The sequence below is a fragment of the Actinomadura monticuli genome (assembly GCF_041463655.1).
GTDB lineage: Bacteria > Actinomycetota > Actinomycetes > Streptosporangiales > Streptosporangiaceae > Spirillospora > Spirillospora monticuli.
Genome location: NZ_JAXCEI010000014.1, coordinates 1 through 57,671 on the forward strand (window position 1 = coordinate 1; position 57,671 = coordinate 57,671).

At 71.5% G+C, this 57,671-nt stretch carries 47 protein-coding genes, 1 tRNA gene and 2 pseudogenes (1 of these 50 running past the window's edge); 29 read left to right on the forward strand and 21 right to left on the reverse strand.

The genetic code is table 11. From position 1 onward, the window contains the following. Positions 1 to 124: 124 nt before the first annotated feature. The 3 genes from SM611_RS27655 to SM611_RS27665 all read left to right on the forward strand — a co-directional run bounded on the left by SM611_RS27655 (position 125) and on the right by SM611_RS27665 (position 9,330). Positions 125 to 2,146: a LamG domain-containing protein gene (locus tag SM611_RS27655; RefSeq protein ID WP_371953098.1), complete on the forward strand. Its 2,022-nt coding sequence runs from the start codon at positions 125 to 127 to the stop codon at positions 2,144 to 2,146. A 95-nt stretch (positions 2,147 to 2,241) separates the two neighbouring features. Continuing rightward, a complete protein-coding gene (locus SM611_RS27660) occupies positions 2,242 to 8,775 on the forward strand; it encodes an RHS repeat-associated core domain-containing protein (protein WP_371953099.1) in 6,534 nt (2,177 codons plus the stop codon). Between the two features lie 3 nt (positions 8,776 to 8,778). Next, positions 8,779 to 9,330, forward strand: coding sequence for a hypothetical protein (locus SM611_RS27665; protein ID WP_371953100.1), 552 nt, complete (start codon positions 8,779 to 8,781; stop codon positions 9,328 to 9,330). 135 nt (positions 9,331 to 9,465) lie between these two features. Here the strand turns inward: SM611_RS27665 and SM611_RS27670 are convergent. Beyond that, a pseudogene (locus SM611_RS27670) lies at positions 9,466 to 9,726 on the reverse strand (transposase family protein); the annotation flags it as partial. A 107-nt stretch (positions 9,727 to 9,833) separates the two neighbouring features. Between SM611_RS27670 and SM611_RS27675 the strand changes: the two are divergent. From SM611_RS27675 to SM611_RS27695, 5 genes and pseudogenes are all read left to right on the forward strand, one after another. Beyond that, positions 9,834 to 10,765, forward strand: a pseudogene (locus SM611_RS27675) (IS5 family transposase). A gap of 591 nt (positions 10,766 to 11,356) precedes the next feature. Beyond that, positions 11,357 to 12,298: a hypothetical protein gene (locus SM611_RS27680; RefSeq protein ID WP_371953101.1), complete on the forward strand. Its 942-nt coding sequence runs from the start codon at positions 11,357 to 11,359 to the stop codon at positions 12,296 to 12,298. Beyond that, positions 12,295 to 13,185, forward strand: a complete 891-nt coding sequence (locus SM611_RS27685) for a TRM11 family SAM-dependent methyltransferase (protein ID WP_371953102.1) — start codon at positions 12,295 to 12,297, stop codon at positions 13,183 to 13,185. Before SM611_RS27680 ends, SM611_RS27685 begins: the two co-directional genes overlap by 4 nt. A 427-nt stretch (positions 13,186 to 13,612) precedes the next feature. After that, complete coding sequence (locus tag SM611_RS27690) at positions 13,613 to 13,864, forward strand: DNA-binding protein (RefSeq protein WP_371953104.1); 252 nt, start codon at positions 13,613 to 13,615, stop codon at positions 13,862 to 13,864. 8 nt (positions 13,865 to 13,872) lie between these two features. Further along, complete coding sequence (locus SM611_RS27695; RefSeq protein WP_371953105.1) at positions 13,873 to 15,483, forward strand: tyrosine-type recombinase/integrase; 1,611 nt, start codon at positions 13,873 to 13,875, stop codon at positions 15,481 to 15,483. 307 nt (positions 15,484 to 15,790) lie between these two features. Here SM611_RS27695 and SM611_RS27700 read toward each other — a convergent pair. Next, positions 15,791 to 15,864, reverse strand: a tRNA-Arg gene (locus tag SM611_RS27700). A 219-nt stretch (positions 15,865 to 16,083) separates the two neighbouring features. On the opposite strand from SM611_RS27700, the gene SM611_RS27705 reads away from it, so the two are divergent. From SM611_RS27705 to SM611_RS27720, 4 genes are read left to right on the forward strand one after another with little or no spacing between them, the layout of a single operon-like run. Next, the gene (locus SM611_RS27705; RefSeq protein ID WP_371953107.1) at positions 16,084 to 16,764 is read left to right on the forward strand and encodes a phosphotransferase; all 681 of its coding nucleotides are present in this window, start codon (positions 16,084 to 16,086) and stop codon (positions 16,762 to 16,764) included. Next, positions 16,739 to 17,644, forward strand: coding sequence for a cobalamin biosynthesis protein (locus SM611_RS27710; protein WP_371953109.1), 906 nt, complete (start codon positions 16,739 to 16,741; stop codon positions 17,642 to 17,644). Before SM611_RS27705 ends, SM611_RS27710 begins: the two co-directional genes overlap by 26 nt. Further along, positions 17,641 to 19,152, forward strand: a complete 1,512-nt coding sequence (locus SM611_RS27715; RefSeq protein WP_371953110.1) for a cobyric acid synthase — start codon at positions 17,641 to 17,643, stop codon at positions 19,150 to 19,152. Before SM611_RS27710 ends, SM611_RS27715 begins: the two co-directional genes overlap by 4 nt. A 38-nt stretch (positions 19,153 to 19,190) precedes the next feature. Further along, positions 19,191 to 19,817: a DUF1444 domain-containing protein gene (locus SM611_RS27720; RefSeq protein WP_371953111.1), complete on the forward strand. Its 627-nt coding sequence runs from the start codon at positions 19,191 to 19,193 to the stop codon at positions 19,815 to 19,817. A gap of 15 nt (positions 19,818 to 19,832) precedes the next feature. Here SM611_RS27720 and SM611_RS27725 read toward each other — a convergent pair whose 3' ends face one another. Then, positions 19,833 to 21,371: an ArnT family glycosyltransferase gene (locus tag SM611_RS27725; protein WP_371953113.1), complete on the reverse strand. Its 1,539-nt coding sequence runs from the start codon at positions 21,369 to 21,371 to the stop codon at positions 19,833 to 19,835. Positions 21,372 to 21,514: 143 nt separating this feature from the next. Between SM611_RS27725 and SM611_RS27730 the strand changes: the two genes are divergently transcribed. Then, positions 21,515 to 22,171 carry a LysE family translocator gene (locus tag SM611_RS27730; protein WP_371953114.1) on the forward strand — a complete coding sequence of 219 codons (657 nt, stop codon included), beginning with the start codon at positions 21,515 to 21,517 and terminating at the stop codon, positions 22,169 to 22,171. Between the two features lie 39 nt (positions 22,172 to 22,210). Here the strand turns inward: SM611_RS27730 and SM611_RS27735 are convergent, their stop codons facing one another. After that, positions 22,211 to 24,004: a serine/threonine-protein kinase gene (locus SM611_RS27735; RefSeq protein ID WP_371953116.1), complete on the reverse strand. Its 1,794-nt coding sequence runs from the start codon at positions 24,002 to 24,004 to the stop codon at positions 22,211 to 22,213. 129 nt (positions 24,005 to 24,133) lie between these two features. Here SM611_RS27735 and SM611_RS27740 point away from each other — a divergent pair, with 129 nt between their 5' ends. Beyond that, entirely contained in the window at positions 24,134 to 25,087 is a 954-nt protein-coding gene (locus SM611_RS27740; RefSeq protein ID WP_371953117.1) for an alpha/beta hydrolase, read from the forward strand. On the opposite strand, the gene SM611_RS27745 is transcribed toward SM611_RS27740, so the two are convergent. The 4 genes from SM611_RS27745 to SM611_RS27760 form a co-directional block, all read right to left on the reverse strand. Further along, complete coding sequence (locus SM611_RS27745; protein WP_371953118.1) at positions 25,084 to 26,826, reverse strand: serine/threonine-protein kinase; 1,743 nt, start codon at positions 26,824 to 26,826, stop codon at positions 25,084 to 25,086. The two genes, SM611_RS27740 and SM611_RS27745, sit on opposite strands and share 4 nt — an antisense overlap. A 73-nt stretch (positions 26,827 to 26,899) precedes the next feature. Then, on the reverse strand, positions 26,900 to 28,288 hold the full coding sequence (locus SM611_RS27750; RefSeq protein WP_371953120.1) for a DUF4389 domain-containing protein: 1,389 nt from the start codon (positions 28,286 to 28,288) through the stop codon (positions 26,900 to 26,902). Positions 28,289 to 28,358: 70 nt separating this feature from the next. Continuing rightward, positions 28,359 to 29,321: a quinone oxidoreductase family protein gene (locus tag SM611_RS27755; RefSeq protein WP_371953121.1), complete on the reverse strand. Its 963-nt coding sequence runs from the start codon at positions 29,319 to 29,321 to the stop codon at positions 28,359 to 28,361. Between the two features lie 70 nt (positions 29,322 to 29,391). Further along, positions 29,392 to 30,072: a TetR family transcriptional regulator gene (locus tag SM611_RS27760; protein WP_371953122.1), complete on the reverse strand. Its 681-nt coding sequence runs from the start codon at positions 30,070 to 30,072 to the stop codon at positions 29,392 to 29,394. A 317-nt stretch (positions 30,073 to 30,389) separates the two neighbouring features. Here SM611_RS27760 and SM611_RS27765 point away from each other — a divergent pair, with 317 nt between their 5' ends. The 3 genes from SM611_RS27765 to SM611_RS27775 all read left to right on the forward strand — a co-directional run bounded on the left by SM611_RS27765 (position 30,390) and on the right by SM611_RS27775 (position 34,368). Next, positions 30,390 to 30,656 (forward strand): hypothetical protein, encoded by a 267-nt coding sequence (locus tag SM611_RS27765; protein ID WP_371953124.1) that lies wholly within the window; start codon positions 30,390 to 30,392, stop codon positions 30,654 to 30,656. A gap of 105 nt (positions 30,657 to 30,761) precedes the next feature. Further along, positions 30,762 to 31,037, forward strand: coding sequence for a DUF6504 family protein (locus tag SM611_RS27770; protein WP_371953125.1), 276 nt, complete (start codon positions 30,762 to 30,764; stop codon positions 31,035 to 31,037). A 1-nt stretch (position 31,038) separates the two neighbouring features. Then, entirely contained in the window at positions 31,039 to 34,368 is a 3,330-nt protein-coding gene (locus tag SM611_RS27775) for a DNA polymerase III subunit alpha (RefSeq protein ID WP_371953127.1), read from the forward strand. Positions 34,369 to 34,377: 9 nt separating this feature from the next. On the opposite strand, the gene SM611_RS27780 is transcribed toward SM611_RS27775, so the two are convergent. The 7 genes from SM611_RS27780 to SM611_RS27810 all read right to left on the reverse strand — a co-directional run bounded on the left by SM611_RS27780 (position 34,378) and on the right by SM611_RS27810 (position 39,985). Further along, positions 34,378 to 35,055, reverse strand: a complete 678-nt coding sequence (locus tag SM611_RS27780) for a DUF4328 domain-containing protein (protein WP_371953129.1) — start codon at positions 35,053 to 35,055, stop codon at positions 34,378 to 34,380. Between the two features lie 100 nt (positions 35,056 to 35,155). Beyond that, positions 35,156 to 35,488 carry a hypothetical protein gene (locus SM611_RS27785; RefSeq protein WP_371953130.1) on the reverse strand — a complete coding sequence of 111 codons (333 nt, stop codon included), beginning with the start codon at positions 35,486 to 35,488 and terminating at the stop codon, positions 35,156 to 35,158. Positions 35,489 to 35,568: 80 nt separating this feature from the next. Then, positions 35,569 to 36,216: a response regulator gene (locus tag SM611_RS27790; RefSeq protein WP_371953132.1), complete on the reverse strand. Its 648-nt coding sequence runs from the start codon at positions 36,214 to 36,216 to the stop codon at positions 35,569 to 35,571. A 27-nt stretch (positions 36,217 to 36,243) separates the two neighbouring features. Further along, positions 36,244 to 37,437 carry a sensor histidine kinase gene (locus SM611_RS27795; RefSeq protein WP_371953133.1) on the reverse strand — a complete coding sequence of 398 codons (1,194 nt, stop codon included), beginning with the start codon at positions 37,435 to 37,437 and terminating at the stop codon, positions 36,244 to 36,246. Positions 37,438 to 37,500: 63 nt separating this feature from the next. Continuing rightward, positions 37,501 to 38,226: an ABC transporter ATP-binding protein gene (locus SM611_RS27800; protein WP_371953135.1), complete on the reverse strand. Its 726-nt coding sequence runs from the start codon at positions 38,224 to 38,226 to the stop codon at positions 37,501 to 37,503. Next, positions 38,199 to 39,032, reverse strand: coding sequence for an ABC transporter permease (locus SM611_RS27805; protein ID WP_371953137.1), 834 nt, complete (start codon positions 39,030 to 39,032; stop codon positions 38,199 to 38,201). The genes SM611_RS27800 and SM611_RS27805 overlap by 28 nt, the downstream gene beginning before the upstream one ends. After that, positions 39,029 to 39,985, reverse strand: coding sequence for an aliphatic sulfonate ABC transporter substrate-binding protein (locus tag SM611_RS27810; protein ID WP_371953138.1), 957 nt, complete (start codon positions 39,983 to 39,985; stop codon positions 39,029 to 39,031). The genes SM611_RS27805 and SM611_RS27810 overlap by 4 nt, the downstream gene beginning before the upstream one ends. A gap of 338 nt (positions 39,986 to 40,323) precedes the next feature. Between SM611_RS27810 and SM611_RS27815 the strand changes: the two genes are divergently transcribed. The 3 genes from SM611_RS27815 (at position 40,324) to SM611_RS27825 (ending at position 42,265) form a co-directional block, all read left to right on the forward strand. Beyond that, positions 40,324 to 40,530, forward strand: coding sequence for a hypothetical protein (locus SM611_RS27815; RefSeq protein ID WP_371953140.1), 207 nt, complete (start codon positions 40,324 to 40,326; stop codon positions 40,528 to 40,530). A gap of 112 nt (positions 40,531 to 40,642) precedes the next feature. After that, positions 40,643 to 41,434 (forward strand): methyltransferase domain-containing protein, encoded by a 792-nt coding sequence (locus tag SM611_RS27820; RefSeq protein WP_371953141.1) that lies wholly within the window; start codon positions 40,643 to 40,645, stop codon positions 41,432 to 41,434. Positions 41,435 to 41,464: 30 nt separating this feature from the next. Then, entirely contained in the window at positions 41,465 to 42,265 is an 801-nt protein-coding gene (locus SM611_RS27825) for an SAM-dependent methyltransferase (protein WP_371953143.1), read from the forward strand. Between the two features lie 15 nt (positions 42,266 to 42,280). Here SM611_RS27825 and SM611_RS27830 read toward each other — a convergent pair whose 3' ends face one another. The 5 genes from SM611_RS27830 to SM611_RS27850 form a co-directional block, all read right to left on the reverse strand. After that, on the reverse strand, positions 42,281 to 43,462 hold the full coding sequence (locus tag SM611_RS27830) for a cytochrome P450 (RefSeq protein WP_371953145.1): 1,182 nt from the start codon (positions 43,460 to 43,462) through the stop codon (positions 42,281 to 42,283). 122 nt (positions 43,463 to 43,584) lie between these two features. Beyond that, a complete protein-coding gene (locus SM611_RS27835) occupies positions 43,585 to 45,279 on the reverse strand; it encodes an acetolactate synthase large subunit (protein ID WP_371953147.1) in 1,695 nt (564 codons plus the stop codon). A 192-nt stretch (positions 45,280 to 45,471) separates the two neighbouring features. Then, positions 45,472 to 46,491 (reverse strand): LLM class F420-dependent oxidoreductase, encoded by a 1,020-nt coding sequence (locus SM611_RS27840; RefSeq protein WP_371953149.1) that lies wholly within the window; start codon positions 46,489 to 46,491, stop codon positions 45,472 to 45,474. A 145-nt stretch (positions 46,492 to 46,636) separates the two neighbouring features. Beyond that, on the reverse strand, positions 46,637 to 46,837 hold the full coding sequence (locus SM611_RS27845) for a DUF397 domain-containing protein (protein ID WP_371953150.1): 201 nt from the start codon (positions 46,835 to 46,837) through the stop codon (positions 46,637 to 46,639). Continuing rightward, positions 46,834 to 47,679, reverse strand: a complete 846-nt coding sequence (locus SM611_RS27850) for a helix-turn-helix domain-containing protein (protein WP_371953152.1) — start codon at positions 47,677 to 47,679, stop codon at positions 46,834 to 46,836. The genes SM611_RS27845 and SM611_RS27850 overlap by 4 nt, the downstream gene beginning before the upstream one ends. 191 nt (positions 47,680 to 47,870) lie before the next feature. Here SM611_RS27850 and SM611_RS27855 point away from each other — a divergent pair, with 191 nt between their 5' ends. After that, positions 47,871 to 48,353 (forward strand): ATP-binding protein, encoded by a 483-nt coding sequence (locus SM611_RS27855; RefSeq protein WP_371953154.1) that lies wholly within the window; start codon positions 47,871 to 47,873, stop codon positions 48,351 to 48,353. 28 nt (positions 48,354 to 48,381) lie between these two features. Here SM611_RS27855 and SM611_RS27860 read toward each other — a convergent pair whose 3' ends face one another. After that, entirely contained in the window at positions 48,382 to 48,999 is a 618-nt protein-coding gene (locus SM611_RS27860) for a TetR/AcrR family transcriptional regulator (protein ID WP_371953155.1), read from the reverse strand. Between the two features lie 61 nt (positions 49,000 to 49,060). Between SM611_RS27860 and SM611_RS27865 the strand changes: the two genes are divergently transcribed. The 8 genes from SM611_RS27865 to SM611_RS27900 all read left to right on the forward strand — a co-directional run. Next, entirely contained in the window at positions 49,061 to 49,696 is a 636-nt protein-coding gene (locus SM611_RS27865; protein ID WP_371953156.1) for a GNAT family N-acetyltransferase, read from the forward strand. After that, positions 49,693 to 50,208, forward strand: coding sequence for a hypothetical protein (locus SM611_RS27870; protein WP_371953157.1), 516 nt, complete (start codon positions 49,693 to 49,695; stop codon positions 50,206 to 50,208). Before SM611_RS27865 ends, SM611_RS27870 begins: the two co-directional genes overlap by 4 nt. Positions 50,209 to 50,278: 70 nt before the next feature. Further along, a complete protein-coding gene (locus SM611_RS27875; protein ID WP_371953158.1) occupies positions 50,279 to 51,553 on the forward strand; it encodes a bifunctional cobalt-precorrin-7 (C(5))-methyltransferase/cobalt-precorrin-6B (C(15))-methyltransferase in 1,275 nt (424 codons plus the stop codon). 51 nt (positions 51,554 to 51,604) lie between these two features. Further along, a complete protein-coding gene (locus tag SM611_RS27880; RefSeq protein WP_371953160.1) occupies positions 51,605 to 52,231 on the forward strand; it encodes a precorrin-8X methylmutase in 627 nt (208 codons plus the stop codon). Next, the gene (gene cobC / locus SM611_RS27885) at positions 52,228 to 53,241 is read left to right on the forward strand and encodes an Rv2231c family histidinol phosphate aminotransferase CobC (RefSeq protein WP_371953161.1); all 1,014 of its coding nucleotides are present in this window, start codon (positions 52,228 to 52,230) and stop codon (positions 53,239 to 53,241) included. Before SM611_RS27880 ends, cobC begins: the two co-directional genes overlap by 4 nt. A gap of 2 nt (positions 53,242 to 53,243) precedes the next feature. Next, positions 53,244 to 54,389, forward strand: a complete 1,146-nt coding sequence (cobT, locus tag SM611_RS27890) for a nicotinate-nucleotide--dimethylbenzimidazole phosphoribosyltransferase (protein ID WP_371953162.1) — start codon at positions 53,244 to 53,246, stop codon at positions 54,387 to 54,389. Positions 54,390 to 54,540: 151 nt separating this feature from the next. After that, complete coding sequence (gene cobA, locus SM611_RS27895) at positions 54,541 to 55,779, forward strand: uroporphyrinogen-III C-methyltransferase (RefSeq protein ID WP_371953163.1); 1,239 nt, start codon at positions 54,541 to 54,543, stop codon at positions 55,777 to 55,779. Next, positions 55,776 to 57,671, forward strand: the 5' portion of a protein-coding gene (locus SM611_RS27900; RefSeq protein ID WP_371953165.1) for a GTPase family protein. 105 nt of this gene lie beyond the right edge of the window; only the first 1,896 of its 2,001 coding nucleotides appear in the window; the start codon lies at positions 55,776 to 55,778; the stop codon falls past the right edge of the window. Before cobA ends, SM611_RS27900 begins: the two co-directional genes overlap by 4 nt.

Below are 57,671 nucleotides of genomic sequence, written 5' to 3' on the forward strand. Positions count from 1 at the left end.
GGTGAGACGGTGTGGGTTGTGGTGATCAACCCGTCTACCAGGGGCTTCTCTGCGTCCAAAGGGAATCCATCAACTCGCGATCATGCTGTGATCAACCAGCCCGCCCGAGGATGAAAAAGGGTCCATGTACGCCAACCCAGGCACCAAGTGCCTGCCCAGTAGCCAGGCTAAGATAGTCAATGACTTCTCCATCCTGTACGCCTATCTGAAAGATCCCGACGACGAGGACAAGCAAAAGGTGCAGGGGCAGTTCACGCTGCATTGGGCGAACAATCCGGACGGTTCGGACTGGGGCCCGAAATGGACATCAGGTTTGGTGGGGCCGAAAACGACGGGCAGCAGATTCGACATGTCGGTGCCTCCGTCGATCCCTGAGGGGACGAAGATCGGTTGGGGGGTGCGTGCCTGGGACGGTGAGCAGTGGGGACCGTGGAGTTACGACGGCGCGCAAACGGGCTGCTATTTCTATTACGAACCGGCCAAACCAGGTGATCCGACGATCACCTCGACCGACTACCCTCAGGACGGCGCGGACCACGGTGGCGTGGGCCAGGCTGGAACTTTCACCATCTCCGATCCGGCAGGTGTCGCCGACCGGTTCGAGATCATCTTGAACGATGAGCCGGTGACCACGGTGCAGACCACCGCCGGCGCGGCGCAGCAGGTGCAGCTCGCGCCGACCCGGACAGGCCAAAACGTCCTGACGGTGCAGGGACTGGCGCCGTCGAACCAGGTCGGCCCGGTCGTCTCTTACGAGTTCCGCGCGAATGCCGGCTCCGCCCCGCTGGCCACCTTCAAGCTCGACGAACCGGCCGGCGCCACTAACTTGCAAGCGGTGACCCGCGAGGGTGAGCCGGTTGTCTCGGCGGCTGTGCATGGAGGCATGACGACGGGCGCCGTCGGCCACGTCGATCGAGCGGCTCAGTTGGACGGCTCTACAGGATATGCCTCCACCAGTGAACCGCTGATCGATACAAGCAAAAGCTTTGCGGTATCGGCGTGGGTTCACTTGAACGGTGACGACCGCACCCGAACTGTCCTCAGCCAGGACGGGGAAAACAAAAGCGGTTTCTATCTGAAATATGAGCCGGCTACCCAGAAGTGGGTACTGTCCATGGTTGAGTCAGACTCGTCCGGCATGACCGCCTACCAGGCGTACTCGCCCCGCAAGGCGAGGTTCAACGCCTGGACCCACCTCACCGGAGTGTACGACCACACGAAGAAGAGACTGCAGATCTATGTCAACGGTGAGCCGGGAACCCCTAGTCCGATAGTTCCCGCGGCATGGAACGCAACCGGCGGCTTCCAGATCGGACGCAGCCTCTGGCTCAGCCAGCCCGCCGACCACTGGCCGGGACTGGTCGACGATGTACGCGTCTACGACCGGATCGTCGGTGCGGACGAAGCCGAGGGCATGGTCACCGAGCACCCGGTCCTTAGTTCCCGGTGGATGCTCAACGTGGACGGCCAGGCGGATCCGTACCCCCCTTTGGCCCCCGGGCTGGTGTTCCACAACGGTGCGTCCCTCGATGCTGATGCCGGGCTGGGGTGGGGCACCTCGCCCGCTGGGCTGATGCTGGCCGCTGACAAGGCGTTCGCTGAGACCCCCACGCCGCCGGTACGGACGGATGAGAGTTTCACGATCGCCGGTTGGGTGCGCAACACCGGACGCCCACTGCAGGGGGCCACGGTGTTCTCCCAACCCGGCGCCCAAACCAACGCTTTTGCATTGCGATATATGCCCGGTGAAGATCCTGAGGAGCAGGGCGGTTGGCAGGTTGTCATGCGCAACTCCGACGATGCGGCCGCCACGCCGCTGCTGGCTTCCCATTCCAACTTCCAGTTGGGGGAATGGGTCCATGTAGCGGTGGTGCACGACGCGCTGCGCCAACGGATCAGCCTCTACGTCAACGGACAACTCGACGCAACCTCCGACGGGGTGTCGCAGGAGGACGGCGTGCTGCCCTTCGAGGCGAAGAACAATGGCGGTCTGCAGGTCGGCCGCAACAAGTTCGGCGCAGCCGACGGAACCGAGTTCTGGCCGGATGCGATCGATGACGTGTGGGCTTACCAAGGTGCGCTCACGCCGCAGCAGATCGCCGGCCTTGCCGTCGACATGGAATTCCCCGCCCAGATCGGGCCTTAGCGGCTCGCCCGGCCGCTACTGGGTCGCGGCCGTTCCCGGCAAACCCGTCTTGGACTTCGATGCATGCCGAGCGTGCCCGTTTGAGGGACCGCCCTGTGGAGGACGTCGTGAAGGCTGGCCGAGTAAACTGCCGTCACCGGACGCTGATTATGGAACCGCGCCGATCCGCGCGCGCGGTGGCGACCGTGATCGCGGGGGCACTAGCGGCCGGACTGGTGTCGGTGCCACCGGCATTGGCCGACCCGCCGAACTCCCAGAGGCCGAAAGTCGAAGCCAACGAGCGGGTCGTGGACGGCCACCCTGTGAAGGCTCGCCCGCGCAAGACAACTGCGGTGAAGCCGGGCCCTGCGGCGAAGGCGGCGTGGCCGGCGCCTGGAGCCGCTGAGGTCAGTGTGCCTGTCAGCGCAGCGGCGGAATCCGGAGACCGAACCTCGGGCACCACGGCTCGGGCGGGCAAACTCCCAGTAGAGATCTTGGCGCCTGCCGGACGGCGGTCTTCCGAAGGTTCTGCGCCGCAGGCGCAGCGTGTGCGGGTACAGGTGCTGGACCAGCAGGCGGCTCGCAGGACAGGTGTGGACGGCTTGGCGTTCACCGTCGCCCGTACCGATGCAACCGAGCCGGGGCGGGTGAAGCTTCGACTGGACTACGGGGCATTCACCCAGGCATACGGCGGCGCTTACGGAGCACGGCTGCGGCTGCTGGAGTTGCCGGCGTGCGCATTGACGACGCCGGACAAGCCACAGTGCCGGACATCCAAACCGGTGCAAGCCAGGAATAACGGCGCGGCCAAGACGCTGACGGCCGAGGTCGAGGCGGCCCCCGCCGCGGCGGCGGGACAGGGCGCGACACTGTTGGTCGCCGCAGCCGGGACTGACAGTTCACAAGGCGATTACGGGTCAACTTCTCTGGAAGCGTCGGCGACCTGGAATGCCGGTGGGAACGGCGGCGACTTCTCCTGGTCGTATCCGATACGGGTGCCGCCCGTGCCCGGCGAGTTGACTCCGCAGGTCGATATCTCCTATTCATCGGGCAGCGTGGACGGACGGACCGCCAACTCCAATGGGCAGCCGTCATGGCTGGGCGAAGGCTTCGATCTGTGGCCGGGATACATCGAGCGACGCTACAAAGGTTGCAAGGACGACGGGGTTCCCGCTGACAGCGGGGGCAACTACCCCGCGGATCAGTGCTGGGGCTATGACAACGCCACCGTCACCTGGGGCGGCAAGGGCGGAGAGCTGATCAAGGCGTCCGACGGCACCTGGCGGCTCAAGGATGACGACGGCACCAGATTCGAAAAGCTCACCGATTCCTCGAACGGCAACGGTGACCAGGACGGCGAATACTGGAAGGTCACCACCACCGACGGCATCCAGTACTTCTTCGGCCTCAATCGCCTCCCTGGCTGGACGGAAGGCAAACCGGAGACCAACTCGACCTGGACCGCCCCGGTGTTCGGTGATGACTCCGGGGAGCCGTGCCATGAGTCGACTTTCGCCGCGTCCTGGTGTCAGCAGGCCTACCGCTGGAACCTGGACTACGTCGTCGACCCAGGTGGGAACGCGATCAACTACACCTACGGCCAGGAGACCAACCACTACGGCCGCAACCTCAAGGCCGCCGACGAAACCCCGTATGTGCGCGGCGGCTATCTGAAGACGATCTCCTACGGGCTGCGCAAGGGCGCCCTGTTCGCCAAGGCACCGGCCCAGGTCACCTTCAGCACCTCCGAACGCTGCATCCCGAACGACACTTTCGACTGCGACCCGTCCAAGATCGGAAGCAACCCCGACAAGTGGTGGGACGTCCCATGGGACCTGCACTGCGATGCCGGGCAGGAATGCAAGGACACCCACGGCGCGCTGGCGCCGACATTCTGGTCCCGCAAACGACTCACCCAGATCACCACCCAGATCCTCAAGGACGACGGATCGGGCTACAGGCCGGTGGACTCCTGGTCGATGAACCACTCCTGGGGACTTGCCGACATCGAACGTGACCTGCTGCTGGACGACATCCAGCACACCGGCCACGCCGCCGACGGATCCACGACCACGCTGCCGAAAGTCACCTTCAACCCGGTCCAGATGGACAACCGGCTGGACAAGACCGGCGACGACATCCCGCGTTATGTCCGTTACCGCGTCGGCGCGATCTATGACGAGTCCGGCGGGCAGATCGATATCAACTACTCCGACCCGGACTGTTCCCTAAACGATCTGCCGACACCGGAGACCAACTCCACCCGGTGCATGCCGGTGATCTGGACACCGCCCGGCCGCGAAGACCCGATCACCGACTGGTTCCACAAGTACGTGGTCACCTCCGTGATCCAAACCGACCGCACCGGCCTGTCTCCCGACATGGCCACCAAATACGAATACCTGGGCGGCGCGGCCTGGCACTTCGACGATGATGACGGGCTCTCCAAGGAGAAATACAAGACCTGGTCACAATGGCGCGGCTACGGTCACGTCCGCACTCTCACCGGTTCCTACAACACCCCCTCCGCCCAAGCCGACACCTACTACCTGCGCGGTATGGACGGCGACCGTGAAACCAAGTCCGGCGGCACCAAATCGGTGACCGTCTCCGACGGCGAGGGCGGCACCCACACCGACCACAACGCGCTGGCGGGGTTCACGCTCAAGACCGTCCAGTACACCGGCCCAGGCGGCAGCGTCCACTCCAAAACGGTCAACACCCCATGGCGTGTCCAGACCGCCTCACGCACCCGGTCGTGGGGAACCACGACAGCGAACGTGACCGCCACCGACACCTCCCGAACCTGGACCGTCAAAGACGGCGGCGGCTGGACCGAGACCAAGACCGACAACACCTTCGAAGACTCCGGCCCCGGGGTCGGCAGGGTCACCTCAGTCAACGACCTGGGCGACACCAGCACGCCCGCCGACGACAAGTGCACCCGCACCGACTACGCCGACAACACCGGCGCCTGGATGGTGAAGTTCTCCTCCAGGCTGGAGACCGTCTCGGTCGCCTGCACCGCCACCCCTGAGCGCCCTGCCCAGGTTCTCTCCGACGTGCTCACCTACTACGACGATGGCGCACTCGGAGCCGCCCCGTCCAAAGGCCGCACCACCAAGGTCGAAAAACTCGCCGGCTACGACGGCGCCGCCCCCAAGTACGTCGCTCAGACCGCGACGGTCTATGACGACTACGGCCGGGCCACCAAAGTCACCGACGCCGCCGACCAGATCGCCACCACCGCCTACGTCGACACTCAGGGCCTCAACACCCAGATCACCACCACCAGCCCGCCCGCCAAACCAGGCGATTCCTCCACGGCACTGACGACGGTGCAGTACCTCGACCCCGCATGGGGCGTCCCGGTCACCACCATCGACCAGTCCAACCTAGGACTTCGCACCGACTACGCCTACGACCCACTCGGCCGGCTCATCAAGGTATGGCTGCCCAACCAGTCCAAAGCCAACGACCGCAACCCCAACTACGAGTACGAATACCGCGTCACCGAAAACCAGATCGTCGCCGTCACCACCCAGACACTCACCGCGACCGGCGCGCAGCGGGTATCGGGAATCAAGCTGCTGGACGGGTGGCTGCGCCCCCGCCAAGCCCAGGTACCCGGCCAGTCCGGACGCCTGGTCAGCGACACCTTCTACGACGACCGCGGCCAAGTCGTCAAAACCTACGCCCCCTACGCGGCCGAGGGAGCACCAAGCCCCGAACTGTTCGGCATCGGAACCCCCGGCCAGGTCGAGACACAAACCCGCACCGAATACGACGGACTGGGCCGCAAGACCGTCGAGAAACTCACCACTGGCAACGGCTCCCAGCCCGACTCCGAACTGTGGCGCACCACCTACACCTACGGCGGCGGCAACCGCACCTCGATCACTCCACCCGCCGGCGCGACCCCCACCGCCGAAATCACCGACGCCCGCGGCCAAGTGATCGAACGCCGCCAATACAAGGCCGCCACCCCGACCGGCGACTACGACGCCACGCACTACACCTACAGCCCAGCCGGACTGCTCACCGAGGTCACCGACCCCTCCGGCAACACCTTCACCACCACCTACGACCTCCTCGGCCGCAAAACCACAACCACCGACCCGGACGCCGGCACCACCACCTTCACCTACGACGACCTGGACCGCGTGGTCTCCACCACCGATGCGCGAGACAAGAAGGTCTTCACCACCTACGACGGCCTAGGACGTAAGACCGCCACCCACGCAGGCACAGCCGACGGCCCTCTCCTGGCGTCCTGGACCTACGACACCGTCGCCCGCGGCAAGGGCAAACTCGCCACCGCCACCAGACACACCGGCGACGGCGACTACACCAGCACCGTCCGCCACTACGACGAGCTCGGCCGCGCCGACAAGACCGCCCTCACCGTTCCCGACTCACAAGGACCACTCGCCGGCCGCTACCTGTTCTCCACCCAGTACGGCCTAGACGAAACGATTCTGGGGCAGTCGCAACCAGCCGCCGGTGGCCTACCGGCCGAAAGCATCACCTACCAGTACGACGACCTGCTGCGCCCGACCAGCCTGACCGGCGCCACGAGCCCGACCGATCAGACACCCTACGTCAACGACGTCGTCTACTCCCCGACTGACAAGATCAACCTGCTCGAACTCGGGCCCGCCGACAAACACACCTGGCAGACCTTCACCTACCAGTACGGCACCCAACGGCCGGCCACCGCCCGCACGTCCCACCAAGGCGTACAAGGCGACGACCGCTACGCCACCTACCACTACACCGACGCCGGCACCATCACCTCGATCACCGACGTCTCCCGCGACGGCACCGACAACCAATGCTTCACCCACGACCACCTCCAACGCCTCACCCAGGCATGGACCCAAGGCACCACCGACGCCTGCGCCACCGAACCCACCGCCACAGTCATCGGCGGCCCGGCCCCCTACTGGCACAGCTTCACCTACAACACCGCCGGCAACCGCACCGGCGAAACCCGCCACGGCATCGGCGGAACCGCCGACACCACCCGCACCTACACCTACGCCCCCACCGGACAAGGCAACCGCCTCAACCAAGTCACCCAGAACGGTCCCACCGGCCAACGCACCGACACCTACACCTACGACGCGGCTGGCAACACCACCAAACGCGCCATCGACGCTAGCCCCACCAACACCGGCCAGACCCTGGAATGGGACACCGAAGGCGAACTGTCCAAGGTCACCGAAAACGGCAACGACGTCACCTTCGTCTACGACACCGACGGCAACCGACTTCTCCGTAAAGACCCCGCCGGCGCCACCCTCTACCTCCCCGACGGCACCGAACTTCGCGCCCTCGGCGGTGCCCCCACCGCCACCGGCACCCGCTACTACACCTTCGCCGGTCAGACCGTCGCGATGCGCACCCCCGACGGCACCATCACCCACCTGGCCAGTGACCACCAGGGCACCGCCCAGATCGCCGTCAACACCACCACCCAGCAGACCGCCGTCCGCCGCTCCACCCCCTTCGGCGGTATCCGCGGACTCGACGACGACGCCACCTGGCCCAACGACAAGGGCTTCCTCGGCGCCACCAAGGACCCCACCGGACTCACCCACCTCAGCGCCCGCGAATACGACCCCGACACCGGCCGCTTCATCTCCGTCGACCCCGTCCTTGACACCGCCGACCCGCTGCAGATGAACGGCTACACCTACGCCAGCAACAACCCCGTCACCCACAGCGACCCCTCAGGCCTCCGCGTCGACGGCTGCGAAGTCAACCACGACTGCAGCAAAACACCGAAGAACGCACCCAAAGGCTCCCAGCGCTGCGACAGCTACTGCGGCCCCACCACCCCCCACTTCGGAGCCAAACCCGGCGGAGACCGACTGGCAGCACCCGCACTCGGCCACGCGCTGCCACGAAAGACCTACGAGCATCTCCTCAACCTCGGCTACCGCGGCAGTCAAGACTTCACCCTCCGAGACGCGATCGCCTTCCTAGGAGCCGGCCTAGACGACAACCAATGGGACGGTTTCTGCCGAACCGTCAACGCAAGCGCCCAAAGCCTCTGCGCCCACAACCCCTTCACCGGCCACGACACCACCGACTCCGGCCTCAAACAAGCCCTCGTCATCGGCGGCATCACCACCGTCGTCACCGCCGGCCTCATCCTCTGCGCAGCCGGAGGCTGCGAATCCGGAGCCTTCCAAGCAGCCGGACTCGCCTGCGCCCGCTCCGGCCTATGCCTCCGCGCCATATCCGGAGCCATGACCGCCGGAGGCGCCATCAGCAGCGGCTACGGAGCCGGAGAAACCCCCATCGGAGCACTAGGGGTCAGGCCCGACATCGGCACTAAGCTGGAATACTTCTTCGGAAACGCCACTGGATCAGCTCACAACATCGAACGAACTGGTACCATGGCCAGTCAACTTAACCGGATTGGGATTGGAGATAACGCAACAGGGCGTGCACTTTTTTCCAAGCATCTTGATGAAGTGTTCAATGATCCCAATTCTGTGGTGCGAGTCCAGGAGAATGGGCGAACAGTGAGAGAGGGATTGCTGAAGGGTCCTGATGGTATGCTCAAAACAGAGACGGTCTGGGACGGAAACCGTTTGATTACTGGAAACCTATTTGGGTCAAATTCAAGATATCGATGAGAGGTGTCGATGCTCGTTATATCGTTCGACAGTGGTGCGATGGCTTGCTCGATCTGGTCGAGCCCGGGAGAGGCGCGCATCGGATGTTTTTCTGACCTGGAGATTGCAAATGAGTACGGATCGGGTTCGGGTCCCGTATTCGTCTTTTCCCAGACTGATGTTGGTGGCGACAGCGATCAGAGAGCGGCCGTGGGAATTCGAGCGGATTCGGAATTTGAATCTCCCGTAATTCTTGGGCGTGAATGGGGTGGGGCATATTGGATTGGATGCAATTCGAGCCTTTATCGAATATGGCCAAGCATGGTGATCGATCGAGAGATTAGCCTTGAATCTCATTTTGGCAACCTGCGACTCATTTCCGAACTCGGAAAGCTAATCGTCTTGACAGAGGTTGGCGTTTTCGCTGTGCGAAAGAATGGTGATGTTGACTGGCGGGTGGATTTGGACATTATTACTGACGTGCGTTGGGAGAGCGGTAGCGTGGTAATCTCCCAAATGGATGGTCCGCAGGTTCGCGTGGACCTCCGAAGCGGGCGGGCGGTGTCACATATCTGACTAATTGACAAATCACCCGAAACAGTAGTGAGCAGAATGGTAAATTCATAACATGCTGGACCGGCGGCAATAGTCCTCTATAAACTCCCGGCGTGCTGATAAGACCGGCGGAAGACCCAACGCCGTGAACCTTTTTCAATCTGCGTTGAGCTCGCGGTTCTGGAGGACGTGGATGGCCTTGGCCAGATGACCGGCCCGGTGCGGGCAGCAACGTAGCTTGGTCAGGATCTTCCAGCTCTTGAGCTGGGCGTTGGCGCGTTCACCCGGTCCGCGGAGCTTGGCGTGGGAGCGGTTGGCGTCCTTGAGCGGCTGGGGCTTGTCCTTGCCCTTGTAGGGCGTCTTGACGTGCGGGCCGGCGCCGACGTAGCCCTTGTCGGCCAGCACCAGGAACCCGGAGGCGGGTCTGTCCAGTTAGGGCCTGTTCGTAGTCCGGATCAGTTGCCGCTGGTCACAATCGAGTGATTCACCCACGCTGGATCGGGGGCGGGCGGTATCACCGGTGCATGACGCGTGGTGATGTGACCGACACAGAGTGGGAACTGATCGAGCCCCACCTGCCGCTGGGAGCGTCCGGACCCATCCCTGACCTGCGTAATCAGTTCAACGCGGTGATGTGGAGGTTCCGGACCGGCAGCCCGTGGCGGGACGTGCCCACCACCTACGGCAACTGGTCGACGATCTACGACCGGTTCCGGGCCTGGGCAGGCCAGGGGGTCTTCGAGAACCTGATGAACGCGATGATCGAAGAGGCCGCAGCCCGGGGCGATGTCGACCTGGACCTGGTCAGCGTGGACTCCAGCGTCTGCCGCGCACATCACCACGCCGCCGGCATGGTGGTCGCGCCCGAGCGGCTGGAGGAGCTGGAGCAGGCCGTGGCCGAGGAAAAGGGGCTTCACCAAAAGGGCAAACCGGGCCCGTAGACCAGCGGCCCTGCGACGAGCCCGACCCCGAACGGCAGCGGCGGCGCCGGGTACGCCGGCGCCGCAAGGCCCGGCTGAAGGCCGCTGAGCTGGGCCGGTCCCGAGGCGGGCTGACCAGCAAGATGCACCTGTCGGCCGACCGGCGCTGCCGTCCGCTGTCGATCGTGCTCACCCCCGGGCAGGCAGCCGACAGCCCACGCTTCATCCCCGTCATGGACAAGATCCGGGTGCGCGGCCCGGTCGGCCGCCCCCGCACCCGGCCGGCCGCGGCCGCCGGCGACAAGGCCTACTCCTCCCGCGCCAACCGCAAGAAGAAGGGACGACGCGGCGGCCGCCCGGTCAGCCACGACACCGAGCTCTACAAAGACCGCAACACCGTCGAACGCTGCATCAACAAGTTCAAGGAATGGCGAGGACTGGCCACCCGCTACGACAAGACACCCGACAGCTACCAGGCCGGACTCCACCTGCGCGGATGCGTCATCTGGCTGCGCAGCCTCCCACCCCTTCCATGATCTGAACTACGAACAGGCCCTAGGCCGCCCACTACTGCGGCTGCTCTTACCGCGGGTTCGGTCGGGCCACTCCCGGATGAGTCGATGGAGGGTTTGGTGCGAGTTCCTGCGGGTGCGCATGGCAGCGTCTCCAGAACGTCGATCGATGGAATCGGCTGCCAGTCGTGCGATCAGCGGGAGAACGGCGCGGCCTCAGGCTGCGGGTGTCCTCCTTGACGGGACACGTGAGACGGATGATTGCGGCGGGGACCGGGTTTCTGACCGTCCGCCCGAGGTCCGCGCCGTTCCCCGGTGATCTCGACTGGCACACATGAAGCACCGCCGAACAGGCCCGAATTCACAGTCGGCCGACATCCTTGATCAAGTCTTGTACCGCCCAGAGGACGATTCGCGCACCTGAACGCCTCGGCGAGCCCCGAGCCGGTAGGCGTTTCCGGCTCCTCCAAGGCCCGCAGGGCAATGAGCGCCCGGTCATGGGCCGATCGGCAGTTCTTGACCAGATCATGAACCGGCCGATCATGAAAACCGGGCCCCTCGGCGGTGCTTTATCGGTGCACGGGGATCGGGTGGCCGTCTCGGGTCACCCAGCACATGAACCACACACCGTCCAACCCGAACTACCCGCCCACCAGCAACAACCGGCCCAACGGCGAGCGGCGCATGGTCCCGCTCACCGTCTGGCTGTGCCCAGACCCTCACACCCGGGACCAGCCGCCTGGACCGGGCGCCCGCTCGAACCGGGGAAGGCCGGTCCCCGCGATCTGCGTCCAGCACCGCCAGACCATCGGGCGCGAACTGGCCCAGCACCTGATCAGTACCTGCACCAGCCCAGGGGCGCTGGTCGCCGAAGGCTTTACCACCAGCGAAGCCACCCTGATCACGGCCGCCCGACTCGACCGGCGCGCCATCGCGCTGGTCCCGCACTTCCCGCTCGCCCAGCACATCGGCACCCGGCTCCGCGCCACCCTCGACCAGCAGCAGCTGACACGAGTGCAGATGCGCCCCGTCCGGCCCGACCAGATGGCCAAGGGCCTGGCCGATCACCTCGGCCAGGTCTCCCTTGTCATCGGCGCACCACCGCCGTACGAGACCGGCGGCCACAACCCGAAGCGAGGCTCAGGAACAGGTTGCCCGGCGTGCCGGGCCGACCTGTGGATGCTCACCAGCGAGCAACTCGGACTGTTCCTGGCATCGGCGTGGCGGGTGCTGGCACCCGGCGGTGTCCTGGCCGTCATCACTACGGCCCGCCATCAGGCTGGACGCCTCATCGACCCGGCGCCGCGCATCATCCGCCACGCCCAAAGCCTCGGATTCCGCTACGTCCAGCACGTCATCGCGCTGCGCGTCCCGATCGAGGGCGACGCCCTGGTCGTGCAGGCCGGCCCCACCGACCTCGCCCAACTCCGCGACACCCGCTCCAGCGCCCTGCCACCCACGGTCGGCGTCCACGCCGCGGTGTCGCTGTTCAAGAAACCTCAAAAGCCCGCGGGCCCACCTGGTCCCGACAGCCCGTCGTGCGGGGGGACCCGATGAACCACGAAGAACTCTCCCGCGTCCAGGTGTTGCCGTCGGTGCTGGGGACTGGACAGCGCCCGTCCCGGCTGCAGCGCCAGGGACGTTACACACCCGAGTCGATGCGCCATCCAGGCAAGATGCTGCCGGCCATCGCCGCCACCGTCATCAAGGCGTTCAGTCGCCCCGGAGACCTGGTGGTCGACCCGATGTGCGGGATCGGCACCACCCTGGTTGAGGCCATCCACCTGGGACGCGACGCCGCAGGCGTGGAGTACGAGCCCGATTTCGTCCACCTCGCCCTGGGCAATCTGAGGCTCGCGCACTCCCAGGGGGCTACAGGGACTTCTCACCTGGCCTGCGGAGACGCCCGCAACATTGCCATCATCTACCGGGCCCTGCACGGGAAAGCCGCGCTGGTGCTCACCTCACCACCGTACGGATCACGCACCCACGGGCAAATCCACGTCGGACGCGACAACGGCGGCGGAAAGATCGACAAACGCCACCATCGCTACTCCACCGACCGCGGAAACCTCGCCCACCAGCCCCTACCCGGCCTGCTGGCCGGGTTCGGGCAGATCCTGGCCGGCAGCGCCACCCTGCTGCGGCCCGGCGGGGTGATCGGGGTGACCGTCCGCCCGATCCGGGTGAAGGGCGAGCTGATCGACCTGCCCGGCCAGGTCGTCGAGACCGCCCAACGCCACGACCTTGTCCTGACCGGCCGCTACGCCGCTCTCCTGGCGGGGTTGCGCGATGGCGGGCTGGTCAACCGGGCCTCCTTCTTTCAGATGCTGGAAACCCGCCGCGCCCGCGACCGAGGCATTCCCGCCTGCGCCACCGCCCACGAAGACCTCCTGCTCTTCCAACCAGCCACGCTCACCGATCTGCCGGAGGAGACCCGATGACCAACCATCGGCACCACAAGCTGGCAGGGCGCGAGCGGGTCCTGGAGATGCTCGCCATCCTCCAGTTGGGCGTGTGCGGACGATGCGGACGCGCCCGCTACGCCACCCGCCGCACCGCCCGGCACGCCGCCCGCATCAGTGCGCCCGGCGCCCGGCTTCGGGCTTACCGATGCGGCGACGCCTGGCACCTGACCAGCCCGCCACGGCACCCGCAGCGCATCACCCCGCCCGTGACTCTCGTCCAGGGTCTGCGGGCCGACGGGGCGGGGCTTGACCGGCTGGCCGGAGGCGAGCGTGCATACCGGTGCTTCGGCCCCGGACAGTCCGATGCCCCACATCCTGCAGCGCACAGGTCCGGGCGCCGGAGCGGACCCGATCCGCTGGCAGACGCCCCCAGCACCCCAACGCCCCCGCCGTCCCACGCGGCGTGCGGGGGTGGGCGGTGAGGCCGGGGCTGACACCGGCGGAGATCCGCACGCTGCCCGCCGTGGTGGATCTGGTCACCGCGGGGCGGGCGCTGGGAGTTGGGCGCACCAAAAGCTACGAGCTGGCGCGCACCGGGCGGTTCCCCTGCCCGGTGCTGCGCGTCGGCCGCAGCTACCTGGTCCCCACCACCGGCCTGCTCACCCTGCTCGGCCTTAACGACACCGCCGGACAGCCCACACCAGAAAGCGAGTGAGACACCGGATGCCTGCCGGAACCACCTACAAGGCGTGCGGCTGCCGCACCCCGGACGGCCGGGGACTGCTCAGCAAATGCCCCAGGCTCCGCCGCAAGGGCGGCTCCTGGAGCCCGACCCACGGCAGCTGGTACTACCAGTTCGAACTCCCGCCCCGCCCGGACGGCACCCGCCGGACCCCGATCCGCCGGGGCGGGTTCACCGGCCAGGACGCCGCCGAAGCCCAGATCGGTCGGCTGCACGAACTGCTGGCCATCAGCGCCGACGCCGAGGACCGCGACCGGATCGCCGACCTCATCACCACCACGCTGAAGAAGGACAAGCGGCTCCCGATAGCGGAGGAGGTGCGCCGCAAGATCCGCACCGGGCAGGACCTGGAGGTCGCGATCACCACGGGGGAGTGGCTGCAGACCTGGCTCGCCGGACGCAAAGGCCTGCGCAACGGCACCCTGCGCAGCTACCGCACCCACATCGTCACCCACCTGAACCCGGTCATCGGCCACATCCGCCTGGACCGGCTCCGCGTCGCCGACGTCCAAGCGGTGTTCGACGCCATCGACGAACGCAACGAGGTGATCATCCGCGCCCGCCAGTCCGGCGACCTCGGCCTTCGGGCACGGGTGAAGGGCTGCCGTGTGGTCGGTGCGGCGACCATGCACCGGATCCGCGCCACCCTACGCGCGGCCCTCAACCAGGCGATCCGGGAACGGCGCATCGACCTCAACGTCGCCTCCCTGATCGAATTGCCGTCGGGCCGCCGCCCCAAGGCGCTGGTGTGGACACCCGAACGCGTCCGTGAATGGCGCCACGCCCGAGAAGTGTTCATCGAGGCCAAGAGCCGCAGCCGCTCGGACAGACCAGACGGGCAGGGGCGCAGCGGACGCGTCAAACCGATGGACGCCTACGTCAGCACACCGCGGCCCTCACCGGTCATGGTGTGGACACCCGAGCAGACCGGTACCTTCCTCGACCGCGCCGCCCGCCACCGGCTGCACACCCTCTACCACCTCATCGCCTTCCGCGGCCTGCGCCGCGGCGAAGCATGCGGACTGCGGTGGGCCGACGTCGACCTGGACGAAGGCACCATCCGGGTCGGATGGCAGATCACCCAGAACGGCGGCCACACCGAACAAGGCCGCCCCAAATCCGAAGCCGGAGAACGCCAGGTCACCCTCGACCAGCACACCATCAAACAACTCACCGCCCACCGCGCCCGCCAGAACCAGGAACGCCTGGCCGCAGGCGACACCTGGAACGACACCGGATTCGTCTTCACCCAACCCGACGGCGACCCGCTGGCGCCCATGTCCGTCTCCGAGCAGTTCCTGCTGCTGGCCATGGAGGCCGGACTCCCGCCCGTCCGGCTGCACGACCTGCGGCACGGCGCCGCCACCATCCTGCTGCGCGCCGGACACGACCTCAAAGTCGTCCAAGAGACCCTGGGCCTGTCCTCGATCACCATCGCCTCCGACACCTACACCAGCGTCCTACCCGACCTGGCCCGCCAATCCGCCGAAGACGCCGCCGCCGTCATCCTCAACGCCCGCACCCGAACCGAACCCGACGAAACGACAGTACCGGGCCGTGTCGTCCACCTAGTGGAAACGTCGAGCCGATGACCAGCCGAGGCTGAACGTCGGACTCTTGGGCCCGGGGTCCGCATCCGAACCGAGGAGGGATGTGGGCCCCGGGTGCCTGTCGCAAGGTCCGATGGGCGGGCCGAAGCCTCACAGCCCCCGCCCAGCCGCGGCCCTCGCGGACGCGTCAGCGCACCGGCCAAGAGCCGTCCGCACCGGTGATCAAGCGGGTCGAAGGGGGGCCCAGCGACAGGGGGCGTGACAGCCGAGCAAACATCGAGCAAACAGGGAGGCATATCGGACAGAATTGTGGATCTTGGCAGTGGTAAGACTGCAGGTCAGACGGGGGCGCGCCCGGCAGGATTCGAACCCGCGACCGTCGGATTAGAAGTCCGATGCTCTGTCCAGCTGAGCTACGGGCGCTCGGCGCCCGGCGGGACGCCGGGACACAGTGTAAGGGTGCGGGTCGTTCAGCTCCACATCTATAACGCCGTTACCGCGGGTGAGGGGGCTCGGGGGTGGCTATCTTTGGGTGCTGTGGCGGTGGACTTTGAGGTTCCGCTCTCCGGCGGGGACGTGTCGGAGGGCGTGGTGCGGGTCGGGGAGACGGTGCGGAGGCCGTTCGGGGCGCATAGTCCGGCTGTGCACGGGGTGCTGCGGCATCTGGAGGCGGTGGGGTTCGAGGCGCCGCGGGTGCTGGGGGTCGATGAGCGGGGGCGCGAGGTGCTCAGCTGGGTGCCCGGGGAGGTGCCGCATCGGCCGCTGGAGGCGTACGTGGTTTCGGAGGACGCGCTTCGGGGCGTCGGACGGTTGCTGAGGCGGTATCACGAGGCCGTCGCGTCGTACGGGGTGCCGGAGGCGGCCTGGGACGGGGACGTCTCCAATGTGGACGGGGAGCCCGAGGTCATCGGGCACTGCGATGTCACGCCGGAGAACGTGGTCTTTCGAGATGGCGTGCCCAGGGCTTTCATCGATTTCGATCTGGCGCGGCCTACGACGCGGCTGTTCGATGTCGTCACGGCGTTGCGGCATTGGGGGCCCATCGAGGATCCCGCCGATCGGGACGCGTTGCTGTATCGCGCCGATGTCGGGCGGAGGTTGCGGGTCTTCTGTGACGCGTACGGGTTGGAGCGCGAGTTGCGGCGGGACGTGCTGCCGGCGGCGCGGGTGAGGTTCGAGCGGTCTTACCGGGCGATGCGGGCGAGGGCCGGGCGTGGTGGGGGATGGGCGCGGATCTGGGACGGTGGTGCGGGGCCGCGGATCCGGCGGGCGCAGGACTGGTTGGAGAGGCACTGGGATGAGCTTGATGCGCGGCTCTGCTGAGGGGCTTGTGGGCGGTGTCGTGCTCGATGCTTTTCTGGGGGATCCTCGGCGGTGGCATCCGGTCGCGGGTTTCGGACGCGTCGCCTCGGCCGGTGAGCGATTCGTCTATGGGGATTCTCGGTGGCGCGGGGTTGTCTATACCGGGGTCCTCGTCGGGGGAGCGGGCGCGCTGGGGGTGGTGATCGAGCGGGTCAGCCGGCGGTTCGGGGTGCATGGTCTCGCTACCGCCGGGGTCACCTGGGCCGTCCTCGGCGGGACGTCGTTGGGGCGTGAAGGGCTCGCCATGGCCCGGGCGCTGGAGCGGGGGGATCTGGCGGCGGCCAGGGAGCGGCTTCCGCATTTGTGCGCGCGGGATCCGAAGGGACTGGACGCGCCGGGCGTCGCCAGGGCCGTTGTCGAATCGGTCGCGGAGAACACCTCGGATGCCTCGGTGGCTCCGTTGGTGTGGGGGGCGGTGGCGGGCATTCCGGGGCTGCTGATGTATCGGGCCGCCAACACGCTTGATGCGATGGTCGGTTATCGGAGTCCGAGGTACGAGCGGTTCGGGTGGGCGTCGGCGAGGCTGGACGATGTCGCCAATTGGGTTCCGGCGAGGGTGACCGGCGGACTGGTCGTGGTGTGCGGCGGCTCCGAGGCATGGCGGATTCTGCGGAGGGACGGGAAGAAGCATCCGAGTCCCAATGCCGGACAGGTGGAGGCGGCGTTCGCGGGCGCTCTCGGTGTGCGGCTGGGCGGTGTCAACGCTTATGGCGGACGTGTCGAGCGGCGGCCCGAGATGGGGGACGGCAAGGCGCCCGAGGTGCGGGACATCCGGCGGGCCGTCGGGCTTTCGGCGGCGGTGACGTTCGCGGCGGCGGCGCTCATCGGGGTGCTGCGGTGAGCGGGCTGCTGGTGGCGGGGACGACGTCCGACGCGGGGAAGAGCGTCGTCACGGCGGGGCTGTGCCGGTGGCTGGCCCGGCGAGGGGTGAAGGTCGCACCGTTCAAGGCCCAGAACATGTCGCTGAATTCGATGGTGACGAGCGACGGAGCGGAGATCGGGCGTGCGCAGTACATGCAGGCCCAGGCGGCGGGGATCGAACCGCGGGCCGTGATGAATCCGGTGCTGCTCAAGCCCGGGAGCGATAGGCGGAGCCAGGTCGTGGTCCTGGGCCGGCCTGTGGCGGAGGTCGACGCGCTGCAATACGGGCGGCACAAGGAACGGCTGAAGGGTGTCGTGCTCGAAAGCCTTGAGGAGTTGAGGGCCGAGTACGACGTCGTGGTGTGCGAGGGGGCGGGGAGCCCGGCGGAGATCAACCTGCGGGCCGGCGACATCGTCAACATGGGGCTGGCGCGGGCCGCCGATCTGCCGGTCGTGGTCGTCGGCGATATCGACCGGGGCGGTGTCTTCGCGTCCCTGTACGGGACGGTCGCGCTGCTGGAGAAAGAGGACCAGGCCCTTGTCGCCGGGTTCGTCATCAACAAGTTCCGCGGTGCGCATGAGCTGCTGGCGCCGGGGCTGGAACAGCTTGAAGCCCTCACAGGGCGGCCGACCTTCGGCGTGCTCCCTTGGAAGCTCGGCCTGTATCTCGACTCCGAGGACACCCTCGCATTGGACGCGCCCAGGCCCGATGCTCGGGGCCCCTACGGGAAAGAGACGCTGCGCATCGCCGTCGTCAGGTTCCCGCGCATCTCGAATTTCACGGACTTGGACGCACTGGCCTGCGAGCCGGGCGTCATCGTCCGGTATGCGGCGAGCGTCGGGGATCTCGCCGAGGCCGACCTCGTCGTCCTGCCGGGGACCAGGGCGACGGTGAGCGACCTCGAATGGCTGAGCGACAGGGGAATGGCCGGGGAGATCCGCGAACGGGCCAAGGAGGGGCGGCCTGTGCTCGGCATCTGCGGCGGCTACCAGATGCTCGCCGACGAGATCGTGGACGACGTCGAGTCCAGGACGGGAGCGACACCGGGCCTCGGTCTCCTGCCGGCGAAAGTCGAATTCGGAAAGGACAAGGCCCTCGGACGGCCCGCGGGACGCGCCTACGGTGAGGACGTCCACGCCTACGAGATCCACCACGGCATCGTGACCGGGCGGGGCGAGCCTTTCCTGGACGGCTGCCGGAAAGGCGCCGTCTGGGGCACGACCTGGCACGGCGCCATGGAGAACGACGGATTCAGAAGGGCCTTCCTCAAGGACGTCGCCGAACACGCCCGAAGGGATTTCACCCCGGCCCCCGACGTCTCGTTCGCGGAATTGCGGGAGGCGACTCTGGACATACTCGGTGATCTTGTCGAGGAGCATCTGGACACCGACGCGCTGTGGCGGATCATCGAGGGCGGCGCGCCGGGCGGCCTCCCCGTCGTCCCTCCCGGCGGCGCCCCGGAACCGCCCGCCGCGGCGGTAAGGTGATCCACTCAGGCCGCACCAGGTACCAGGAGGAACGTCCCGTGTCCGACCCGCGGTCCAGTCTGATCGTCCCGCTGATGAAGGCGCGGGTGCCGGCGGAGATCCAGCTGGAGTTCCCGCTGCCCGCGGACGAGGAGCCGGTCCGCGACCCGTTCGCCGGCGACCTGTACGCCACGTACGCGCTGGAGATCGCCGACGAGGGCGCCCCGTCCGGCCGCCGCTACGAGCATGTGGCGCGCCGGCACTGCGCCGAGCTGGGCGTCGCGCCGGCCGAGCTGCGCCGCCGCGCGGTGATCAACCTGCGCGATCTGCGCCCGGAGCTGAGCCTCAGCTGGTACCCGGACGTCCGCGCGGTGACGGTGTCGCTCGGCGGGACGGCCGGGCGCGGCACCCTGGAGTCGGGCCTGCTCCTGGACGACGGGTTCTTGGAGAAGCTGGCGCAGGACGTGGACGGCGACCTCGTCGTCGCGGTCCCGGCGCGGGACGTCTTCGTCGCGTCCGGTACCGGCCATCCCGACGGTGTCGACAAGCTGCGCTGGGCGGTCACGCAGGTGTGGGCCGAGGACCGGGACAACCCCGAACCCGCGTGGGACGTTCCGGCGGGGAGCCTGCTCACGCACAGCCTGATGGTGCGCCGCGGCGGCGTCTGGGACGTCCTCCCGGTCTGAGATCCGCGCCGAGAATCACGACAGCCGCTTGAACTCGGGCCACAGCCGCGTCCACGCGGCGCGCTGCCCGCGGCAGACCCATACCGGTTTGCCCTGTTCCTGGTTGTCGAGGCCGACGCCGTTGCCGAGGATCGCCACCGGACGGACGTCCGACCAGTACCGGTGGAGCCCGGACCCCTCGGCGACGTTGTCGGGGCCCACCACGATGGTGGGGCCGCCGGTTTCCGGCGGCCGTCCGAAGTACCAGTAGCCGTTGTGCCCGCTGTAGGCGCGGGGCAGTCCGAGGCCGGGCCCGTACCTGTCGAGCGCCCCGGCCTCGCCGTAGTTGCTGACGACGATCGTCGCCGCGGACCGCTCGTCCGGCGGCAGCGCGCGGTAGACGGCGGCGACCTGCGCGGCGAACCGGGGCCATCCGACGGTCTCGGCCGCGTCGGCGTTGACGGCGGGCTGCGGCGTGTCGGCCAGCCACTTCACCGGGTAGACGGGCAGCGTCAGCAGCACGGTCGTGATCGCGGTGACCGCGTACACGGGCGCGGACGCGAGCCATCCGAAGCCGCGCGGCGCGCCGTTCCGCTCGATCTCCACGGCGCCGGCCGCCCAGAGCGCCGCCCACAGCCCGCTCAGGTAGTACGGCTTGCCCGCGGTGATCAGGAAAAGGACGTTCAGCAGCAGGTACGCGTGCCCGAGGAACCGGAACGTCCGCAGGTCGTCGGACCGGTACGTCCGCCACAGCCCGTAGATCCACAGCCAGGACGGGAACACGCCGGTCAGGACGAGCTGGAACGGGATGAATCCGGGCCGCCCGGCGAAGTCCTCCTTGTCGGCGATCGCGCTCGCCATGTCGATCTGCGGCCAGCCGTGCCGCGCCTGCCACACCAGCCCGGGGACGGCCGCGAGGACGGCGAGGAGCGCCCCGGCGGCGAGCATCGGGCGGCGCAGGAACTCGCGCGGGCCCGACAGCAGCAGCCCGGCCACGAGCGCGGCCAGCAGGGACGCGACCAGGTACTTCACGTTCAGCGCCAGCGCCGCCACGGCGCCGACGGCGAGCAGCAGCCGCTGGTCGCGGGTCCGCACCCAGCGGACGGTCAGCCACACGATCGACGTGGACGCCAGCAGGTCGAGCGTCGCCGTGGAGAACAGGTGCCCGGCCGCGACCGCGAACGGGCACACCGCGAAGGACGCGGCCGTGAGCAGTTGCGCGCGCCGTCCGCCGCCCATCTCCCGGGCCGTCAGCGCGGCGACGACCACGCCGGCCGAGGCGAACACGGCGGACGGGGCGCGCAGCGCGACGAGCGAGTCGCCGAACACCGCCGTGACCGCGCGCGCGATCAGCGGCAGCAGCGGCGGCTGGTCGGGGTATCCCCAGGCCAGATGCCGGCCGGCGACCCGGAAGTACAGCTCGTCGCGGTGGTAGCCGTAACGGGCGCTGACGGCGAGGAGCAGCACCCCGAGGACGCCCGCCAGCAGCAGCACCGGCCGCCACGCCACCACCGGGGCTTCGGACGGAACGGCGGCCTCGACCGGGTCGGACGCTTCGGACGCGGGGGCGGTCATGATCCAGACTTTGGCAGAGAATGTGGCCCAAGTCACGATCTTCGTGGCGTCCGCCCCCGGACACCCCGCGACCCCGCGCCGCTGCGGTGGGGGCGGGCGAATATTCGGTGGGACGTGTCGGCCGTCCTGCGTAGTGTGCGGCCATGGTTTCGCTGCATCAGACGCTGGCCTTCTCGGTGATGGCGTTCGCGATCATCATCATTCCCGGGCCGTCCGTGCTGTTCGTCGTCGGCCGGGCGCTGGCGCACGGGCGCCGCACCGCGCTCGCCGGCGTCGTCGGCGGGGTGCTCGCCGCGCTCGTGCTGACCGCGGCCGTCGCGATCGGCATCGGCTCGATCGTGGAGCGGTCCGTGGTCGTGTTCACCGCGTTGAAGATCGTGGGCGCGGTCTACATCGTCTACCTGGGGGTGCAGGCCATCCGGCACCGGCGATCCCTCCAGGAGACGCTCGGCGCGGACGAATCGGGCGGCAAGGGCGGCAAGGGCGGCAAGGGTGGCAGGGCGCTCCTGCAGGGATTCGTCGTCGGCGTCACGAACCCGAAGACGACGGTGTTCTTCGCGGCCGTTCTGCCGCAGTTCGTCGTCCGCGAGCAGGGCCACGTCGCCCTGCAGATGATGGTCTTCGGGCTGGTCTTCGCGGTGATCGCGCTGCTCAGCGACAGCGTGTGGGGGATCGCCGCCGGTGCGGCCCGCGAGTGGTTCGCCAGTTCGCCGCGCCGGCTCGCCGCGATCGGCGGCACCGGCGGCCTGATGATGATCGGTCTCGGCGTCACCGTCGCGACCACCGGCCGCAAGGACTGACCCCCGGCGCCCGCATCCGGTGCGCACGGCTCGCCCGGCTCAGATCGAGCAGAGGGAGAAGTCGTCGAAGACCGCCTCGGGCCATCCCACCGCACCGTCGGGACGGTGGAGGAGGAGGCCGCTCCGGCCGCCCGGGTCGCCCCCGTCCGGGGTGGCGATGGACGACGCCACGGACCGGCCGTTCACCCACATGCCGAGGTGGACGGTGTCGCCCTCGCCCTGGACGCAGGCGGCCTGGACGCGGTTGGTGCCGTCGCGGAGCTCGGCCTTGTTGATCGCCAGTGATCCCCTCCGCTCGGACCCGAGGCGGACGATCCGGGCCGTGCCGTCCGCCGGCTTGATCAGGAACGCGAAGCCCCCGCTCCGCCCGCGGCAGTACACCCCCGCCTCGCCCTCGCCCGTGACGGACTCGACCCTGACCTCGATGACTTGCGACGTGGGCACGTCCGGCACCGGCGCGTCGGCGGACGTCGACGTCGTCGTGGGGAGGACGTGCAGCTCGTAGTTGCGGTCCCGGTAGGACGCGTCCCAGGTGGGGGTGGAGGCCTTCGTCCAGCCGGACTCCTCGTCGCTGAAGCCGTCGTCGAAGACCTCGTCGGTGTCGTCGGGCGGCCCCTTGTGGAAGTTCGCGGCGACCGCGCCGGTGTCCGTGCCGACGGTGCCGCCGCCCTTGTCACCGTTGCCGTCGGCCTGGCCGCGCAGGCCCAGGAAGGCGGAGACGCCGATCAGGCCGGCGAGTGCGGCGGCGGCCGTCAGGCCGATGGCGCGCCCGTGCGCGCCGCGACGGGACGGGCGCCGCGCCCCCGGCGGCGGGACCGGCATCCCCGGCGGCGGAGGCTGGAACGGCGGTGGAGGCTGGAACGGCGGTGGAGGCTGGAACGGCGGCACGGTGGTCGACGCCGTGGCCGGGATCGTCGGCGGCTCGGCGGCGACGGCCGCCGGCTGCGGGGCCGGAGGCGGCGGCATAGCGCCGGGCGCCTCCGCTTCCGCTGCCTCCGCCTCCGCCGGCGCTGGCTCCGCCGGGGCGTCCTCGCCGGTCAGCGACCGGATGAGCCGCTTGACCGTGGGACGCTCGGACGGGTCCTTGGCCAGCGCCCGCGCCACGAGGTCGTGCACCGCCGGATCGAGCCCGTCCAGGTCGGGGTCGGCGGAGGTCACCCGATTGATGATCTCAGGGAGCGTCTCGCCGGCGAACGGGACGCGTCCCGTCCCCGCGTAGGCGACGACGCAGCCCCAGGAGAACACGTCGGCGGCGGGGGTGACCTCCCGGCCGTGCATCAGCTCCGGCGCGATGTAGGCGGGCGTGCCGATGAACTGGCCGGTCCTGGTCGGCCCGTCGCCCGCGTCCAGCGCCCGCGCGATGCCGAAGTCGATCACTCGCGGCCCGGTCGGGGACAGCAGCACGTTGGACGGCTTGAGGTCGCGGTGCACGATCCCGGCGCCGTGGATCGCGCTCAGCGCGGTCGCGATGTTGACCGCGAGCGCCTCCAGGTCGCCGCCGCGCAGCGGGCCGCCCGCCTTGACGGCCTCGTCGAGGGAGGGGCCGGCGACGTACTCGGTCACGACGTACAGCGGGTCGCCGTCCAGCCGGGCGTCCAGCACCGCGGCGGTGCAGAACCGCCGGACCTGCCGCGCGGCCGTCACCTCGCGGCGGAACCGGTCGTGGAACGCGTCGTCGTCGGCCAGCTCCGGGTTGATGACCTTGACCGCGACCTGCCGTCCGGCCTCGTCCGCGCCGAGGAACACGGTGCCCATGCCGCCGCGCCCGAGCCGTGCCGTCAGCCGGTAGGGGCCGAGATGCCGCGGGTCACGGTCGCGAAGCGGGGCCTGCATGGCGTCTCCCGGAGCGGAGGGTGGAGTCGTTCAGTTCTTGGGCGCGCGGCGGCGGTGTCCGTTCCCCGCCTGGACAGCGCGCCCGTACGCTTAGACGCCGTGACCGGCGGGCTGGTTCGGGAGGAACGCATGGACGTGAGGGACGACGTGCTCGGCCCCGGCTACGAGGCGATGGAGCTGCCGATGGGCCGGGACGCCGAGGGCGAGGTCGTGGCGACGCTGGTACGGCGGCGGGGCACCGACCCGTCCCGCCGGGCGGTGCTCTACCTGCACGGGTTCATCGACTACTTCTTCCAGAAGCACCTTGCCGACTTCTACGTCGGCCTCGGTTTCGACTTCTACGCGCTCGACCTCCGCAAGTACGGGCGTTCGCTGAGGCCGCACCAGACGCCGAACTACATCGAGAGCCTCTCGGACTACTTCCCGGAGATCGGCGAGGCCGTCCGGATCGTCCGGGACGTGGACGGCCACGACACCCTCCTGCTGAACGGCCACTCCACCGGCGGCCTGATCGCCGCGCTGTGGGCCGACCAGGTGAAGGGCAGGGGCCTGGTGGACGGCCTGTTCCTCAACAGCCCGTTCTTCGACCTCGCCGAGCCGCTCGTCATGCGCAAGGCCGGCGCCGGGCTGGCGCGGGCGCTGCGCTCCCGGTTCCCGAAGGCGAACCTGCCGGCGGGCGTCTCGGACCGGTATCCGCGCAGCCTCCACCGCGAGCACGACGGCGAATGGGACTTCGACCTCGCCTGGAAGCCGCTCCTCGGGTTCCCGGTGCGGGCGGCGTGGCTGGCGGCCGTCCGGCGCGGGCAGGTCCGCCTGCACCGGGGCCTGGACGTCGACGTGCCCGTCCTCGTCATGGCGTCGACGCGCAGCGTCCGCCCGACCCGCAGGGTGCTGGACGTGACGGGCGCCGACGCCGTCCTGGACGTCGAGCACATGGCCCGCTACGCGCCGCGCATCGGGCGGCATGTCACGCTCGTCCGGATCGACGGCGGCCTGCACGACCTGGTGCTGTCCGCCGAGCCCGCCCGGACGCAGGTGTTCGACGAGCTGACCCGCTGGACGAACGGCTACCTGCCGGCCTAGCCCCGGATCTTCGACATGTCGAAGTCGTCGAAGTCGGCGACGATCTGCTGGGTCGCGTTGCCGCCCCGCTCGATCTGGATCCCGACCCAGCCGTTCGCGAGCGGCTGGTCGGTGTCGGTCTCGTCGATGACCTTCTCGCCGTTCACCCAGAGCCGCAGCCGCACCTTCGGGCCGTCCTTCTCCTGCCCCTCGCAGGCGACCTGCAGCTTGTTCGGCCCCTTGGAGTCGAAGCCGGGGACGGAGTCGGGGGTCGCGAGGTCCTTCGTGCCGGCGTCGCCGTTGCTCTTGCGGAGCACCGCGCCCTTGCCGTCGTGGCGGACGAGGAACAGGTACTGCTTCTTGCCGTCGTCGTTCGCCCGGCAGACCATGCCGAACATGGCGTCCGCGGGGCTCTGCTCGACCGACACGGTGACGGTCGCGAGGACCGGGTCGGGGATGTCCGTCACCTGCTCCTTCGGCACCCAGCGCCCGACCACGCCGGTGGTGCCGCTGGTCTGCATCCGGTACTTGCCGTTCTCGTAGGCGTAGGTCTTGTCGTAGATGTCGCCCCAGCCGGAGTCGGGGTTGGAGAACGCGTCGCTGAACGCGGTCGCCAGGTCGTCGGGCGGGCCGTCCGAGCGCAGGACGGCGAACGCGCCGATGGCGAGCAGCAGCACCGCGGCGGCGGCCGCGCCGCCGATGAGCAGCGCGCGGCGGGGGAGGCCGCCGCCCGGACGGGGGCCGGGCCGCGCGTCGCGGCGGGTGGTGTCGGCGCCGTGCATCCCGTTCGGCTGCTGGAACATCGTGGGCGCGGCGGACGCCTGCGTGGCCGCTCCGCCCGCCCCGGCCGCCCCGCCGGGCCCCGCCGGCCCGGTCGCGGGCCCGTGCCAGCTCGCCTGGACGGTCTCGGCGAGCGCCGCCGGGTCGGTCGTCCCGTTGCCGACGAGCCTCCCGAGCACCTCCTGGACGGACGGCCGGCGCCGCGGATCCTTGTCGAGCGCGGCGGCGACCACGTCCCGCAGGCCGGGGTCGAGGCCGTCCAGCTTCGGCTCCTCGTGCACGACGCGGTAGAAGATCTCCGGGACCGTGTTGCCGGCGAACGGCGCGGACCCCGTCCCCGCGTAGGCGACGACGCAGCCCCACGAGAACACGTCGGACGCGGGGGACACCTGCTCGCCGCGCAGCAGTTCGGGCGGCAGGTAGTTCGGCGTGCCGACGAACTGGCCGGTGCGGGTCGGGCCGTCGGAGGCGTCCAGCGCCCGCGCGATGCCGAAGTCGATCACGCGCGGCCCGGTGGACGACAGCAGCACGTTCGCGGGCTTGAGGTCGCGGTGCACGATCCCGGCGCCGTGGATGGCGGCGAGGGCGGTGGCGACGCCGACGGCGAGGCCCTCCAGGTCGGAGCCGGGCAGCGGGCCGCGGTCGGCGACGGCGCGCTCCAGGCTCGGGCCCTCGATGTACTCGGTGACGACGTACAGCGGGTCGTGGTCGAGTTCGGCGTCCATCACCGGGGCGGTGCAGAACCGGCGGACCTGCCGCGCCGCGGTCACCTCGCGCCGGAACCGCTCCCGGAACGCGCCCTCCCCGGCCAGCTCCCGGTTGATCACCTTCACCGCGACGCGGCGCCCGGCCGTGTCCTCGCCGAGGTAGACCGTCCCCATGCCGCCGCGGCCGAGCCGTCCGATCAGCCGGTACGGGCCGAGCTGCTCGGGGTCCTCGGGGCGCAGGGCCTCACCGTTCTCTCCTGCGTGCGTGGTCATCGTGATCCTGAAGGGGGAATCGGGGGAGTCGTCCGTAGAACTCTAGTGGGGGCCGGAGGACGGTGGGCGGAGCTCAGCGGGTTCGGCGGGCGCGCGGAAGGGTGCGGAACGGCGGGAGCGTCTCGCCGGTGAGTCCGAACGCGTACGCGACGACGCGGCTGGACCAGCGCTGGCAGCCGACGACCAGCGTGTACAGGGGGCGCGGGTAGCGGCCGGTGAACGGGATCACCAGCCAGCTCAGCACCATCACGATCACCAGCAGCGCGTACATGACGAGCATCACGACCAGGTGCGGGATGACCAGCAGGCCCCTGAACAGGGTGAACCAGCGCCTCGGGCCCCGCCACGCGTCCGGGAACGGCAGGTCGACGGTGACGGTCCGCCCGCCGTCCGGCTCCGGCTGCGGGGCCGGTTCCGGTTCCGGGTCGGGTGCGGCGACGGGCGCGGGGGCGGGCCGCGGCGCCTCCGCGCGGTCCCGGCCGGGCTCGGGGGCGGGCGCGGGCGCGGGCTCCGGGACCGGCTCGGCGGCCGGTTCCGGCCCCCGCCACGACATCGAGATCGTCTCGGCGGCCCGCTCCGGGTCGGCCTTCTCCTGCCCGACGAGCCGGGTGAGCAGCTGCCGCGCGGTCGGGCGGGCCCCGGGCTCCTTGCCGAGCGCGGCGGCGACGACCTCGCGGAGCCGCGGGTCGAGGCCGGCGAGGTCGGGGTCCTCGTGCCCGATGCGGTGGAACGTCTCCGCGACCGTCCCGCCCTGGAACGGCGGGCGGCCCGTCCCGGCGTAGGCGACGACGCAGCCCCACGCGAACACGTCCGACGCCTGGTCGACCGGTTCGCCGCGCAGCACCTCCGGCGCGATGCAGACCGGTGAGCCGAGTGAAACCCGCCGACTGATCGGCGGCGGGTGGGGGCCGGAGGACGGTGTCCCGACGAACTGGCCGGTGCTGGCCGGGCCGTCGAGGGCGTCCAGCGCCCGCGCGATGCCGAAGTCGATCACGCGGGGGCCGGTGGACGACAGCAGCACGTTCGCCGGTTTCAGGTCGCGGTGCACGATCCCGGCGCCGTGGATGGCGGCGAGGGCGGTGGCGACGCCGACCGCGATGCCCTCCAGGTCGGAGCCGGGCAGCGGCCCCTTCTCCCGGACGGCCGCCTCCAGGCTCGGCCCGTCGATGTACTCGGTGACGATGTAGGGCGGGTCCTGGTCGAGTTCGGCGTCCAGGACGGGCGCGGTGCAGAACCGGTGGACGCGCCGCGCGGCGGTCACCTCGCGGCGGAACCGGTCGAGGAACGCCGGCTCCCCGGCGAGGTCCCGGTTGACGACCTTCACCGCGACCCGCCGCCCGTCGGGTTCGGCCCCCAGGTAGACGGTGCCCATGCCGCCGCGGCCGAGCCGCCCGAGCAGGCGGTAGGGGCCGAGGACGCGGGGCTCGTCCTGCTCCAGGGGGCCGGCGGCGGTCGTCGTCATGGGGGGCGGGCTCCTCAGATGATCGTCTTTGGGCCCAGCCTAAAGGAGCCGGGGAGGCCCGGCGGGCCGGTCAGGGAATCAGCAGGAGCTTGCCGGTGGTGCGCCGCGCCTGCAGATCGGTGTGCGCGGCGCCCGCGTCGGCGAGGTCGTAGCGGTGCCCGACGTGCACGTTCAGGGCGCCGGAGGCGATCCAGCCGTAGACGTCGGCGGCGCGCTCCAGCAGTTCCTCGCGCTTCTCCACGTAGTGGGCGAGGGTCGGGCGCGTCAGGAACAGCGACCCCGCCCTGTTGAGGCGCTGCGGGTCGAACGGCGGCACCGGGCCGCCCGCCGCGCCGTACAGCGCGAGGGTGCCGCGCCGCCGCAGGCTCTCCAGGCTCCCGTCGAAGGTGGGCGCGCCGACGCCGTCGTACACGGCGGCGACGCCCTCGCCGCCGGTCAGCTCCCGCACCCGGGCGGCGAAACCGTCGTAGGGCATCGTGGCGTCCGCGCCCGCGTCCTTGGCGAGCCGCTCCTTCTCCGGGGTGGACGCCGTGCCGATGACGCGGGCGCCGAGCGCCTTGGCGGCCTGGGTGAGCAGCAGGCCCATGCCGCCCGCCGCCGCGTGGACGAGGACGGTGTCGCCCGGCCGGATCGGATACGTCGACCGGGTCAGGTAGTGCGCGGTCATGCCCTGCAGCAGCGACGCCGCCGCGTCCTCCAGCCCGACGCCGTCCGGGACGGGGACGGCCCGCTCCACCGGGACGACGGCCTGCGCCGCGTAGGCGCCGTGCACGTCGGCCCACGCGACGCGGTCGCCCACCGAGAACTCGCGGACGCCCTCGCCGACGGCCGTGACCGTGCCGGCCGCCTCCATGCCCGGCGTGTACGGGAGGTCGTGCGGGTAGGCGCCCGTCCGGAAGTACACGTCGATGAAGTTGACGCCCGCCGCCGCCACGTCGACCAGTACCTCGCCGGGGCCCGGCTCGGGAGCGGGACGCTCCGCGGGCTTCAGGACCTCGGGTCCGCCGTTCTCGGTGATGACGATCGCGCGCATGGCGTCCTCCTGATCTGTGGTCGGCGATCTTGGAAACCGGTCGCCTCCCGCGGCTATTCCGGGAGGGCGGTCATACCCAGTCGCGCATCGTCCGGCCCGCGAGGGTCACGGCCTCCTCGACGCGGGCCGCGACCGTCCCGGCGTCCCAGATGTCCCGGCGGGCGCACTCCTCGAACGCGACCTTGACCGCCGAGAGGTAGAACGCGACGAGGATCCGCGGCCGGAGGTCGTCCTCCAGGTCGACGCCCTCGCGCCGGGCGATCTCGGCGGCGAGCGACTCCGCGGACGCCGAGTACCGCGCCATCTGCGCGGCCATCAGCGACGGCGTCGACTCGACCACCCGCCGGACGCGGCGGAACCGGGCGCCCTCGGCCGGGTCGCCCTCGGCGATGGCCCGCAGCACCACGCGCAGCGACTCGAACAGCGCGGTGAACGGCCGCTCGCCGGGCGGGCGCGCCGCGAGCGCCTCCTCGAGCACCTGGTCGTGCTCGGCCAGGAAGCTCGTGACGACGTCCTCCTTGGTGGCGAAGTAGCGGAAGAACGTCCGCTGCGACACCTCCACCGACGCCACGATCTCGTCAATCGTCGCGGCCTCGTAGCCCTTGGCGAGGAACAGGTCCAGGGCCGCGTCGATGAGCGCGAGCCGGGTCCGCTGCTTCTTGCGCTCGCGGAGCCCGGCGAGCGCGCGCTCCTCCGCCGGAGCGTGGTCGCGCGGGTGGCCTGACGGGTCGCCGGCGGGGACGGCGCTCATCGGCTCGCTCCTTCTTTCTGCCTGACGCGGGCACGGCATGCCCGTCTCACAGAGGCTTGTATCACGGACGGAGCCTCCGCAGGCACGGCGGGTTCCGGCCGCCGGACGGCCGCCGCCGCGTGATTGGCGCACCAGGGGACGGCGCGCCGCGCCCCTTTCGGGGAACCATCCCCGCAGGAACGGGAAACAGCCGTCCCACTCTCCGGATTCTCGCTGCGCAGCCGCGCTTTTCGGGTCATGCTGAGGGTCGGTCACCATTCGTCGCCGGATGATCGCCCAAGGTCATCGGAGCGGCTCGGAGCGTGGTGAGGCGGCTGATGTCTGTAGTCGGTGGGATCGCCGAGGTGCGCCGGCGCCACCTCGCGGCGCTCGCGCGCGAGGTCGAGGCCCGCGGCCTCGCCTGGAGGCTCTCCGGGCCCGAGGAGTCGCTGCTGGCCGTCTACGGCCCGCTGACGCGGCGCCGTCTGATGGTCGTCGCGACACCGGTCGGCGACGGCTGGTCCTATCTGTGGCCGGGCGGCGGGATGGCCGACGTGGCCGAGGCGGCCGCCGCCGCCGATCAACTGACCCGCCTCCTGACCTGATCCCGCCTTGCTCCCGGGGTCGCGGGTTCCCTAGACTCGTTACGAACGTTTGTTCGAAATGCCGCATGTTCCTTCCCCCGTGCGGTGAGCGCGAGGGGGAGGCAGATGACACGCGTGTTCGGCGATCCGGTGGACGTCTGGGTGACCGACGGCCGTCCGGTCCGGTTCGTCTGGCGTGGCCGGCTCTACACCGTGCGGCGGGTGCTGGAGCACTGGGTCACGACCCGTGACTGGTGGCGGGAGCGGCATCCCGCCGGCGAGGCCACCGGGGAGCGGGAGTTCTGGCGGGTCGAGGCGACCCCGGACAGGGAAATCGGCGTCTACGAGCTGCGTTACGACGTGGCCGCCGACAGCTGGCTGCTTTCCCGGGTATGGGATTGACGTGCACATTCATGTCGCTTCGGGCTATTCGCTCCGGTACGGCGTCGCCTCGCCGGCGGCTCTGGCCGAGCGCGCGGCGGGCCTCGGCATGGAGACCCTCGCGCTGACCGACCGGGACGGGCTGTACGGGGCCGTCCGTCACGTACGGTCATGCGCGGAGGCGGGGATCGGGGCCGTCGTCGGCGCCGACCTGCGGGTCGTCTCGACGGGCGAGGAACGCGTCGTGGTCCTCGCCGAGGGGCGGGCCGGATGGCGGTCGCTGTGCCGGCTGGTGTCGGCGGCGCACGCGGCGGGCGAGCGCGGGAACCCCGTGGTGACGCGGGAGATGGTCGGCGCCCACGCCGACGGGCTGATCGTGCTGCTCGGCCCGGCGTCCGACGTGGGCCGGGCCGTCGCCGGGCGGCGCCCGGACGTCGCGGCGGCGCGGCTGGACGACTGGCGCCGCACGGCCGAGACCGTGATCGAGATCGTGAACCACTACGGCAGGGGCGACGGGCCGCGGGCCGCCCGGATGCTCGCGCTCGCCCGCGAGGCCGGGGTGCCCGCCGTGCTCGGCAACGCCGTCCGCTACCTGGACCCGGCCGACCACCCGGTCGCGCAGGTGCTGGACGTGACGCGCAAGCTCGTCCCGCTGGACCGGCGGCACCTCGAGGACCAGACCGGGCACGCCTACCTGAAGCCCGTCCCGGAGATGCGCCGGGCGGCGGAGCTCGCCTGCGGCCCCGACGAGGCGGACGCCCTGCTCGCGGCGACCCGGAGGCTCTCCGAGCGCTGCGTCCTGGAACCGGGCCGCGACCTCGGCATGGACGACGTCCACCTGCCGGCCGTCGAGGGCGACCCGTACGCGCTGCTCGTCGCCCGGTGCGCCGACGGGACGGCCCGGCGCGGGCTCGCGGGGTCGCGCCGGGCCGCCGCCCGGCTCGACGCGGAACTCGGCGTCATCGCCCGGAAGGGCCTCGCGCCGTACTTCCTCACGGTCGCGGACGCCGCCGCGCTGATCCGCGAGCGCGGCATCCGCTGCGCGATCCGCGGGTCGGGCGCGGGCAGCCTGGTCAACTACCTGCTCGGCATCGGCGACCTCGACCCGCTGCGGCACGACCTGCTCATGGAGCGGTTCCTCGCCGACAGCCGCGAGGGCCTGCCCGACATCGACCTGGACGTCGAGTCGGCGCGGCGGCTGGAGGCGTACGAGGCGCTGTTCGACCGGTTCGGCGCCGAGAGCACCGCGTGCGTGTCGATGATGGAGACCTACCGGGCGCGCAGCGCGCTCCGCGACGTCGGCAACGCGATGGGCCTCCCGCCGGCGGAGATCGACGCGATCGCCAAGGCGTTCCCGCGGATCCGGGCGAGCCAGATCCGCACGGCGCTGGGCGACCTGCCCGAGCTGCGGCAGAGCAACCTGGCGGCGGGCCGCCTGGAGGTGCTGTTCCGCGTCGCCGAGCGGCTGGACGGCCTGCCCCGCCACATCGCGATGCACCCGTGCGGCGTCCTGCTGTCGAACCCGTCCCTGCGGGACCGGACGCCGATCGAGCGGGCCGCCGCCGGGTTCCCGATGAGCCAGTTCGACAAGGACGACGTCGAGGCGATGGGCCTGCTCAAGCTCGACGTCCTCGGCGTCCGGATGCAGTCGGCGATGGCGCACGCGGTGGCGGAGGTCGCGCGGACGTCGGGGGAGGAGATCGTCCTGGAGGACGTCCCGCGCGACGATCCCGCGACGTTCGCGCTGATCCGCACGTCCCGGACGCTCGGCTGCTTCCAGATCGAGTCGCCCGGCCAGCGGGACCTGATCGGCCGGCTCCAGCCGCGCGACCTGGACGACCTGGTCATCGACATCTCGCTGTTCCGGCCCGGCCCGGTCAACTCCGACATGGTGTCGCCGTTCCTTGAGTCGCGCGCCGGGACGCGGGAGCCCGACTACCCGCACCCCGACCTCGAACCGGCGCTGCGGGAGAGCCTCGGCGTGGTCGTGTTCCACGAGCAGGTGCTCCGCGTCATCGACGTGATGACCGGCTGCGGCCTGTCACGGGCGGAGGCGGCGCGGCGGAGCCTCGGCCACGAGCGCGGCCAGGCCGTGGTCGGCGCCTGGTTCCGGGAGCGGGCGCTGGCGCGCGGCTACGGCGAGCCGGTCGTCGACCGCGTCTGGCGGACGCTGACCGCGTTCGGCGCGTTCGGCTTCTGCAAGGCGCACGCGGCGTCGTTCGCGCTGCCCACCTACCAGTCGGCGTGGCTGAAACGGCACCATCCGGCCGCCTTCTACGCGGGCGTCCTCACCCACGACCCCGGCATGTACCCGAAGCGCGTCATCCTGGACGACGCGCGCCACTTCGGCGTCCCGATCCTGCCGCTGGACGTCAACCGGTCGGCCGCCGAGTGGCACGCCGAACCCGTCTCGGCGGGCGGCCCGACCGGGATCCGGGTCGCGCTGAGCGAGGTCAAGGGCATCTCCGACGCCGAGGTCGGCACGATCGTGGACGAGCGGCCCTACGCGTCGCTGGCCGACTTCTGGCGCCGCGCCCGGGTGTCGCGCCCGACCGCCGAGCGGCTCGTGCTGGCGGGGGCGTTCGACTCCGTCCACGACGCGGTCCCGCGCCGCGACCTGCTCTGCCGCGTCGGCGCCCTGGACCGCGCCACCGCCCGCACGGCCCCGGTCGAGGGCCAGCTCCCGCTCGCCGACGACACCGGTCTGGAGATCGAGATCGCCGACGCGGTCCCGGCGGGGGAGCTGCCGCCGATGACGCCGGCCGAGATCGTCGAGGCGGAGCTGGACATCCTCGGCATGGACGTGAGCCGGCACGTCCTCACCTTCTACGACGCGCTGCTCGCCGGGCTCGGCGTCGTCCGCGCCGCCGACCTGCCGGGACGTCCCGCCGGGAGCGAGGTCCTGGTCGCCGGCGTCAAGGTCGCGACGCAGACCCCGGCGGTCCGGTCCGGGCAGCGGGTCATCTTCGCCACGCTGGACGACGCGACCGGCCCCGTCGACCTCACGTTCTTCGAGTCGGTGCAGGACCGGTGCGCCGCGACCGTGTTCGGCTCCTGGCTGCTCGTCGCCCGCGGCCGCGTCCGCCACGCCGGGGACCGCGCCGTCTCGATCACCGCGAACGCCTGCTGGGACCTGAACGTGCTGCACGAGGAGTGGCGCCGCGGCGGCCCGGACGCCGTCCGCGCCGCCATGGCGGGACGGACGCCCCTCGGCCGCCCGGTCGGCGACCGCATCGTCCACGCGACGGGCTTCGCGATGTCCCCCTACTCCGACATAGGCCACGCGGGCCCCGCCATCAAACGCCCCCCGAGAGCCGCCCTCTGGCACACCAGCCCGGGCTCGAGCGGTTGAACCCGAAAATCACTCCCTCACCAACTGGAGGCGGGTTATCTGGAAGACGGTGGCCATGCAGAGGGCGGCGGCGAGGGCCTGGAAGGCGGCCGCGGCGACGCCGAGGTGGACGTCGAAGCGGGCCTCGGCGAGGGTGTCGACGCTGCCGTGCGCGAAGGCGCGGCCGAGGAGCAGGCCGAGGAGGGCGCAGATCCACCAGCCGGCCACGACGGCCCCGGCGGCCTGCCGTTCGGCCGTCCGGTACCGGCCACTGTTGACCCAGACCTCGTAGACCATGCGGGGCGGCAGCCACAGGTTGACGACGGGGGTGAACCAGCCGAGCAGCACCCAGGCGCGGTGGTGCCGGTGCGGCCCGGGGGACTGCCGGAACGCCCGCCACAGCCAGACCAGGTACAGCAGCCCGGTGACCGCGGCCATCATCGCGCCGATCGTGAACACGTCCCCGTAGGGGGCGAGGGCCTTGCCCGTGGCCACCGCGTCATAGCTGTCGTGCGTCGCCCCGCGCAGCGGATGCGCGAACCTGAGCAGGCTGATCCCCGAGCCGAGCGCGACGAACGCGTTGAAGCCGAGCAGCATGAACACGGCCACGCCGACCGCGCGGAAGTCGCGGCGCCGCGCCCACGCGCCGCACGCGGGGCACCGGTCGACCTCGGTCGGGATGATGTCGCCGCACAACGCGCACGGCATGACCCACCTCCCTTGGCCTTTGCGTTCGGTTGCTTTGGATACTACGTACGTTTGACATGCCGGGCCCAACGCGGGTTCGCGCGACATGCCGACGGAAACGTCACAGGTGGAACACGAACCACTGGGCGGCGCAGGCCGCGGCGGCGGTGCCGGCCGCCCAGGCGGCGAGCCGGCCGGGACCGCCCGTGGCCACGAGCCGCTCGGGGCGGAACCCGGTCACGGCGAGCAGCGCCCACCATTCCGCGGTGAGCGCGATCGTCGCATGCAGCGACCCGAACCCGACGAGGGAGAAGAGCAGGACGGTCCCGGCGGGGGTCGCCGCGTGCGCGAACAGCGCGGCCCCGCGCGACCGGCCGCGCAGCCCGGTGCGCAGCCCGGCGAGGACGGCGCCCCAGCCGACGGCGCCGAGCGCCCAGATGACCAGGACGGCCACGGGCAGCCCGTTCAGCGACTCCGGTGCCAGTGCCGTCTTCCTTCCCCGAACGTCCTCCCCGGGCCCGCGTCACTCGCGGGTCAGGTCATGAGGCCCGACTCCCACGCCCAGGCGGCCGTCTCCACCCGGTTCCGCGTGCCCAGCTTGCGGTGCACGCTCCCGAGGTGCGTCTTGACCGTGGACAGCGACACGAACAGCTGCCCGGCGATCTCCTCGTTCGTCCGGCCGCGGGCGACGAGCCTGACCACCTCCAGCTCCCGGTCGGTGAGCGGCTCGCGCGGCGGGGCGGCCGCCGGCCGCGGCCTCGCCAGCCGTTCCAGCAGCCGGACGGTGATGGACGGCGACACCAGCGACCCGCCGTTCGCCGCCGCGCGGACCGCCTCCACCAGCAGCGCGGGCCCGCTGTCCTTCAGCAGGAACCCGGCCGCGCCGCCGCGCAGCGCCCCGTACACGTACTCGTCCATGTCGAACGTGGTGACGATCACGATGCGGAGGGGGTCGGGGACGCCCGGCCCGGCCAGTTCGCGGGTCGCCTCCAGGCCGTCCATCTCCGGCATCCGGATGTCGAACAGGCACACGTCGGGACGGAGGCGGCGGGCCAGCGCGACGGCCTCGGCGCCGTCGGCGGCCTCCCCGACCACCTCCATGTCGGGCTGCGAGTCGACGATCATCCGGAACCCGGTCCGGACCATCTCCTGATCGTCGGCGACGAGTACGCGGATGGCCACACGGGCGATTCTGTCAGCATTCGCGGATCACTGCTCCCCGCCGGGCAGCACCGCGACGACCTCCCAGCCGCCCTCCGGGCGCGGCCCGGCGCGCAGCCGCCCGCCCGCCGCGCCGACCCGCTCCGCCAGCCCGGTGAGCCCGAACCCGCCGGACGGCAGCATCCGGCCGCGGCCCCGCCCGTCGTCCCGCACCGCGACCTCGACGTCGGGGCCCGCCCGGCCGAGGGTGACCCGCACGGTGGCGGCGTCGGCGGCGTGCTTGCGGATGTTGGTCAGCGCCTCCTGCACCACGCGGTGCGCCGCCGACGCCACCTCGGGCCGCAGCGCGCCGAGGCCGGGCGCGAGCGTCAACGTCGCCGGAGGGTGGGCGAACCCGGCGACGAGGTCGCGGAGCTGCGCGAGGTCCCCGACGGGACGGGTGGCCGCGCCGCCGTCGGGGACGGCCTCCCCGTCCGGGGCGTTGACGTTCTGCGCGTCCCGCAGCAGGCCGACCATGCGCCGCATCGAGGTGAGCGCCTCGGTGCCGGCCTTCTCGATCCCGCCGAACATGCGGTCCAGGTCGTCCGGCGACTGCCCCGCCCCCGCCCGCGCGGCGAACCGCGCCGCCTGCGCCTGGACGACGATGCCCGTCACGTGGTGGGCGACGAAGTCGTGCAGGTCGCGGGCCAGCTCCAGCCGCTCGTCCCGGCGCGCCGCGGCCAGCGTCCGGGACCGCCGCGCGTCCAGCGCCCGCAGGTAGAGGCCGGCGCCGAGGGCGATCGACACGGTGATGCCGAGCGGCGCGGTGAACAGCGCGGCGGCGAGCGCGGACCAGCGCAGCGGCGTCGCGAGGACGGCCGCGCCGAGCAGGAACGCGATCGGCACGAGCCGCTCGCGGCGCGCCTTCCACACGATCCGCGCGAGGACGATCAGCAGCCCGCCGATCTCCGCGAACAGGCTGGGCGCGCCGAAGTCGGGCCGGACCGCCGTGCCGAGGTAGAGGGTGCTGAACGCCGACAGCGCCCCGGCGGCGATCGCCCATGGGACGAGCCGCCCGGAGCCGACGAGCGCCGCGAGGTTGGCGGTCGCCGCGACGACCACCATCCACAGGGTGGGCGCGTCGTGGAGGGCGACGGCCGTGCAGGCCAGGAGGTACAGCGCCGTGAACGCCGCGTACGCGAGGCGCACGACGCAGCCGCCCACCGAGTGGATGCGGTCCAGCCGTGCCCCGACGTCGCTCACGTTCATGCAGGGTACGGCCCTTCGCGGGCCGCCGGATCGGCCGTTCGGACGATCCGGCGCCCGTCACCCCTCGTCCGGCCCGGCCGGCACGTGCAGCAGCGCGAGGAGCCGGCGCCGCAGCGCGCCGAAGCCCGGCGAGTCGACGGCCCGCGGGCGTTCGAGGCCGACGTCGATCGCCTCGGCGATCCGGCCGCCGTCCAGGACGAGCAGCCGGTCGGCGAGCAGGATCGCCTCCTCGACGTCATGGGTCACCAGCAGCGCCGCGAAGCCGTGCGCGGCCTGCAGCCGGTCGAACAGGGCCTGCATCTTCAGCCGGTTCAGGGCGTCGAGGGCGCCGAAGGGCTCGTCCAGCAGCAGCAGCTCGGGCTCGCGGATGAGGGCGCGGGCGATCGCCACCCGCTGCGACTGGCCGCCGGACAGCTCGGCGGGCCACGCGCGCCCCCGGTCGGCCAGGCCGACCTCGGCGAGCGCCCGCGCCGTGCGTTCCCCGGCGTCCTCGGCCCGGACGCCGAGCGCCACGTTGCCCGCGACCCGCTTCCACGGCAGCAGCCGGTGCTCCTGGAAGACCACGGCCTGCGAGGACGTGGTGGTGAACGTGCCGGTGGCCTCGTCGTCCAGCCCGGCCAGGATGCGCAGCAGGGTGCTCTTGCCCGAGCCGCTCGCGCCGAGCAGGGCGATCACCTGCCCGCGCTCGATGGTCAGGTCGATGCCGTCCAGCACGACCGTGCCGCCGAAGGACCGGCGCACGCCGGCCGCCTCCGCTACGTGGCCCGCAGTCCGCGCCGCCATGCCAGCAGCCTCCTTTCCAGGACCCGCAGGACGAGGTCGGACAGCAGGCCCAGCGTCGCGTACACGAGCAGGCCGAGCACGACGACGTCGGTCTGGCTGAACTCGCGGGCCTCCATCATCATGAAGCCGAGCCCGCCGTCGCCGTTGACCTGCTCGCCGACGACGAGGCTCAGCCAGCCGGCCGCGAACGCCAGCCGCAGGCCGATGAACACCGCGGGCAGCGCGCCGGGCAGGACCACGTGCCGGATCCGTTCCAGCGCCGACAGCCCGCAGGTCTTCGCCGCCTCGACCAGCCGCTCGTCGATGTCGCGGATGCCCGCGTAGGTGTTGAGGTAGACGGGGAAGAACGCGCCGAGCGCGACCAATGTGATCTTCGTTGACTCGCCGATGCCGAGCCAGATGATGAGCAGCGGGACGAGCCCGAGGTGGGGCAGCATCCTCGCCATCTGGACGGTCGGGTCGACCAGGTCGTCCCCGATGCGCAGCAGCCCGGCGAGCGCGCCGAGGGCGAGCGCGAGCAGCCCGCCGATGAGCAGGCCCGCGGCGGCGCGCTGCACCGAGTCGGCGAGGTAGCCGCCGAGGGTGCCGTCGGCGGCGAGCCGCCGGCCCGCCGCCAGCACGTCGGTGGGCGGCGGGAGCTTGGCCGGGTCGAGGACGCCCGCCTGCGCCGTGGCCTGCCACAGCACCAGCAGCGCGAGGGGGGTGATCAGCCGCCTCGTGCGGAAGCCCGCGCGCCTTCCGGCGGGCTTCCCGGCGGGCGCCTCCCGGGTGGCCGGTATCGCCGCGTCCGTCTCCGCGACGCTCATGTGAGGACGTCCGTGAAGCGGTCGTCGATCCTGCCCTTCATGTCGACCTTCCCGGGGATCAGCTTCAGCTCGGCGAAACCGTCGGCGATCTCCTGGATCTCGTCGCCGATCGCCGCGTCCACCGGCTGGATGGGCTGCGCGCTGCGGGCCTGGGCGCGCACCGTGGTGTCCAGCGGGATCTTCAGCTCGGGGGACAGGAGCTTCCCGCGCTCGTCCGGGTTCGCGATGCCCCAGGCGGTGGTCTCGCGGAGCGTCTGGAGGAACTTCCTGACCTGCTCGGGCTTCTTCTTCAGCGCCTCCGGCGACACCAGCACGTACTCGCGGTTGTTGGCGAGCCCGGTGGCGTCCGCGAGGACCTTGACGCCGGGCGTCTCGGCGAGCGCGAAGTAGGGGTCCCAGATGATCCACGCGTCGATCTGGTCGTTGTCGAAGGCAGGGCGGGCCTCGGCGGGCTTGAGGTACTTGACGTCGATGTCGTCGATCGTCATCCCGTTGGCCTCCAGCAGCTTGACCAGCAGCCAGTTGACGTTGGAGCCCTTGTTGAGGCCGACCTTCTTGCCCTTGAGGTCCTTGAAGGACCGGAACCCGCTCTTCTCCTTGACCAGGACCGCCTCGCCCTTGGGGACGGGCGCGGAGGTCGCGATGATCTTGAAGTCGATCTTCCCGGCGGCGGCGAAGATCGGCGGTGCCTCGCCGACCTCGCCGATGTCGATCGCGCCCGCCTTGATGCCCTCGGTCAGGGCCGGGCCGCTCTCGAAGAGCGACCAGGTCGTCCCGGGCGCCTCGGAGTGCCGGGCCTTGACGAGGCTGAGCGCGGCGAACCGCTGGTAGCCGACCCGCAGTTCCCTGCTCTCGGAGGCGCCCGCCTCGCCGCCGTCGCCGCAGCCGGCCGTGAGGGCGGACGCGGACAGGGCGAGGGCGCAGGCGAGCGCGACTGCGTAACGGCGCTTCATGGGGGTCACTGCTCCAGTCGGGGGTAGGTGGTGCCGTCACTATAGGACTAAATCGACTGATTAAGTAGGGAATATGAAGCAGATCACGCGGGACGCGAGGCGAGGGGCGTGCGGGACGGCGTGACGGCCCCGCTCGCCCCTCCCGGCACCCGCTCGCCGGAGCCGAATAAACGTTCGAAAATGTCAGAGGCCCCCCGTAGCGTTGACCACGTGACTTAGGCGACACCTGGGAACAGACGTCGAACCGAGTGGCTTGTAACGACGTACTTAGGGGTATGTGACACCCGGTGGTTCCGCACTGGCGCGGCCCCACCGGGGTTCAAGGAAGGGGTGTTGGCATGAGCGCAGCGACCGGCACGTTCCATCTCTCCCGCCCGCGGCTTGACGGGCCCGCCGAGCGGACCGTCGTCGAGCCGTGGCTCACCGAGCTTCCGCACGTGTCGCTGAACGCCTACGCCGAGCCCGCGCCCGCGCTGGCCCCCGTCGAGGCGCTGCCCATGAGGCCGCGGCCCGTGCCCGCCCGCCGCGTCGCCGTGGCGGCCTGACAGGCGCGAGAAGGGGATCGAGACGGGATCTCGATCCCCTTTTCCATGCCCGATCGTCTCATACTCTGATACACTGTTCTCAAAGTATGAGAAGAGGTCGTAGGGTCGGAGCATGCCCGCATACACGCACGGACACCACGAGACCGTTCTGAGCGCGCACCAGTGGCGCACCGTCGAGAACTCCGCCGCCTACCTGATCGAGCACCTGCGCCCGGGGCAGGCCCTCCTGGACGTCGGCTGCGGCCCCGGCACGATCACCGCCGGCCTGGCCCGGCGCGTCGCACCGGGCCGGGTCGTCGCCTCCGACTCCGCCGCGGCCGTCCTGGACGAGGCCCGCAAGAACACCGCCGGCCTGGACAACGTCGAGTTCGCCGTCGCCGACGTCCACGCCCTGGACCACCCGGACGGCACGTTCGACGTCGTCCACGCCCACCAGGTCCTGCAGCACGTCGCCGACCCCGTCCGGGCGCTGCGCGAGATGCGCCGCGTCACCAGGCCCGGCGGGACCGTCGCCGTCCGCGACGCCGACTTCGGCACCATGATCTGGTACCCGGACCCGCCCGGCATGGACTCCTGGCTGCCGATCTACTACAAGGTCGCCCGCGGCAACGGCGGCGAGCCCGACGCCGGGCGCCGGCTGGTCTCCTGGGCGCGCGCCGCCGGCTTCACCGACGTGACCGCGTCCGCCTCCGCCTGGTGCTACGCCACCCCCGAGGAACGCGAATGGTGGAGCGAGTCCTGGGGCGGGCGCCTGCTCAACTCCGCCATCGCCGACCAGGCCGTCGCGGGCGGCCACGCGACGCGCGAGGAGCTCCGCCGCGTCTACCAGGGCTGGAAGGACTGGGCCGCGGCCGAGGACGGCTGGTACTCGGTAACCCACGCCGAGATCCTCTGCCGGGGATAGGGTGGTCTCCCCGGTCGCAATGGAGCCTCCATGTCACCGAACTTAGACGTCGGCGTCCCCAACATCGCGCGCATCTATGACGCGATGCTCGGCGGCAAGGACAATTTCGCCGTCGACCGGGAGGCCGCCGACCGGCTGCTCGAGGTCGAGCCGATGTCGGCGATGTACGCGCGGCAGCACCGCGCGTACATCGGCCGGGCGGTGCGGATGCTGGCCGAACGCGGGGTCCGCCAGTTCCTCGATGTCGGCACCGGCCTGCCCACCATGGACAACGTCCACCAGATCGCGCACCGGCACGCCCCCGGTTCGCACGTGGTGTACGTCGACAACGACCCGGCCGTCTGCGCCCACGCCCGCGCGCTGCTGGCCGACGACCCCGGCACGGTCGCGGTCATCCAGGAGGACCTCCGGAACCCCGAGCGGATCCTGGACCACCGCGACACCCGCCGGCTCATCGACTTCGCCGAGCCGGTCGGCATCCTGGCCACCGGCGTCCTGCACTTCATCCCCGACGCCGACGACCCGCACCGGGCGATCTCGGTGCTCACCGAGGCGATGTGCTCCGGCGGCCACCTGGTCGTCTCCCACATCACCGACGAGGAGGCGCGCCGGACGCGCCCGGCCGACAACAAGTCCGGGCTCGAGGTGTTCGCGAGGAGCAACGCGCCGATGCGGCCGCGCAACCGCGTCGACATCGAGCGGTTCCTGGACGGCCTGGAGCCGCAGGACCCCGGCCTCGTCTGCATCACGCGCTGGGGAGAGGACGACCCCCCGGCGATCTCCGACGATCTGCGCGACGTCTGGCTCGCGGCGGTGGCGCGCAAACCCTGACCGGCGCGACGCCGGTCAGCGCGGTGTCGCCGTCATCGGAAGGGACGCGAAGCCGCGCACGTACGCCGAATACGGCCGCCGCCCCGCCGCCGGGTCGAGGTCGAAATCGGCCAGCCGCCCCACCATCTCCTCCAGGACGATCCGCGATTCCAGCCTGGCCAGCGAGGCGCCCAGGCAGTAGTGGGGGCCGCTGCCGAAGGTGGCCATCCGGCCGGTGTCCCGGTCGATGTCGAACTCCTCGGGCCGCTCGAAGGCGCGGGGGTCGCGGTTGGCCGCCCCGGGGAGCAGCACGATGCGCGCGCCCTGGGGGAGCGGGACGCCGTGCAGCTCGACGTCCTTGGTGAGGGTCCGCAGCTGCAGCGGCGCGGCGGTGTCGTAGCGCAGCGTCTCCTCGATCCAGTCGGGGACCCGGCCCGCGAACGCCTTGGCGCGCTGCCCGGGATGGCGCCACGCCCAGTACCAGGCGTTGCCGATGAGGTTGGTCGTGGTCTCGTTGCCCGCCCCGACCAGCAGGTGCACGAACGCGATGATCTCGTCGTCGGTCAGCGGCTCCTCGTCCACGGCCGCGTCCAGCAGCGCGGAGGCGAGGTCGTCCCGCCTGCGGCGGCGCCGGTCGGCCACGATCGCGGCGAAGTGCCCGACCAGTTCGAGCAGGGCCGCGACGCCGTCCGGGCCGATCTCCCGCGTGCCCGGCTCGCGGTGCAGCGCCGTGTCCGCCAGCCGGCGCACGTCGGCGCGGTCGGCCTCGGGAACGCCGACCAGCTCGGAGATGACGTCGGTGGGCAGCGGCGCGGCGATGTCGGCGACGAGGTCGAACGAGCCGCGCTCCAGCGCCGCCGCGACGTGCTGCCGGGCGATCTCGCGGATGCGCGGCTCCAGGTCCGCGATCCGCCGCGGCGTGAACGCGCGGGACACGAGCCGGCGCATGCGGGTGTGCCGGGGCGGGTCCATCGCGATGAACGACATCGCCTCCTGCGCCTGCGGCCCCCAGGCACGCCGTTCCAGCAGCGGCCCGTTGGCGCTGGAGAACCGGCCCGGGTCGCGGAACGCGCCCACCACGTCGGCGTGGCGGGACAGCGCCCAGAAGTCCAGCTCCTCGTTGCGGTAGACCGGCGCCTCCTCGCGCAGCCGCGCGTACACGGGGTACGGGTCGGCGTCGACCTCGTGGAAACCGTACGGATCGAAGGCAACGCCCACGTCTGCTCTCCCGCCATCTCCGCGATCTCCCAGTCTCGCCCGGACGGTCCGGCCGTGCCAGTCCAAGATCACTAAGGGCCGGATGCGGCCACCGCCGCGCCGCGGCGCGGCGGTGCGGGCCGCTAGAAGGGGTCGGTCAGGTCGCCCAGCTTGTCGGTCAGCCGGAGGTTGTGGGAGTAGTCGACGGGGACGGTGACGACGGAGACCGCGTCCTCGGCGAGGGCCTTGCGGAGGGTGGGGAGCAGCTCGCCGGCCGAGTCCACGCTGTGGCCGCGGGCGCCGAAGCTCTCCGCGTACTTCACGAAGTCCGGGTTGCCGAACTTGATGTGGGAGCTGGTGCCGAGATCGAGGTCCATCTTCCACTCGATCAGCCCGTAGGCGGAGTCGTCCCAGATCAGGACGGTGATCGGGACGTTCTCCCGGACCGCCGTCTCCAGTTCCTGCGAGTTCATCAGGAAGGCGCCGTCGCCCGTCGCGGCGAGAATGCCGCGGTCCGGGTGGGCGAGCTTCGCGGCGATCGCGCCCGGCACGGAGAAGCCCATCGACGACAGCCCGTTGGAGACGATCAGGGTGTTCGGCTCGTAGGTCGGATACATCCGCGCCATCCACATCTTCACCGCACCGGTGTCGGCGAGGACGATGTCGCCGCGTCCCATGGCGGCGCGGACGTCCGCGACGATGCGGCGCGGCGAGAGCGGGAACCCGTCCTCGGTGGCGCCCTCCGCGAGCTCCTCGCGGAGCAACTCCCGGATCCTGTGGTGGGTGGAGGCCGGCGGGGTTGAAGGGACTGGAGGACGGGAGGTTCCGTCGGTGTCGAAGCGGCGGTGGACGGAGTCGGCGAGCGCGTGCAGCGACCTGGAGATGTCGCCCTGGATGCCGACCTCCACCGGATAGTGGTCGTCGACCTCGGCGGGGAACTGGTGAATGTGGATGATCTTCTTGCCGGCGTCCGGGTTGACCTTGACGGGGTCGAACTCCTGCAGCTCGTAGCCGACGGCGATCAGGACGTCCGCCTCGTCGAAGCCGAAGTTGACGTGGTCGTGGCGCATGAAGCCGACGGCGCCGAGGGCGTTGCGGTGGTCGTCGGGGAAGACGCCCTTGCCGTTGAACGTGGTCGCGACCGGCAGGCCGAGGCGCTCGGAGAAGTAGATCAGCGCGTCGCTCGCGCGGGCCCGGGCGGCACCGTGGCCGGCGAGGACGATCGGCCGCCGGGCGAGGGCGAGCAGGTCGGCGGCGCGCGCGATCTGGGACGGCGACGGCTCCTGCGTCCGGACGATGTTCAGCGGCAGCGGCGCCAGGTCGGCGGAGACCTTCGCGGCCTCGACGTCCTCCGGAATCGCCAGGTAGACGGCGCCCGGACGTTCGGTCTGCGCCGTCTTGAACGCCTTGCGGACCATCTCGGGCAGCGCCTCGGCCCGCGGGACCAGCTCCGACCACTTGGTGATCGGGCGGAACAGCGAGACCAGGTCGATGATCTGGTGCGACTCCTTGTAGATGCGGTCGAGGCCGACCTGCGCGGAGATCGCCACGACGGGGGTGCTGTTGGTGGTCGCGTCGGCGACGCCGAGCTGCAGGTTGATGGCGCCGGGCCCGAGCGTCGCGGACGCGACGCCGGCGCGGCCGGTGAGGCGGCCGTAGATCTCGGCCATGAACGCCGCGCCCTGCTCGTGCCGGACGAGGATGTAGCGGATGGACGAGTCGTTCAGCGCGTGGACGAAGTGGATGTTCTCCTCGCCCGGGATGCCGAAGACGTACTCGACGCCCTCCGCCTCAAGTGTCCTGACGAGCAGGCGGGCGGCGTCTTCCTGCGTGGACATCGTGTGTCCCATCTCCAGTTCGCGGATCGCGGGTGGTGTCCGGTACAGCACCCGGATACCTACCTCCATTCCGCGCCGCGATGTGGAGTCGATCTCTCCGAAAGTCGGCCGCGTTCCCGCCGGCGCGGCCGTCCGCCGCCGCTTCGGTCGGGCCGGCGGGTCGCCCGGCCGCCCGGGGCGGCCGGGCCTCCGTCAGGAGTCGGCGATGTCCTTGATGGCGCGCAGCGTGGGCTCGTCCTTCACGCCGGCGATCAGCAGGGTGGTGACGGGGCTGTCGCGCCAGAGCTGGAGCCGCTCCTTGATCCGGTCGAGCGGGCCGAGCAGCGAGATCGCGTCGGCCAGCTCGTCCGGGACGGCCTTGATCGCCTCGTCGCGGCGGCCGCCGAGGAACAGCTCCTGGACGCGCTCGGCCTCCTCGGCGAAGCCGAGCCGGCCGATCAGGTCGAGGTGGAAGTTGCGGTCCTTGGCGCCCATCCCGCCGATGTAGAACGCGAGCGGGACCTTGGCGAACTCCAGGGCGGAGGCGAGGTCGTCGGTGACGATCGTGGTGACGGTCGCGGCGATCTCGAAGCCGTCCGGCCGGTCCGCCAGGGACGCGCCGAAGACGGCGTCGATCTGCTGCGGGTCGACGAACAGCGGCAGCCACCCCTGCGCGATCTCGGCGGACATGGCGACGTTCTTCGGCCCCTCGGCGCCGAGGTAGACGGGGATCTCCGCGCGGACGGGATGGGCGATCGACTTCAGCGGCTTGCCGAGGCCCGTTCCGCCCGGGTAGGGCAGCGGATAGTGCGGGCCCTCGCTGGTGACCGGGGCCTCGCGGCGCCACACCTGCCGGACGATGTCGAGGTACTCGCGGGTGCGGGCGAGCGGCTTCGGGAACGGCTGCCCGTACCAGCCCTCCACGACCTGGGGGCCGGACGCGCCGAGGCCGAGGATCACCCGTCCGCCGGACAGCGCGTCCAGGGTGAGCGCGTGCATCGCGGTGGCCGCCGGGGTCCGCGCCGAGATCTGGACGACGGCGGTGCCCAGCTTGATCCGGGACGTGCGGGCGGCGTACCAGGCCAGCGGGGTGAACGCGTCCGACCCGTACGCCTCGGCGGTGAACACCGAGTCGTAGCCGCAGCGCTCGGCGGCCAGCACCGTCTCGGTCTGGTCGTCGGGGTCGCGCTGCCAGTAGCCGACGTTGATGCCGAGCTTGAGTTCCGCGGTCACGTTGCACCCTCCGGTTGTCGACGCACCCGCGATACTAGAACACGTTCTAGTTTCTCGGGAAGGGGGCGGCGGGGTGCGGGCACCGGCAGGGGCCGCGGCGGGCTCCGCCGCGGCCCCCGGCCGTACTCGCTGACGTGCCGACTCGCTAACTCTCCTTGATCGCGTCCAGCAGGCCCCGCCAGGCGGACGGCGTCAGCACCAGGGCGGGGCCGGAGGGGTCCTTCGAGTCGCGCACCGCGCGAAGGTCGCGGGACAGGGGCGCCACCTCGACGCACTGGTCGCCGCTTCCGCTGCGGGACGACGTGCGCCAGACGGCACCGGTGAGTTCGCGCTGCAGGTTGGTCACGGGCTGCTCCTTGCTGCCTCGGCGATGAGGTGCGCGGAATCCTCGGGGGACAGGGCGGCCGCCTCGATCCGATCGAAGCGGTCCCTATGCTTCGCTATTTCCTCGGCGCTCTCAAGGTAAACGTCGCCCATAGTGCCCTCGACGTAGGCGATATCGGGGTCCGCGGGGTCTGGATACGACAATATGGTGAAACGTCCGTCAAGGCCCGCATGTGCCGCTGCTGAGTACGGAAGTACCTGAATCGTCACGGTTGGGCGGTTTCGCGCGGCGGTCGCGAGGGCGGTCAGCTGCGCGCGCATCACCTCCTCGCCGCCGATCGGGCGGCGCAGCACCGCCTCGTCGAAGATGACCTGGAGGCGCGGCGCGTCGGCGCGGTCGAGCAGCGCCTGCCTGATCTTCCGGGCGGCGATGCGGCGCTCGATGTCCTCCTGGGCGGGCAGCAGCCGGCCCGCCGTGATCACGGCGCGCGAGTACGGCTCGGTCTGCAGCAGCCCGTGGACGAGCTGCGGGTCCCAGGTGCGGATGTGGGACGCCTCGTCCTCCAGCGCGACGTAGCTGCCGGCGAAGACGTCCTGGTAGGCCGTCCACCAGCCGCGCTGGCCGGCCTGCCGGGCGAGGGTGATGAGCGCGTCGCGATCCGGGCTCGGGACGCCGTAGAGGTCGAGGATGTCGGCGATGTCGCCGGGCTTCGGGCGGGTCTGGCTGGTTTCGAGGCGGGAGACGGTGGCTCGCGACCAGTCGAGCCGGTCCGCCACCTCCTGCAGGGTCAGGCCCTGCTCCTCGCGCAGCTTGCGGAGCTCTCGCGCGAGGCGGCGGCCACGGACGGTGGGGCGGTAGGTCATGGGAGTGAAGTCTCGCGACTCTTGACGCGCGTCACAACGCGATTGACGAACCCGGCGGTAAGGACGGGGGAATTCCAGGAAGACGCTTGCGATCGTGAGAATCTCACGAGACTCTTGGTTGCGTGACCGTCCGGAGACCGACAGTGACGGTCGGACGTCGCGCACCGGGCACGTAGACCGCGGGAGGACCCGTGAAGACCACGCCGGCCGAACTTACGGCGGACACCATGACCGACGGCATGCCCGGGTGGGCGTGGGCGCTGCCGGGCGGTCCGGGAAGCGCCGGCCACGCCCGGCGCGTCCTGCGCGACGCGCTCGCCTCGCTCGGCGCGCCGCCGGACGTCATCGCCGACGCCCAGCTCATGGTGAGTGAGCTGGCGACGAACGCCCACCAGCACGCGGGCGAGCACGGCCCGCACGAGCTGTGGCTCTACCGCGGCGAGGGGCGGGCCGGGGACGAGGTGCGCTGCGCGGTCTTCGACGCGTTCGCCGACGCCGCGCTGCCCGGCTACTCGTGGACGTCCGGCGACTGCGGGCGCGGGCTGGGCATCGTCCGGGAGCTGTCCGGCGGGCGCTGGGGGCTGCGGCGCGCGCTCTCCCGGCTCGGCCCGCCCGTCCGCGGCAAGGCCGTGTGGTTCGCGCTCCCGGGCTGCACCGGCGCGCTGCCGAGCTGACCCTCGCGCGGCGGCCCTCCCGCCCGCGTCAGTTCTTCTCCAGGGCGGGGCCGGTCTTCTCCAGCGCGGGGCCGATATCGCTGACCAGCGCCAGCAGTGACCGCGCGAGCAGCGTGTGCACCTGCTCGCGGTCGAGCGTCTTCTCCTGCAGCCACTGCCGCGTCGCCGCGTCCACCAGCCCGGAGTAGATCCGCAGGACGGCCCGCAGCGTCTCGGTCGGCTCAGGGACCCGCAGCACGGCCAGCATGTGCTTGACGGCGTCGTCCTTGAACCGGTTGACGATCCGCAGGAGCTCGGGGTCCTGCCCGAAGCCCTCCGCGTCCAGCGCCGCGAACCAGGTCGTCGCGTTCTGCTCCGCGGTGTCCAGGAACAGGTTCACCAGCAGCTCGACGGACTCGGGCAGCGTCAGCCGGTCGTCCGGCGGCGGGGCCTGCATCGCGGCGGACGCCGTCAGCCCCTGGACCACCTTGAGGAACAGCTCGCGCTTCGTCCCGAAGTAGTAGTGGATCAGCCCGCGCTGCACGCCGGTCTCCCGGGCGATCGCGGCCGTCGACACCTCGGCGTACGGCAGCTCGGTGAACATCCGCCGGGCGACGTCCAGGATCTGCGCACGCCGTTCGTCCGGGGACAGGCGCTGGTAGCTCACCGGCGACAGCCTATTCTGTGCGGGCGGCCCGCGCTGTGCGGGCGGCGTGAGGGGAACGCGCGTGAACGCCTTCGAGGGGACCGTGCGCCTGGTGGGCGAGCGGCTCGTCCTGCGTCCGTTCTGCCTGGACGACGCGGCCGGGCTGATCGAGGTGATCCGCGCCGGGGAGGACTTCCTGCCGCCCAACTTCCCGACCGCGCTGGAGGCCGAGCCCATCGCCTGGTTCCTCCAGGAGGGCGTGCACAAGGTTCAGCATTTCGGCCTGGGCATCCATCTCGCGGTGACAGAGCGCTACACGGGCGACCTTATCGGCACCATCGGGTTGTTCAAGGTGGATTGGACCCATCTGACGTCCGAGGTCGGTTATGGGATGCGGCCGGGCGTGCGCGGGCGCGGCCACGCCACCGAGGCGCTCGGCCTGGTCTCCGACTGGGCGCTGCGCGATCGCGGGCTGTTCCGGGTGGAACTCCGCGCGATGGTCACGAACCGCGCCTCGATCCGGGTCGCCGAGAAGGCCGGCTACGTGCGCGAGGGCGTGGCGCGCGGCGCCGAGCGCGACGCGGACGGGATCAGCCGCGACATGATCGTCTTCAGCCGGATCGCGACGGATCCGCCGGTCCCCGGCGCGCCGCGCCCGCATCCGGGCGGCGCCTCCGCGAGGCTCGTCGCCGGCGACGAGGAGGGACGGTACCAGTGACCGCAACGGACCAGACGCTCGTGATGTACGGGGAGGGCGCCCGCGAGGCCGCCCGCCGGATGCTGCCCGAGCTGCCGGACGCGTGCTTCGTCCCGCTCGGCGCGGCGCCGGTCCGCGAGGTGGTCGCGGGCGCGGTCAAGGACGGCCTCGCGCAGATCGTGCTGGTCGCGGGCATGGCCGAGCAGGTCGCGGTGCTGGGCGGCGGGGCGGGGCTGCTGGAGTCGATCACCCTCGACATGGACTGCGGGGTCGCGCTCGCCGGGGAGGTGTCGCGGGCCGCGACGGTCCAGGACGCCTACGCGCTGTGGGAGGCCGCGGGCAGGCTCGGCCCGTGCGGGCGGGAGCTGTGCCGCCGGACGGCCGGCGAGCTGGAGCGCCTCGCCGCCGAAGCCGCGGCCGGCGGGTCCGCGGCGGCCGCCGGCGCGCCGCGCCGCCCGCTCGCGGCCCAGGTCGTCCTGCTGGACGCGGCCGCCGAGCGCATGCTCGGCATGTACGGCCGCATGGCCCGGTGAGCGGTCCGGCCGGTCCGGCGGGCGGGCGGCTCGCCGGAATGGCTCGCTAGACGATTGGCAGGGCAGGACGATGCTGACGGTCGTCGGCCGCGATGGTTCGCCGCTCCCCGCGGCGGCCGTCGCGGCCCTGGAAAGCGCCGCACTGGTCGTGGGAGAGCCGGCGCTGCTGGAGGGCCTCCCGTTGGCGCCAGGCGTCCGCCAGGTCGCCACTGAGAACTGTGCAGAGTCCCTGCACGGGGTCGATGTCACCGAGCAGGACGTCGTGCTCGTCGTGAACGGGGATCCGGGCTACTTCGGCATCGTGCGCGAACTGCTCGAACAGGGGCACGCGCCAGAGGCGTTCCCTGCTACGCCGCTGGTGGCGCGGGCTTTCGCTCAGGCGGGGCTGCCCTGGGAGGACGCCCTCGTCGTCTCCGCCAGGGACGGGCATCTGCGGCAGGCCGTGAACGCGTGCCGCGCCCATGCGAAGGTGGCCGTGCTGACCGGGCCCGGGGCCGGTCCGGCGGAACTGGCGCGCGCGCTGTTCCCCGTCACCCCGCGTTCCTTCGTGGTCTGCGAAGACCTGGGCGGGCCCAAAGAGAGGGTCGTCTACGTCCGTCCGGCGGAGGCGACCACTCGGCCCTGGAACGAGCCTGTTGTGGTGCTCGTCCTCGACAATCGTCACGCCCTGGGCGAAACCAGCTGGATATCGGGGCCCGTGCGGCCTTCGGGCGGATGGGCGCCGCCTGCGGACGCCTTCGGCGACGGGCCCGGCCCGCGTCCGGACGTGCGGGCGTTCGTCCTGGCCAAGCTCGGTCCCGGGATCGGCGACATGGTGTGGGACGTGGAGTCCGGCGACGGCTCGGTGGGCATCGAGTGCGCGCGCTTCGGCGCCGCCGTCGTCGCCGTCGACCGCGACTACGCGGCCTGCGAGCGCATCAGGCAGAACGTGCGCCTGCACGGGGTCAAGGTGGCGATGGCGTCCGGGGACGTCCGGTCCACCGCGGGCCATCTGCCCAGGCCGGACGCCGTGTTCCTCGGGCGGGGCGAGCCGGAGGCCGTCCGGGTCTGCGCCGCGCTCGAACCGGCCCGCATCGTCGCCGTCGCGACGCCCGCCGACGCTCAGGCCATACTGGACATCCTGGATGAGCAGGGCTTCACCCCCGACGCCGTCCAGCTCCAGGCGGCCCGGCTGAACCCACCGGAGCGGCCCGGAGACCCGGTGATCGTCGTCTGGGGGGAGCGGGACGCCCGGCCCCCCGTGCCGCGGCCGTCCCGGACGAACCGCCCCGTCGAGACGATCCCCGCGCCGCCCGGCGATCCGGACGTACCTCACCGTCCGGACGTACCGCTCGGCAAGGCGTGAAACCCTGGTAACCCGTCCGGAGGCAAGCATCCGGAGCACTGAGGAGCCCAGTTGACCGTCCGTCAGCCCCACCCGATCGAGGTCCGGTCGTACGAGATCCTGCGGTCCCGCGTCGACCTGTCGCCGATGCCGCCGCTGTGGCGGGCCGTCACCGAGCGGGTGATCCACGCCACCGCCGACCTGGAGTACGCGGTGGACCTGGTGACCAGGGAGGACTTCCTCAAGCACGGCTGGGCCGCGCTGCGCGGCGGGGCGCCGATCGTCACCGACGAGGGGATGGTCGCGGCCGGGATCACCGCCCGCGACACCGTCTGCCACGCCGCCGACCCGGCCGCCGCCCGGCTGGCGCGCGCCGCCGGCATCACCCGGTCCGCCGCCGCCGTCCGGCTGGCGTACTCCGAGGTCGGGCCCGGCGCGGTCTGGGTCGTCGGCTCCGCCCCCGAGGCGATCTTCGAGATCATCGACCGCCGGGTGAGCCCGGCGCTGGTCGTCGGCATGCCGGTCGGGTTCGTCGGCGCCTGCGAGGCCAAGGAGGCGCTGCGCGCCAGCGGGCTCCCGCAGCTCAGCAACGTCTCGGAGAAGGGCGGGTCCGCGGTCGCGGCGGCGGCCGTCAACGCGCTCCTGTACTTCGAGGCCGAGCAGTACGAGGCGGGCCGCTCCGAGGCGGGCCGCCCATGAACGTCGACCTGCGCCACCACGGGGACGCCGAGGTCGGCGGCGGGCTCGCCGACTTCGCCGTGAACGTCCGGACGGGCACGCCCCCGGAGTGGCTCGCCGCGCGGATCCGGGCGTCCGTCGCCGACCTCGCCGCCTACCCCGACCCGCGCCCGGCCCGCCGGGCGGTCGCGCGGCGGCACGGCCGGTCCGTTGGGGAGGTGCTGCTGACCGCCGGCGCCGCGGAGGCGTTCGTCCTGCTCGCGCGGGTCCTCGCGCCGCGCCGGGCGGTCGTGGTGCACCCGCAGTTCACCGAGCCCGAGGCCGCGCTGCGGGCCGCCGGGCACGAGGTGGAGCGGGTGATCCTCAGCAAGGACTTCACCCTCGACCCCGCGCTCGTCCCGGAGGACGCCGACCTCGTCGTGGTCGGCAACCCCACCAATCCGACCTCGGTGCTGCATCCGGCCGACGCCGTCGCGGCCCTGGCCGGGCCCGGCCGGACGGTCGTCGTGGACGAGGCCTTCATGGACGTCGTCCCAGGCGAACCGGAGTCCCTCGCGAGCCGGCTGCCCGCGGGCATCGTGGTCATCCGGTCCCTGACCAAGACGTGGGGCCTCGCCGGGCTCCGCGCCGGCTACATCCTGGCCGACCCCCGCCTGGTGGGACGGCTCGCGGAAGCGCAGCCGCTCTGGGCGGTGTCCACCCCCGCGCTCGTCGCCGTCGAAGCCTGCTCCGCCCCGGAGGCCGTCGCGGAAGCCGAGGGATGGGCCGTCGAACTCGGCGTCGAACGCGACCGGCTCGCCGTGGAGCTGAGCGGACGCGGCCTCTACGTCGTGCCCGAAGCGCGGGCGTCCTTCCTGTGCCTGTGCGTGCCGGACGCCCTCGGCATCAGGGCCCTGCTAAGGCAGCGCGGCTACGCGGTCAGGCGCGGCGACACGTTCCCAGGGCTCGGCTCCGACTGGCTGCGCATCGCCGTGCGCGACCGTCCGTCCAACGACCGGCTGCTGGAAGAGCTCCGCGAGCTCGGTATCTGACCATGGAGAGGAACGGGAAGGACGCCGTGAACCTGATCGACGCGACCATCGCCGCCATCCGCCCGCTGGACGGCGCGGCCATGCGGGACGCCCGCGACCACCAGGCCCGGCTCACCAAGCCGCCCGGGTCCCTCGGCGTCCTGGAGGAGGTGTCGGTCCGGCTCGCCGGGCTGGCCGGGCAGTGCCCGCCGCCGCTGCCCGAGCCCGCCGCCGTCGCGGTGTTCGCCGCCGACCACGGCGTCCACGCCCAGGGCGTCACCCCGTGGCCGCAAGAGGTCACCGCGCAGATGGTGGCCAACTTCCTGGCCGGCGGCGCCGTGGTCAACGCGTTCGCCGCCCAGGTCGGCGCCCGGGTCAGCGTGGTCGACATCGGCGTCGCCGCCGAGCTGGACGCCGCGCCCGGCCTGCTCCGCCGCAAGATCGCGCCCGGCACCGCGGACATGACCGCCGGACCCGCGATGACCGCCGGCGAGGCCCGCCGCGCCGTCGAGACGGGCATCGAGGTGGCGCGCGAGCTGGTCGCGGACGGCGCGCGGTGCCTGATCACCGGGGACATGGGCATCGCCAACACCACCGCGTCCGCCGCGCTGATCGCCGCGTTCACCGGGCAGCCGCCGGAGCGGGTCACCGGCCGCGGCACCGGCATCGACGACGCCACCCACGCGCGCAAGGTCGAGGTCGTCCGCGCGGCCCTGGCCCGGCACGGGCTCGCGGCGGGCGCGGAGAAGGAGCCGATGGACGTGCTCGCCGCGGTCGGCGGGCTGGAGCACGCCGCGATCGCCGGATTCGTCCTCGGCGCCGCCGCGCTGCGCGTCCCGGTCGTCCTCGACGGAGTCATCGCCGGCGCCGCCGCCCTGGCCGCCGCCGCGCTGTGCCCGGACGCCCTCGGCGGGTGCGTCGCCGGGCACCGCTCGGCCGAGCCCGGTCACGCCGCCGCCCTCGCCGCCCTCGGCCTGCGCCCCCTCGTCGACCTGGAGCTCCGGCTCGGCGAGGGAACCGGCGCGCTGCTGGCGTTGCCGCTGGTCCAGGGCGCGGTGCGGGTCCTGCACGAGGTCGCCACGTTCGACTCGGCCGGCGTTAGCGAGAAGCCCGGCGCAGCCGGAGCGGACAGCCTCGGGACCGGCCCCGGGACGGCCGTAACAACGTGATCACGGGTTGAGTCCGCTCGGCTATCGACTGGCCGGAGCCCCTCTCCATGGACTCCATATCCCGAGTACCTTTGTTCCACAAAGACACTGCCGGTCACCGACGTCCACAAGGTCCAGTCCGCCACCGATCCGCACGGAGAGAACCGCCCACGTGCCCCCGTACCTGCTAGGCCTGCGACTCGGCGGGCGACGCGTCCTCGTCGTCGGCGGGGGCCGGGTCGCCCAGCGCCGGGTGCCCGCGCTGCTGGACGCGGGAGCCGAGGTGGTCCTCGTCTCGCCGTCGGTCACGGCCACGCTGGAGGGCCTCGCCGACCGCGGCCGGATCACCTGGCACCAGCGGCCCTACAAGCGCGGCGACTGCCGGGGCGCCTGGCTCGTCCAGGCCGTCACCGACGACGCCGCGGTCAACGGGGACGTGGTCGCCGAGGCCGACGCCGCGCGGATCTGGTCCGTCCGCGCCGACGACGCCGAGTCGTCCCCCGCCTGGACGCCCGCCAGCGGGCACGCGGGCGACGCGACCGTCGGCGTCCTGCTCGGCGGCGACCCCCGCCGCGCCGCGGGCATTCGCGACGCCGTGGTGGAGGGGCTCCGCGACGGCGCCCTCGAATCCCGGCACTCCCGGCGCAAGCCCGCCGGCGTCGCGCTCGTCGGCGGCGGGCCCGGCGACCCCGGCCTGATCACCGTGCGCGGCCGGCAGCTGCTCGCCATGGCCGACGTCGTCGTCACCGACCGGCTCGCGCCCGGTGGCCTGCTGGACGAGCTGGCCGCCGACGTCGAGGTGATCGACGCCGCCAAGATCCCCTACGGGCGGACGGTCACCCAGGACCGCATCAACGCCTACCTGGTCGAGCACGCGCAGGCGGGCCGTTTCGTCGTCCGGCTCAAGGGCGGCGACCCGTTCGTCTTCGGGCGCGGCGGCGAGGAGGCCCTGTACTGCGCCCGCCACGGCGTCCCGGTCACGGTCGTCCCCGGCATCACCAGCGCGGTCGCCGTGCCGTCCGCCGCGGGCATCCCGGTCACCCATCGCGGCGTCTCGCAGGAGTTCCACGTCGTCTCCGCGCACGTCCCGCCGGGCCACCCCGACTCGACCGTCGACTGGGCGGCGCTGGGCCGCGCGAACGGCACGATCGTCCTGCTCATGGCGGTGGAGCGGATGGAACCCATCGCGGGGGCCCTCATGCGCTATGGTCGGTCGTCCGACACGCCGGTGGCCGTGGTACAGGACGGCACTCTGCCCGGCCAGCGGGCGCTGACGGCGACGCTGGGCACGGTGGCCGGCGCGATGGCCGCCGGCGAGGTCCGCCCCCCGGCGATCGTGGTCGTCGGCGACGTGGTCAACGTGGCACGAGAGATCGACATGATTCGAGCGGACATGGGACGGGATCCGTGACACCCCCCGCAGAGCGAAGCGCGGTCCACGACGAGGCCGCCGGCCGGGAGCGCGGGATCGATGACTCCGCCGCGCCCGGCCAGGACACCATGCCCGAGAAGGCCAGGCCCGAGAGGGACGCCGTGCCTGACAAGGACACCCCCGACGCCCCCGACGTGTCCGAGAAGGACGCTCCTGAGAAGGGCACGCCTGAGAAGGACGCGCCCGAGAAGAGTGCCTCGTCCGGCAAGGCCAGGCCGGGCAGGCGGCGCGCCCCCCGCGGCGGCTCATCCGGCGGCTCCTCCGGCGGCGCGACGAGCGGCGCCACGGTGCGGCAGGGCGAGCTGGTCCGGGCGCTGACCGCGCTGCGCGAGCAGCTCGGGGCCTTCGACCTGCTGCTGGACGTCCCCGGCGTCGAGGAGGCCCGCGAGGCCCGCGACGAGCTGCGCGGCCAGCTGGAGGACTACGTCCTCCCGCGCATCCAGGCCGCCGGCGCCCCCCTGCTCGTGGTGCTCGGCGGATCGACGGGCGCCGGCAAGTCCACGCTGGTCAACACGCTCGTCGGGGCCCGGGTGAGCGCCACCGGCGTGCTGCGCCCCACCACCAGCAGCCCCATCCTGGTCTGCCACCCCGACCACACCGAGTGGTTCATGGAGGGGCCGATGCTGCCCGGCATGGGACGGGTCCGCGGCCCCGCGCCCGACGCCATCGCCGGCGACCAGCTGGTCATCATCGGCAGCGACGTCCTCCCGCCCGGCCTCGCCCTCCTCGACAGCCCCGACTTCGACTCCGTCTTCGAAGACCACTACGAGTTCGCCACCAAGCTGATGGCCGCCGCCGACCTCTGGCTGTGCGTCACCACCGCCGCACGGTACGCCGACGCCCAGGTGTGGCAGATGCTCCAGCGCGCCAAGGAGAACGGCGCCACCATCGGCGTCGTCCTGTCCCGCGTCCCCGACGGCGCCGGCGAGGAGGTCGTCGAGCACTTCGGCGAGATGCTGGACGAGCACGAGGTCGGCGACGCGCAGCGCTTCACCATCCCCGAGACCCGCATCGAGAACAGCCGGCTCCCCGAGGAGACCGTCGAGTACATCCGCGAATGGCTGACCGGCGTCGCCGAGGACGCCGAGGACCGCGAGATCGTCATCAGCGACACCCTCGCCTCCGTCCTGGACAGCCTCCGCACCCGCGTCCCCGAGGTCGCCCGGCAGGTCGAGGCGCAGGTCGAGCAGCGCACCGAGCTGGCCCGCGAGGTCGAGGCCGGCTACGGCACCGCCCTCGCCGAACTGGACGAGGCCACCCGCAACGGCTCGCTGCTGCGCGGCGAGGTCCTCGCCCGCTGGCAGGACTTCGCCGGCACCGGCGACCTGCTGAAGGCCCTGCACGTCCAGCGGTCCCGGCGCGGCCGGGCCGCCGGCCGGCGCGCGGGCCGGCGCAGCCCCGCCCGCGTCCGCGCGCTCAAGGCCGCGCTGCGCAGCGGGCTCGAATCGCTGATCATGGCGTCCGCCGAGCACGGCGCCGAGGACGTCATCGCGCGGTGGCGCGCCCACCCGGCCGGACGCCAGGTCCTCGCCGGCACGGACGCCGACCTCGCGCACGTCTCCCCGGAGCTGTCGCGCCGCGTGACCCGGGCCGTCAGCTCCTGGCAGGACCACGTCCAGGAGCTGATCCGCACCGAGGGCGTCACCAAGCGCTCGGTCGCGAAGCTGGTCTCGTTCGACACCGAGGCGGTCTCCCTCGTCCTGATGATCGGGCTGCTCGGCTACGGCACGTCCGACGTCGCCGTCGAGGGGGGCACCAGCGCCGTTCCGCAGCGGCTGCTGAAGGCGCTGTTCGGCGCCGAGTCGCTGCGCGGCATGGGCGCCAAGGCCCGCGCCGACCTGCGCAGCCGCATCGGGATGCTGTTCGACGAG

Coding starts and splice junctions, on each gene's coding strand:
- SM611_RS27755 (WP_371953121.1), bottom strand. CDS start 29,321: ATGCGCGCGATCGTCATCACCGAGAACGGCGGACCCGAGGTCCTGAAG.
- SM611_RS27730 (WP_371953114.1), top strand. CDS start 21,515: ATGGTTTCGCTGCATCAGACGCTGGCCTTCTCGGTGATGGCGTTCGCG.
- SM611_RS27725 (WP_371953113.1), bottom strand. CDS start 21,371: ATGACCGCCCCCGCGTCCGAAGCGTCCGACCCGGTCGAGGCCGCCGTT.
- SM611_RS27745 (WP_371953118.1), bottom strand. CDS start 26,826: ATGACCACGCACGCAGGAGAGAACGGTGAGGCCCTGCGCCCCGAGGAC.
- SM611_RS27810 (WP_371953138.1), bottom strand. CDS start 39,985: ATGAAGCGCCGTTACGCAGTCGCGCTCGCCTGCGCCCTCGCCCTGTCC.
- SM611_RS27685 (WP_371953102.1), top strand. CDS start 12,295: ATGAACCACGAAGAACTCTCCCGCGTCCAGGTGTTGCCGTCGGTGCTG.
- SM611_RS27680 (WP_371953101.1), top strand. CDS start 11,357: ATGAACCACACACCGTCCAACCCGAACTACCCGCCCACCAGCAACAAC.
- SM611_RS27800 (WP_371953135.1), bottom strand. CDS start 38,226: ATGGCGGCGCGGACTGCGGGCCACGTAGCGGAGGCGGCCGGCGTGCGC.
- SM611_RS27875 (WP_371953158.1), top strand. CDS start 50,279: ATGCTGACGGTCGTCGGCCGCGATGGTTCGCCGCTCCCCGCGGCGGCC.
- SM611_RS27835 (WP_371953147.1), bottom strand. CDS start 45,279: ATGTCCACGCAGGAAGACGCCGCCCGCCTGCTCGTCAGGACACTTGAG.
- SM611_RS27750 (WP_371953120.1), bottom strand. CDS start 28,288: ATGACGACGACCGCCGCCGGCCCCCTGGAGCAGGACGAGCCCCGCGTC.
- SM611_RS27820 (WP_371953141.1), top strand. CDS start 40,643: ATGCCCGCATACACGCACGGACACCACGAGACCGTTCTGAGCGCGCAC.
- cobC (WP_371953161.1), top strand. CDS start 52,228: ATGAACGTCGACCTGCGCCACCACGGGGACGCCGAGGTCGGCGGCGGG.
- SM611_RS27850 (WP_371953152.1), bottom strand. CDS start 47,679: ATGACCTACCGCCCCACCGTCCGTGGCCGCCGCCTCGCGCGAGAGCTC.
- cobT (WP_371953162.1), top strand. CDS start 53,244: ATGGAGAGGAACGGGAAGGACGCCGTGAACCTGATCGACGCGACCATC.
- SM611_RS27710 (WP_371953109.1), top strand. CDS start 16,739: ATGAGCTTGATGCGCGGCTCTGCTGAGGGGCTTGTGGGCGGTGTCGTG.
- SM611_RS27695 (WP_371953105.1), top strand. CDS start 13,873: ATGCCTGCCGGAACCACCTACAAGGCGTGCGGCTGCCGCACCCCGGAC.
- SM611_RS27735 (WP_371953116.1), bottom strand. CDS start 24,004: ATGCAGGCCCCGCTTCGCGACCGTGACCCGCGGCATCTCGGCCCCTAC.
- SM611_RS27760 (WP_371953122.1), bottom strand. CDS start 30,072: ATGAGCGCCGTCCCCGCCGGCGACCCGTCAGGCCACCCGCGCGACCAC.
- SM611_RS27805 (WP_371953137.1), bottom strand. CDS start 39,032: ATGAGCGTCGCGGAGACGGACGCGGCGATACCGGCCACCCGGGAGGCG.
- SM611_RS27815 (WP_371953140.1), top strand. CDS start 40,324: ATGAGCGCAGCGACCGGCACGTTCCATCTCTCCCGCCCGCGGCTTGAC.
- SM611_RS27655 (WP_371953098.1), top strand. CDS start 125: ATGTACGCCAACCCAGGCACCAAGTGCCTGCCCAGTAGCCAGGCTAAG.
- SM611_RS27825 (WP_371953143.1), top strand. CDS start 41,465: ATGTCACCGAACTTAGACGTCGGCGTCCCCAACATCGCGCGCATCTAT.
- SM611_RS27765 (WP_371953124.1), top strand. CDS start 30,390: ATGTCTGTAGTCGGTGGGATCGCCGAGGTGCGCCGGCGCCACCTCGCG.
- SM611_RS27770 (WP_371953125.1), top strand. CDS start 30,762: ATGACACGCGTGTTCGGCGATCCGGTGGACGTCTGGGTGACCGACGGC.
- SM611_RS27740 (WP_371953117.1), top strand. CDS start 24,134: ATGGACGTGAGGGACGACGTGCTCGGCCCCGGCTACGAGGCGATGGAG.
- SM611_RS27780 (WP_371953129.1), bottom strand. CDS start 35,055: ATGCCGTGCGCGTTGTGCGGCGACATCATCCCGACCGAGGTCGACCGG.